General features: G+C 70.5%; 53 protein-coding genes (2 of these 53 cut by a window edge). 29 read left to right on the top strand and 24 right to left on the bottom strand.

The annotated features are described in order from the left end of the window. The 5 genes from KIH27_RS02570 to KIH27_RS02550 form a co-directional block, all read left to right on the top strand. Positions 1–541, top strand: the 3' portion of a protein-coding gene (locus tag KIH27_RS02570) for a PE-PPE domain-containing protein (RefSeq protein WP_214091346.1). It extends 293 nt beyond the left edge of the window; the window shows 541 of its 834 coding nt (coding positions 294–834); its start codon lies off the left edge, out of view; the stop codon is at positions 539–541. Positions 542–611: 70 nt separating this feature from the next. Beyond that, positions 612–851, top strand: a complete 240-nt coding sequence (gene purS, locus KIH27_RS02565; protein ID WP_214091345.1) for a phosphoribosylformylglycinamidine synthase subunit PurS — start codon at positions 612–614, stop codon at positions 849–851. Then, positions 848–1,522, top strand: a complete 675-nt coding sequence (purQ, locus tag KIH27_RS02560) for a phosphoribosylformylglycinamidine synthase subunit PurQ (RefSeq protein ID WP_214091344.1) — start codon at positions 848–850, stop codon at positions 1,520–1,522. Before purS ends, purQ begins: the two co-directional genes overlap by 4 nt. A gap of 248 nt (positions 1,523–1,770) precedes the next feature. Further along, positions 1,771–5,802 carry a PGRS repeat-containing protein gene (locus KIH27_RS02555; protein ID WP_214091343.1) on the top strand — a complete coding sequence of 1,344 codons (4,032 nt, stop codon included), beginning with the start codon at positions 1,771–1,773 and terminating at the stop codon, positions 5,800–5,802. A gap of 63 nt (positions 5,803–5,865) precedes the next feature. Continuing rightward, positions 5,866–7,119, top strand: coding sequence for a M18 family aminopeptidase (locus tag KIH27_RS02550; RefSeq protein ID WP_214091342.1), 1,254 nt, complete (start codon positions 5,866–5,868; stop codon positions 7,117–7,119). 50 nt (positions 7,120–7,169) lie between these two features. Here KIH27_RS02550 and KIH27_RS02545 read toward each other — a convergent pair whose 3' ends face one another. Further along, the gene (locus tag KIH27_RS02545) at positions 7,170–7,835 is read right to left on the bottom strand and encodes an HAD family hydrolase (RefSeq protein ID WP_307856764.1); all 666 of its coding nucleotides are present in this window, start codon (positions 7,833–7,835) and stop codon (positions 7,170–7,172) included. Between the two features lie 126 nt (positions 7,836–7,961). On the opposite strand from KIH27_RS02545, the gene purL reads away from it, so the two are divergent. The 6 genes from purL to purM are packed head-to-tail and all read left to right on the top strand — an operon-like array spanning position 7,962 to position 15,914. After that, positions 7,962–10,241, top strand: coding sequence for a phosphoribosylformylglycinamidine synthase subunit PurL (gene purL / locus KIH27_RS02540; RefSeq protein ID WP_250149447.1), 2,280 nt, complete (start codon positions 7,962–7,964; stop codon positions 10,239–10,241). A 10-nt stretch (positions 10,242–10,251) separates the two neighbouring features. After that, positions 10,252–11,937, top strand: a complete 1,686-nt coding sequence (locus tag KIH27_RS02535) for an alpha/beta hydrolase (protein ID WP_214091340.1) — start codon at positions 10,252–10,254, stop codon at positions 11,935–11,937. Positions 11,938–11,957: 20 nt separating this feature from the next. Then, complete coding sequence (locus tag KIH27_RS02530; protein ID WP_214091339.1) at positions 11,958–12,800, top strand: alpha/beta fold hydrolase; 843 nt, start codon at positions 11,958–11,960, stop codon at positions 12,798–12,800. 4 nt (positions 12,801–12,804) lie between these two features. Then, positions 12,805–13,200 (top strand): sterol carrier family protein, encoded by a 396-nt coding sequence (locus tag KIH27_RS02525; protein ID WP_214091338.1) that lies wholly within the window; start codon positions 12,805–12,807, stop codon positions 13,198–13,200. Between the two features lie 51 nt (positions 13,201–13,251). Next, a complete protein-coding gene (gene purF / locus KIH27_RS02520; RefSeq protein ID WP_372451288.1) occupies positions 13,252–14,781 on the top strand; it encodes an amidophosphoribosyltransferase in 1,530 nt (509 codons plus the stop codon). Between the two features lie 53 nt (positions 14,782–14,834). Further along, a complete protein-coding gene (gene purM, locus KIH27_RS02515; protein WP_214091336.1) occupies positions 14,835–15,914 on the top strand; it encodes a phosphoribosylformylglycinamidine cyclo-ligase in 1,080 nt (359 codons plus the stop codon). 51 nt (positions 15,915–15,965) lie between these two features. Here the strand turns inward: purM and KIH27_RS02510 are convergent, their stop codons facing one another. Together KIH27_RS02510 and ygfZ are read right to left on the bottom strand one after the other, a co-directional pair. Next, positions 15,966–16,133, bottom strand: coding sequence for a DUF3073 domain-containing protein (locus KIH27_RS02510; protein WP_214091335.1), 168 nt, complete (start codon positions 16,131–16,133; stop codon positions 15,966–15,968). A 207-nt stretch (positions 16,134–16,340) separates the two neighbouring features. Then, a complete protein-coding gene (ygfZ, locus tag KIH27_RS02505; protein WP_214091334.1) occupies positions 16,341–17,429 on the bottom strand; it encodes a CAF17-like 4Fe-4S cluster assembly/insertion protein YgfZ in 1,089 nt (362 codons plus the stop codon). A gap of 35 nt (positions 17,430–17,464) precedes the next feature. On the opposite strand from ygfZ, the gene KIH27_RS02500 reads away from it, so the two are divergent. The 3 genes from KIH27_RS02500 to wrbA all read left to right on the top strand — a co-directional run bounded on the left by KIH27_RS02500 (position 17,465) and on the right by wrbA (position 19,527). After that, positions 17,465–18,334: an aminodeoxychorismate lyase gene (locus KIH27_RS02500; RefSeq protein ID WP_214091333.1), complete on the top strand. Its 870-nt coding sequence runs from the start codon at positions 17,465–17,467 to the stop codon at positions 18,332–18,334. A 93-nt stretch (positions 18,335–18,427) separates the two neighbouring features. Next, positions 18,428–18,931 (top strand): MarR family winged helix-turn-helix transcriptional regulator, encoded by a 504-nt coding sequence (locus KIH27_RS02495; protein WP_214091332.1) that lies wholly within the window; start codon positions 18,428–18,430, stop codon positions 18,929–18,931. Beyond that, a complete protein-coding gene (gene wrbA / locus KIH27_RS02490) occupies positions 18,928–19,527 on the top strand; it encodes an NAD(P)H:quinone oxidoreductase (RefSeq protein ID WP_214091331.1) in 600 nt (199 codons plus the stop codon). Before KIH27_RS02495 ends, wrbA begins: the two co-directional genes overlap by 4 nt. A 78-nt stretch (positions 19,528–19,605) precedes the next feature. On the opposite strand, the gene KIH27_RS02485 is transcribed toward wrbA, so the two are convergent. The 7 genes from KIH27_RS02485 to lmeA form a co-directional block, all read right to left on the bottom strand. After that, positions 19,606–20,268 (bottom strand): heme-binding beta-barrel domain-containing protein, encoded by a 663-nt coding sequence (locus KIH27_RS02485; RefSeq protein ID WP_214091330.1) that lies wholly within the window; start codon positions 20,266–20,268, stop codon positions 19,606–19,608. 118 nt (positions 20,269–20,386) lie between these two features. Beyond that, on the bottom strand, positions 20,387–20,689 hold the full coding sequence (locus KIH27_RS02480) for a DUF1416 domain-containing protein (protein ID WP_214091329.1): 303 nt from the start codon (positions 20,687–20,689) through the stop codon (positions 20,387–20,389). A gap of 3 nt (positions 20,690–20,692) precedes the next feature. Continuing rightward, complete coding sequence (locus KIH27_RS02475; RefSeq protein ID WP_214091328.1) at positions 20,693–21,526, bottom strand: sulfurtransferase; 834 nt, start codon at positions 21,524–21,526, stop codon at positions 20,693–20,695. A gap of 40 nt (positions 21,527–21,566) precedes the next feature. Beyond that, positions 21,567–22,049, bottom strand: a complete 483-nt coding sequence (locus KIH27_RS02470) for a DUF4395 domain-containing protein (protein WP_214091327.1) — start codon at positions 22,047–22,049, stop codon at positions 21,567–21,569. 97 nt (positions 22,050–22,146) lie between these two features. Further along, positions 22,147–22,245 carry an Ms5788A family Cys-rich leader peptide gene (locus tag KIH27_RS23260; RefSeq protein ID WP_372451287.1) on the bottom strand — a complete coding sequence of 33 codons (99 nt, stop codon included), beginning with the start codon at positions 22,243–22,245 and terminating at the stop codon, positions 22,147–22,149. 30 nt (positions 22,246–22,275) lie between these two features. Continuing rightward, the gene (locus KIH27_RS02465; RefSeq protein ID WP_214091326.1) at positions 22,276–22,680 is read right to left on the bottom strand and encodes a thioredoxin family protein; all 405 of its coding nucleotides are present in this window, start codon (positions 22,678–22,680) and stop codon (positions 22,276–22,278) included. Next, the gene (gene lmeA, locus KIH27_RS02460; protein ID WP_214091465.1) at positions 22,677–23,447 is read right to left on the bottom strand and encodes a mannan chain length control protein LmeA; all 771 of its coding nucleotides are present in this window, start codon (positions 23,445–23,447) and stop codon (positions 22,677–22,679) included. Before lmeA ends, KIH27_RS02465 begins: the two co-directional genes overlap by 4 nt. Positions 23,448–23,529: 82 nt before the next feature. Here lmeA and KIH27_RS02455 point away from each other — a divergent pair, with 82 nt between their 5' ends. From KIH27_RS02455 to KIH27_RS02435, 5 genes are all read left to right on the top strand, one after another. Next, a complete protein-coding gene (locus tag KIH27_RS02455) occupies positions 23,530–24,333 on the top strand; it encodes a winged helix-turn-helix transcriptional regulator (RefSeq protein ID WP_250149446.1) in 804 nt (267 codons plus the stop codon). Then, the gene (gene mshD, locus KIH27_RS02450; RefSeq protein WP_214091324.1) at positions 24,330–25,244 is read left to right on the top strand and encodes a mycothiol synthase; all 915 of its coding nucleotides are present in this window, start codon (positions 24,330–24,332) and stop codon (positions 25,242–25,244) included. The genes KIH27_RS02455 and mshD overlap by 4 nt, the downstream gene beginning before the upstream one ends. A gap of 245 nt (positions 25,245–25,489) precedes the next feature. Then, positions 25,490–25,786, top strand: a complete 297-nt coding sequence (locus tag KIH27_RS02445; RefSeq protein ID WP_214091323.1) for a WXG100 family type VII secretion target — start codon at positions 25,490–25,492, stop codon at positions 25,784–25,786. Positions 25,787–25,801: 15 nt separating this feature from the next. Then, on the top strand, positions 25,802–26,086 hold the full coding sequence (locus KIH27_RS02440) for a WXG100 family type VII secretion target (RefSeq protein ID WP_214091322.1): 285 nt from the start codon (positions 25,802–25,804) through the stop codon (positions 26,084–26,086). A gap of 79 nt (positions 26,087–26,165) precedes the next feature. Then, the gene (locus KIH27_RS02435) at positions 26,166–27,743 is read left to right on the top strand and encodes a serine/threonine-protein kinase (RefSeq protein ID WP_214091321.1); all 1,578 of its coding nucleotides are present in this window, start codon (positions 26,166–26,168) and stop codon (positions 27,741–27,743) included. A gap of 352 nt (positions 27,744–28,095) precedes the next feature. Here KIH27_RS02435 and KIH27_RS22910 read toward each other — a convergent pair whose 3' ends face one another. The 3 genes from KIH27_RS22910 to KIH27_RS02420 are packed head-to-tail and all read right to left on the bottom strand — an operon-like array spanning position 28,096 to position 30,890. After that, the gene (locus KIH27_RS22910; protein WP_214091320.1) at positions 28,096–29,337 is read right to left on the bottom strand and encodes a PPE family protein; all 1,242 of its coding nucleotides are present in this window, start codon (positions 29,335–29,337) and stop codon (positions 28,096–28,098) included. 27 nt (positions 29,338–29,364) lie between these two features. Then, positions 29,365–30,582: a PPE family protein gene (locus KIH27_RS02425; protein ID WP_214091319.1), complete on the bottom strand. Its 1,218-nt coding sequence runs from the start codon at positions 30,580–30,582 to the stop codon at positions 29,365–29,367. 8 nt (positions 30,583–30,590) lie between these two features. Then, a complete protein-coding gene (locus KIH27_RS02420; RefSeq protein WP_214091318.1) occupies positions 30,591–30,890 on the bottom strand; it encodes a PE family protein in 300 nt (99 codons plus the stop codon). A 329-nt stretch (positions 30,891–31,219) separates the two neighbouring features. Here KIH27_RS02420 and KIH27_RS02415 point away from each other — a divergent pair, with 329 nt between their 5' ends. Together KIH27_RS02415 and KIH27_RS02410 are read left to right on the top strand one after the other, a co-directional pair. Then, positions 31,220–32,428: an MFS transporter gene (locus KIH27_RS02415; protein ID WP_214091317.1), complete on the top strand. Its 1,209-nt coding sequence runs from the start codon at positions 31,220–31,222 to the stop codon at positions 32,426–32,428. Between the two features lie 167 nt (positions 32,429–32,595). Then, a complete protein-coding gene (locus KIH27_RS02410) occupies positions 32,596–32,964 on the top strand; it encodes a DUF732 domain-containing protein (RefSeq protein ID WP_214091316.1) in 369 nt (122 codons plus the stop codon). 13 nt (positions 32,965–32,977) lie between these two features. Here the strand turns inward: KIH27_RS02410 and KIH27_RS02405 are convergent, their stop codons facing one another. The 5 genes from KIH27_RS02405 to KIH27_RS02385 form a co-directional block, all read right to left on the bottom strand. Next, entirely contained in the window at positions 32,978–33,280 is a 303-nt protein-coding gene (locus KIH27_RS02405; RefSeq protein WP_214091315.1) for a DUF732 domain-containing protein, read from the bottom strand. Between the two features lie 58 nt (positions 33,281–33,338). Then, entirely contained in the window at positions 33,339–34,577 is a 1,239-nt protein-coding gene (locus KIH27_RS02400) for a PPE family protein (protein WP_214091314.1), read from the bottom strand. Between the two features lie 28 nt (positions 34,578–34,605). Continuing rightward, positions 34,606–35,844, bottom strand: coding sequence for a PPE family protein (locus KIH27_RS22905; RefSeq protein ID WP_214091313.1), 1,239 nt, complete (start codon positions 35,842–35,844; stop codon positions 34,606–34,608). Between the two features lie 50 nt (positions 35,845–35,894). Beyond that, positions 35,895–37,130, bottom strand: coding sequence for a PPE family protein (locus KIH27_RS02390; protein ID WP_214091312.1), 1,236 nt, complete (start codon positions 37,128–37,130; stop codon positions 35,895–35,897). A 183-nt stretch (positions 37,131–37,313) separates the two neighbouring features. Beyond that, positions 37,314–38,360 (bottom strand): LLM class flavin-dependent oxidoreductase, encoded by a 1,047-nt coding sequence (locus KIH27_RS02385; RefSeq protein WP_214091464.1) that lies wholly within the window; start codon positions 38,358–38,360, stop codon positions 37,314–37,316. 42 nt (positions 38,361–38,402) lie between these two features. Here KIH27_RS02385 and KIH27_RS02380 point away from each other — a divergent pair, with 42 nt between their 5' ends. The 7 genes from KIH27_RS02380 (at position 38,403) to KIH27_RS02350 (ending at position 46,402) form a co-directional block, all read left to right on the top strand. Beyond that, positions 38,403–39,107 carry a class I SAM-dependent methyltransferase gene (locus KIH27_RS02380; protein WP_214091311.1) on the top strand — a complete coding sequence of 235 codons (705 nt, stop codon included), beginning with the start codon at positions 38,403–38,405 and terminating at the stop codon, positions 39,105–39,107. A gap of 147 nt (positions 39,108–39,254) precedes the next feature. Next, positions 39,255–40,346, top strand: coding sequence for a phosphate ABC transporter substrate-binding protein PstS (pstS, locus tag KIH27_RS02375; RefSeq protein WP_372451286.1), 1,092 nt, complete (start codon positions 39,255–39,257; stop codon positions 40,344–40,346). A gap of 42 nt (positions 40,347–40,388) precedes the next feature. Then, on the top strand, positions 40,389–41,360 hold the full coding sequence (pstC, locus tag KIH27_RS02370; RefSeq protein WP_307856763.1) for a phosphate ABC transporter permease subunit PstC: 972 nt from the start codon (positions 40,389–40,391) through the stop codon (positions 41,358–41,360). Continuing rightward, entirely contained in the window at positions 41,357–42,271 is a 915-nt protein-coding gene (gene pstA, locus KIH27_RS02365; RefSeq protein WP_214091310.1) for a phosphate ABC transporter permease PstA, read from the top strand. Before pstC (KIH27_RS02370) ends, pstA (KIH27_RS02365) begins: the two co-directional genes overlap by 4 nt. Before the next feature lie 60 nt (positions 42,272–42,331). Continuing rightward, positions 42,332–43,108, top strand: a complete 777-nt coding sequence (gene pstB, locus KIH27_RS02360; protein WP_214091309.1) for a phosphate ABC transporter ATP-binding protein PstB — start codon at positions 42,332–42,334, stop codon at positions 43,106–43,108. An 82-nt stretch (positions 43,109–43,190) separates the two neighbouring features. After that, a complete protein-coding gene (gene pstS, locus KIH27_RS02355) occupies positions 43,191–44,294 on the top strand; it encodes a phosphate ABC transporter substrate-binding protein PstS (protein ID WP_214091308.1) in 1,104 nt (367 codons plus the stop codon). Between the two features lie 176 nt (positions 44,295–44,470). After that, entirely contained in the window at positions 44,471–46,402 is a 1,932-nt protein-coding gene (locus KIH27_RS02350; protein WP_214091307.1) for a serine/threonine-protein kinase PknD, read from the top strand. Positions 46,403–46,418: 16 nt separating this feature from the next. On the opposite strand, the gene pstA (KIH27_RS02345) is transcribed toward KIH27_RS02350, so the two are convergent. From pstA (KIH27_RS02345) to pstS (KIH27_RS02335), 3 genes are read right to left on the bottom strand one after another with little or no spacing between them, the layout of a single operon-like run. Beyond that, the gene (gene pstA, locus KIH27_RS02345) at positions 46,419–47,324 is read right to left on the bottom strand and encodes a phosphate ABC transporter permease PstA (protein WP_214091306.1); all 906 of its coding nucleotides are present in this window, start codon (positions 47,322–47,324) and stop codon (positions 46,419–46,421) included. Beyond that, positions 47,321–48,295, bottom strand: a complete 975-nt coding sequence (gene pstC, locus KIH27_RS02340) for a phosphate ABC transporter permease subunit PstC (RefSeq protein ID WP_214091305.1) — start codon at positions 48,293–48,295, stop codon at positions 47,321–47,323. The genes pstA (KIH27_RS02345) and pstC (KIH27_RS02340) overlap by 4 nt, the downstream gene beginning before the upstream one ends. 42 nt (positions 48,296–48,337) lie before the next feature. After that, positions 48,338–49,447 (bottom strand): phosphate ABC transporter substrate-binding protein PstS, encoded by a 1,110-nt coding sequence (pstS, locus tag KIH27_RS02335; protein WP_214091304.1) that lies wholly within the window; start codon positions 49,445–49,447, stop codon positions 48,338–48,340. Positions 49,448–49,694: 247 nt separating this feature from the next. Between pstS (KIH27_RS02335) and hrpA the strand changes: the two genes are divergently transcribed. After that, positions 49,695–53,594: an ATP-dependent RNA helicase HrpA gene (gene hrpA / locus KIH27_RS02330; protein ID WP_214091303.1), complete on the top strand. Its 3,900-nt coding sequence runs from the start codon at positions 49,695–49,697 to the stop codon at positions 53,592–53,594. A 4-nt stretch (positions 53,595–53,598) separates the two neighbouring features. Here hrpA and phoU read toward each other — a convergent pair whose 3' ends face one another. The 3 genes from phoU to KIH27_RS02315 all read right to left on the bottom strand — a co-directional run. Continuing rightward, complete coding sequence (gene phoU / locus KIH27_RS02325) at positions 53,599–54,267, bottom strand: phosphate signaling complex protein PhoU (RefSeq protein WP_214091302.1); 669 nt, start codon at positions 54,265–54,267, stop codon at positions 53,599–53,601. A gap of 62 nt (positions 54,268–54,329) precedes the next feature. Then, positions 54,330–56,624, bottom strand: coding sequence for an LCP family protein (locus tag KIH27_RS02320; RefSeq protein WP_214091301.1), 2,295 nt, complete (start codon positions 56,622–56,624; stop codon positions 54,330–54,332). A gap of 311 nt (positions 56,625–56,935) precedes the next feature. Then, positions 56,936–57,509: the end of an acyl-CoA dehydrogenase family protein gene (locus tag KIH27_RS02315; protein ID WP_214091300.1), read on the bottom strand. It continues 587 nt past the right edge of the window; 574 of the gene's 1,161 nt are visible here — the last part of the coding sequence; its start codon lies beyond the right edge, outside the window — the gene reads right to left on this strand; the stop codon is at positions 56,936–56,938.

Below are 57,509 nucleotides of genomic sequence, written 5' to 3'. Positions count from 1 at the left end.
CACCGACGTGGTCTGGTCGCTGGACCTACTGGCCGCGGATGGCGTCATCCACGACCGCCTGCCCGACGTGGCGGCGATCTTCAACTTCGGCGATCCGCTGCGCTGCCCGGGCATCGCCAACGGCAACCTGCTGGCCGGGGCGCCGCTGCCGACCGACCTCGACGGTGTGGTCACCGGGGGCATCGCCGGGCCGGCGGACCTCACGCCCGCGCAGACCCCGGACTTCCTCTACAGCTTCGCGCTCGACGGTGACCTGTACGCCAGCGCGCCGGTCGGGGCGGACCCGTGGCATGACGAGGCGGCGCCCGGCCGGGTGGAGACCAACATCTACAACATCGTTCAGACGGCGACGGTGATCGACGTCGCCGAGATCGCCGAGGACCTGTTCACCCCGGTCGCCACGGTCGAGGCGATCATCAACGGGTTGACGTTCGCCGCGGCGGGAGCCAACGCGCCGCACTTCCACTACGGGCCGTTCGTGCCGACCGTCGTCAACAGAATCCGCCAGATCGCGGCGCAGACCGCCGATATCAGTGTGTGATCTGCTCGGCGAACACCCCGCCGGTATCGTTGACGCCGACCAATCCGCAGTCGACAGTAGGGAGCCGCGCGTGGCCCGGGTGGTTGTGCACGTCATGCCCAAAGCCGAGATCCTCGACCCGCAGGGGCAGGCGATCGTCGGCGCGCTGGCCCGACTCGGGCACGCCGGCGTCGCCGACGTGCGGCAGGGCAAGCGATTCGAACTCGAAGTCGACGACTCGATCAGCGACGACGCGCTGGCCGAGATCGCCGAATCGCTGCTGGCCAACACGGTCATCGAGGACTGGACCGTGACCCGGGAGAACCGGTGACCGCCCGCGTCGGCGTCATCACCTTCCCCGGCACCCTCGACGACGTCGACGCCGCCCGTGCGGTCCGCGCCGTCGGCGCCGAGGCCGTCAGCCTCTGGCACGGCGACGCCGACCTGAAGGGCGTCGACGCCGTCGTCGTGCCCGGCGGATTCTCCTACGGCGACTACCTGCGCTGCGGCGCCATCGCCCGGTTCGCCCCGGTGATGGGCGAGGTCGTCTCGGCCGCGGCCAAGGGCATGCCGGTGCTGGGCATCTGCAACGGATTCCAGGTGCTCTGCGAGGCCGGGCTGCTGCCGGGCGCGCTGACCCGCAACATCGGCCTGCACTTCGTCTGCCGGGACGTCTGGCTGCGGGTCGCCTCGACGTCGACGGCGTGGACGTCGCGGTTCGACGCCGACGCCGACCTGCTGATCCCGCTGAAATCCGGTGAGGGCCGCTACGTCGCCTCCGAAGCCGTGCTCGACGAGCTGGAGGGCGAGGGCCGGGTGGTGTTCCGCTACCTGGACAACATCAACGGTTCGATGCGCGACATCGCCGGTGTGAGTTCGGCCAACGGACGCATCGTGGGGCTGATGCCGCACCCCGAGCACGCCACCGAAGCGCTGACCGGCCCGTCCGACGACGGGCTCGGCCTGTTCTACTCCGCGCTGGACGCGGTGCTCACCGCCTGATTCCGGCGGCCGTGTCCGCCCGACAGTTCCTCTTTGTGGAATAGTGGGCATCTTTCGTTGAAAATCTGTGCGTCATTGCGACGACTCCAATTGACGACTGAGCGATTTCCCAGCTAATCGCAAGCTTTGCTACCGTGTTGGCCGTCACACCGGAACCAACATGCGGGGAGTCGCACATGGGCCACTGCAAGCGAGGCGCAGCACAGGGCGCTCGATCCACTCGGCGTCGCACGGCAGGTGCGGGCACCGTGATCGGCGCGTTCCTGGCGTTCGGACTGTCGCCGCTGGCCGCTGCGCCGGTGGCACAGGCCGACGGTGAGCTGGACTGGCTGCAGGACCTGCTCGGTTCGATCTCCGTGCCCGCCGACACCGGCGGGCTCGCCGAGACCGGGTGGGACTGGTCATGGCTGGACGGTTCCGGCGCCGAGGCGGCGCTGTCCGGGTCGTTCGCGGCCGACCCGATCACGGTCTCCGGCCTGGTCGACGACTGGTTCTACCAGCCGATGCACACCATGATGCAGGACTGGATCACCAGCCCGACCGGCATCTTCATCGACACGATCATCAACTCGATGGGCATGGGCTACGTGATCGGCAACGGCGCCGACAGCCTGCTGCCCGGGATCGCCGGCGGCAACGCCGGATGGCTGTTCGGTGACGGCGGCGACGGCTACGACAGCCTGCTGCCCGGGGTTGCGGCCACGGCCGGCGGTAACGCCGGCATGTTCGGTAACGGCGGTGCCGGCGGTGACGGTTACGACAGCATCCTGACCGGAGTCAACGGCGGTGACGGTGCCGACGGCGGCACCGGCGGTACCTGGATGGGGATCGGCGGCGCCGGCGGCGAAGGTGGCGCCGGCTACCACAACATCGTTGTCGGGCAGGCCGGCACCGACGCCGGCGACGGCGGCAACGGCGGCGACGGGGTCGGCTGGCTGTTCGCCAACGGTGGCGCCGGCGGTGCGGGCGGTGGCGGTGGGCACGGCTATGACGGCCTGGCAGCGCTGGGACAGGCCGGCACCAACGCCGGTGACGGCGGCAACGGCGGCAACGGCGGTGCGAGCAAGAACTGGATCGGTGACGCCGGCGCCGGTGGCGCGGGTGGCGCGGGCGGCGAGGGCGGCTCCGGTGGTTCGGGTGTGCTCGGCGGCAATAGCGGCCTGGTGACCGGTGCCGGCGGCCACGGGGGTAACGGCGGTGTCGGCGGTAACGGTGGCAAGGGCGGCGTTGCGATCCTCGGTGTGACCGGTGCCGGTGGTACCGGCGGTGCTGCGGGCTCCGGTGGCGATGGTGGTGACGGGTCCGACGGGTCGTCGTCGCTGATCCCCAACGGCGGCGCGGGCGGTGCGGGTGGCAACGCGGGTAGTGCCGGAGTGGGCGGCTTCAACGGTGCCGGCGTCAGCCAGGCCGCCGGCGGTGCGGTCGGCGACGGCGGTGACGGCGGTAAGGGCGGTGACGGGTTCGACACACTGACCGCTGTGGGCACCGCCGGCAATGGTGGCGCGGGTGGCGCCGGCGGCACCGGCGGCCTCACCGGCAACGGCGGTACCGGTGGTGCCGGTGGTGCCGGCGGTAACGGTGCCGGCGGGGCGGCGGCGCTGGGGGTTTCCGGCCCGAACGGTGGCAACGGCGGTGCCGGTGGTGCCGGCGGTGCGGCGGGCACGACTTCCGGCAATGGCGGTGCCGGTGGTGCCGGTGGTGCGGCCGGCAACGGCGGCGACGGTGGCTCGGGTGTGCTCGGTGGTGGAGCACTCGGCGGTGGCGGCAACGGCGGTAACGGTGGCACCGGTGGTGCCGGCGGCACGGGTGGCGCCTCGGCGCATGGCACGGTCGGTGCCGGCGGCGTCGGTGGTGCGGCCGGATCCGGCGGTAATGGCGGTGATGGTTCGAATGGGTCGTCGTCGCTGATCGCCGATGGTGGCAAGGGTGGTGCCGGTGGCAACGCGGGCACCGCGGGTGTTGGTGGTCTCGACGGTGCCAGTGCCCACCAGGCCGCCGGCGGTGCTGCGACGGCTTCTGGTGGTAACGGCGGTAAGGGTGGTGACGGTTTCGACACCCTGACCGCGCTGGGTACGGCCGGTAACGGTGGTGACGGCGGTGCCGGCGGCACGGGTGGCACGGCCGGGAACGGCGGCACCGGTGGTGCCGGCGGCCACGGCGGTGACGGCGCCAACGGGACGCCGGTGCTCGGTGAGAACGGTCCCGGCGGAGGCAATGGTGGCGCCGGTGGTGTCGGCGGTGCCGGTGGCACGCTTGCCGGTAACGGCGGTACCGGTGGTGCCGGTGGTGCGGCTGGCAACGGCGGCGACGGTAGCTCGGGTGTGCTCGGTGGTGGCGCTGCCGGTGGTGGAGGTGCCGGTGGTTCCGGCGGCACCGGTGGTGCCGGTGGCAACGGTGGTGTGGCCGCGCACGGCACGGTCGGTGCCGGTGGTGTCGGTGGCGCGGCCGGATCCGGTGGTGACGGTGGCGATGGTTCGAACGGGTCGTCGTCGCTGATCGCCGATGGCGGCAAGGGCGGCGCCGGTGGCAATGCGGGCACGGCCGGCGCTGGTGGTCTGGCCGGTGGCACCGGCACCCAGGCAGCGTCTGGGGATGCGACCGCCTCGGGCGGTAACGGTGGCAAGGGCGGCGACGGCTTCGACACGCTGACCGCGGTCGGAACCGCGGGCAATGGTGGTGATGGCGGCGCCGGTGGCAGTGGTGGCACCGATGGCGATGGCGGCACTGGCGGTGCCGGTGGCCACGGCGGTAACGGTGCGAATGGTGCTGCGGCACTGGGTGCGTCAGGTCCGAACGGTGGCAACGGTGGCCACGGTGGTGCCGGCGGTGCCGGCGGCACCAACGCGGGCAACGGCGGCACCGGTGGTGCCGGTGGCGCAGCCGGCAACGGCGGTGACGGTGGTTCGGGTGTGCTCGGCGGTGGCGCTGCCGGCGGCGGTGGTGCGGGTGGCAGCGGCGGCACGGGTGGTGCCGGTGGCAACGGTGGTGCGGCGGCCCATGGCACGGTCGGCGCCGGCGGTCAGGGTGGTGCGGCCGGTTCTGGTGGCAATGGTGGTGATGGGTCGAACGGCAGTTCGTCGCTGATCGCCGACGGTGGCAAGGGTGGTGCCGGCGGTAACGCCGGTTCGGCGGGGGCGGGTGGTTTGGCCGGTGGTACCGGGGCGCAGGCTGCTGGTGGTGCGGCGACGGCCAACGGTGGCAACGGCGGTAAGGGTGGTGACGGGTTCGACACCATCACCGCTGTGGGTAAGGCCGGGGATGGCGGCGCCGGTGGCGCCGGTGGTTCAGGTGGTACGGCCGGTAACGGCGGCACCGGTGGCAATGGTGGTACCGGAGGCAGGGGTTCGGATGCTCTGACCGTCGGCGTCAACGGCGCCAACGGTGGTTCCGGTGGCGCGGGCGGTGCCGGCGGGGCCGGCGGCAGCATCTCCGGCAATGGCGGCATCGGTGGTAACGGTGGTAACGCCGGTGGTGGCGGAGCAGGTCACGCAGGTGCCGGCGGTGCCGTCAACGCCGGTGTCGGCGGCGACGGCGGTCACGGCGGCAGCGGTGGCACCGGTGGCGTCGGTGGCCAGGGCGGGGCCGCGCAGGCCGGCCATGCCGGCAGTGGCGGCAGTGGTGGCAACGGTGGTAGCGGCGGCAGCGGTGGCGCCGGCGGCGTCGGCTCCACGGTGATTGCGGCCGGCGACGGCGGTGCCGGTGGTCACGGCGGTGATGCTGGGGCCGGCGGTGCTGGCGGTGTCTCAGGGATCGACGACAACGGCAACGGTGGTCAGGGTGGCACCGGCGGCAACGGTGGGACCGGTGGCAGCGGCGCCGTTGGTGCTCAGGGAGCAGTGGTCAACCAGGCCGGCACCACCGGTGGCACCGGCGGCACCGGTGGCGCCGCCGGCAAGGGCGGCGACGGCGGCGCGGCGACCGGCGCAGTCGGTGGCAACGCCGGTAGCGGCGGCCAGGGCGGCACCGGTGGCACGGGAGGTACGGGTGGCGCCGGGTACGGCGGGTCGCTCTACCCCGGGGTCGGCGGTGATGGCGGGACCGGCGGTGCGGGCGGTGCGAGCGGCAACGGTGGTGACGGTGGCACCGGCGCAACCACCGGTAGCGGCGGCAACGGTCCACAGGGCGGCACCGGCGGAAACGGAGGTGCCGCCGGCAGCGGTGCACACGGCAAGCCCGACGGCACCCCCGGCGCCCCGGGCGGCGGCGGAGCGGGCGGCACCGGGGGAGCGCCCGGCGGGAGTTCGGGAGGCCCGGGTAACGCGGGCCAGCCCGGCAGTTAGGCGTCGACAGGCCGCTGCACCCCTTCGGCGCCGATCGTGCGCCGATGAGAAACACTGGACGTCATGGCCGCCACCGCATACGGACTCTGCCAGTTCATCGACGCCTCGCCGTCGCCGTATCACGTGTGTGCGACGGTTGCGCAGCGGCTGACGGCGGCGGGTTACAGCGAACTGGCGGAGGCCGACCGCTGGCCCGGACGGGGACGGTATTTCACCGTCCGGGCCGGCTCGATCGTGGCCTGGAACACCGGCGACAACGCGGACCGGCCGTTCCGGATCGTCGGTGCCCACACCGACAGCCCCAACCTGCGGGTCAAACAGCGGTCCGATCGGATCGTCGCCGGCTGGCAGCTGGTCGCGCTGCAGCCCTACGGCGGGGCGTGGCTGAACTCCTGGCTCGATCGTGACCTGGGGATCAGCGGACGGTTGTCGGTCCGGGCCGGCGCCCGCATCACCCACCACCTGGTCCGCATCGACGAGCCGCTGCTGCGGGTGCCGCAGTTGGCCATCCACCTGGCCGAGGACCGCAAGTCGGTGACCCTGGACCCGCAGCGGCACGTCAACGCGCTGTGGGGCGACGGCGACTCCCCGCAGTTCCTCGGCTATATCGCCGAGCGCACCGGCGTCGAGCCGCTGGAGGTCCTCGGCTTCGACCTGATGGTCCACGACCTCAACCCGGCTCGGCTGAGCGGCATCGGCGACGCGTTCGTCAGCGCACCGCGGCTGGACAATCAGGCCAGCTGCTACGCCGGGCTGGAGGCGCTGCTGGCCGCCAAGCCGCACTCCCAGCTGCCGGTGCTCGCCCTGTTCGACCATGAGGAGGTCGGATCCACCTCCGACCACGGCGCGGCCTCCGACCTGCTGCCGACGGTGCTGGAGCGGATCACGCTGGCCGCCGGCGGCAACCGGGAGGACCACTTGCGCCGGCTGTCCCAGTCGATGCTGGCCTCGGCCGACATGGCGCACGCCACCCACCCGAACTACCCCGACCGGCATGAGCCGGGCCATCTGATCGAGGTCAACGCCGGCCCGGTGCTCAAGGTCCAGCCGAACCTGCGCTACGCCACCGACGGGCGCACCGCCGCCGCGTTCGCACTCGCGTGCCGTCAGGCGAACGTGGCGTTGCAGCGCTATGAGCACCGCGCCGACCTGCCGTGCGGGTCGACGATCGGCCCGATGGTCGCCGCCGGCACCGGCATCCCCACCGTCGACGTCGGCGCACCACAACTGGCCATGCATTCCGCCCGCGAGATGATGGGCGCCCACGACGTGCCCGCCTACGCCGCGGCGCTGCAGGCGTTCCTGGCGCCGGCCTGACGTGATTTCGGCGCGAAAAGGTGCGCTCAGCGACCCGAACCGCGCCGAAATCATCCCCGCGGTTGCACGTTCACTGCCCAGTCGAGCAGTGCCGGGTCGTCCAGGGCATCAGTCAGATAGTCGCCGTCGAGTCGCCGCCCGGGTTGGGAGGGCACCGTGACGAGGAAGGCGCCGGCGGCGCGGGCGGCGGCCACCCCGGTCGCCGAGTCCTCCAGCGCCACCCCGGTTTGTGGTGCCGCGCCGAGCAGTTCGAATGCCCGCAGATAGAGCTGCGGGTCCGGTTTGGGCCGGTCGACCTCGTCGGCGGCCACCGTCACCCCGAAGAATCGGTCGAGGCCCGACGTGCGTAGCGCGGTCGTGAGCAGGGCGCGTGGACTGTTGGTGGCGACGGCGATCGGGATCCGGCCCGCCAGCAGGTTGAGCAGCCGCACCGCGCCCGGCATCGGATCGACCCGCACCGCCAGTTCTGCCTCGACCCGGCTGAACAGCTCGGCCTCAAGGCGTCGGCCTTGGCCCGGATGCCCGAAGTGCGCCGCCATGTTCGCGCAGGCCGCTTCCACCGTGCGGCCGATGAGCAGGTCTTTCTCGGCCGGTCCGAAGTCGAACCCGCGGTCGGCGAACAGTGACGCCTCCGCCCGTGACCAGCAACTCTCGGTGTCCAGCAGCAGGCCGTCGCAGTCGAAGACAACCGCGCTCACCGATCCCGGCAGCGTCACGCCATCACGCTAGCGCCGCAGCGGCCGATTTCGGCGCGCTAACGTGCGCCCAGCGACGCTAACCGCGCCGAAATCGCGGGGTGCCGCCCGAGGCCACCTGCCCCGCCGCCACCGGCAATTAGACTCATGGCCGTGATTGACACCGTCGCCAACGCCGCAGCGACCCCCGACCACCCGCAGCCGTTCAAAGAGCTGGGTCTCAAGGACGACGAGTACCAGCGGATCCGTGAGATCCTCGGCCGCCGGCCCACCGACGCCGAGCTGGCGATGTACTCGGTGATGTGGAGCGAGCACTGCTCCTACAAGTCCTCCAAGGTGCACCTGCGCTACTTCGGCGAGACCACCACCGACGAGATGCGCAAGACCATGCTGGCCGGGATCGGGGAGAACGCCGGCGTCGTCGACATCGGCGACGGCTGGGCGGTCACCTTCAAGGTCGAGTCGCACAACCACCCGTCCTACGTGGAGCCCTACCAGGGCGCGGCCACCGGTGTCGGCGGCATCGTCCGCGACATCATGGCGATGGGCGCGCGCCCGGTCGCGGTGATGGACCAGCTGCGGTTCGGCGCGGCCGACGCCCCCGACACCCGCCGGGTGGTCGACGGGGTGGTGCGCGGCATCGGCGGCTACGGCAACTCGCTCGGCCTGCCCAACATCGGCGGCGAGACGATCTTCGACGAGTGCTACGCCGGCAACCCGCTGGTCAACGCGCTCTGCGTCGGGGTGCTGAAGAAGGAAGACCTGCACCTGGCGTTCGCGTCGGGCACCGGCAACAAGATCATCCTGTTCGGGGCGCGCACCGGGCTCGACGGCATCGGCGGCGTGTCGGTGCTGGCCAGCGACACGTTCGCCGGGGACGAATCAGGGGCGGGGAGAAAGAAGCTGCCCGCGGTGCAGGTCGGCGACCCGTTCACCGAGAAGGTGCTCATCGAGTGCTGCCTGGAGCTGTACGCCGCACACCTGGTGGTCGGCATCCAGGATCTCGGCGGTGCCGGATTATCCTGCGCCACTTCGGAGCTGGCGTCCGCCGGTGACGGCGGCATGCACATCGACCTGGAGCGGGTGCCGCTGCGGGCGACCGGCATGACCCCCGCCGAGGTGCTCTCCAGCGAATCGCAGGAACGGATGTGCGCGGTCGTCGCCCCGGAGAACGTCGACGCGTTCATGGCGGTCTGCAAGAAGTGGGACGTGCTGGCCACCGTGATCGGCGAGGTCACCGACGGCGACCGGCTGCAGATCACCTGGCACGGCGAGACCGTCGTCGACGTGCCGCCGCGCACCGTCGCCCACGAGGGTCCGATCTACCAGCGTCCGGTGCAGCGTCCCGACACCCAGGACGCCCTCAACGCCGACACCACCGCCGGAATCCAGCGGCCGAGCACCGGTGATGAGCTCAAAGCGACTCTGCTGCAGATGATCTCCAGCCCGCACCTGTGCAGCCGAGCGTTCATCACCGAGCAGTACGACCGCTACGTCCGCGGCAACACGGTGCTCGCCGAGCACGCCGACGGCGGGGTGCTGCGCATCGACGAGGAGACCGGCCGCGGCGTCGCGATCTCCACCGACGCGTCCGGCCGCTACACCAAGCTGGACCCCTACACCGGTGCACAGCTAGCGCTCGCCGAGGCGTACCGCAACGTCGCCGTCACCGGCGCCACCCCCGCCGCGGTCACCAACTGCCTGAACTTCGGCTCCCCGGAGGACCCCGGCGTGATGTGGCAGTTCGCCGAAGCAGTCAAAGGTCTCGCCGACGGCTGTGCGGCACTGGGCATTCCGGTCACCGGCGGCAACGTCAGCTTCTACAACCAGACGGGGTCGACGGCGATCCACCCCACCCCGGTGGTCGGGGTGCTCGGCGTGATCGATGACGTGAAGCGCCGCATCCCAACGGCTTTCGGCACCGAACCCGGCGAGACGCTGATGCTGCTCGGCGAGACCCGCGATGAGTTCGACGGGTCGATCTGGGCGCAGGTCACCGCCGGTCACCTCGGCGGCCTGCCGCCGCAGGTCGACCTGGCCCGCGAGCAGCTGCTGGCGGAGGTGCTGGTCGCCGCATCGCGTGACGGGCTGATCTCGGCGGCGCACGACATCAGCGAAGGTGGGCTGATCCAGGCCGTCGTGGAGTCCGCGCTGGCCGGCGAAACCGGTTGCCGCGTACTGCTTCCGGAAGGCGCCGACCCGTTCGTGACGCTGTTCTCCGAGTCGTCGGGCCGGGCGCTGGTCGCGGTGCCGCGCACCGAGGAGAGCCGGTTCCGGTCCATGTGCGAAGCCCGCGGGCTGCCGGTCACCCGGATCGGTGTGGCCGATCAGGCATCGGACTCGGTGGAGGTTCAGGGGCAGTTCGACATCACGCTGGCCGAACTGCAGCAGACCTCGGAATCGGTGCTGCCCGGGCTGTTCGGATAGCCGGATCGCCATGCCCGCGCGACGTTCGCCGCTGGTGTGGGCCTGGCACCTGCTGCGGCTGAAGTTCGTCGGGGTGGCGTTCGGTGCGCTGTTCTTCTGCCTGTCGCTGACACCGTCGCTGCTGCCGCGCGACTGGCTGTTCCAGGGTCTGATCGGCGGCATCAACGCCGCATTCGGCTACGGCCTGGGCGTGCTGATCGGTGCGGCGCTGGACCGGCTGCTGCGCGGGGCGCACTGGTGGCCGCCGCGGCGGTCGGTGCTGCTGGTGCTGAAGACGACGGTGACGGTGGCCGCGCCGACGGCCTGCGTGCTGATGCTGATCCCCGCCGCCGGCTGGCAGCGGGAGGTCTCGGCACTGCTCGGCATCGAAGGTCCGGCGACCCTGTGGTATCTGCGCACCCTCGGTGTCGCGATCCTGGTGGGCACCGCGATCATCTCGGCGGTGCGGGTCCTCATCGACCTCGTCAAACTGCTTGCGCGCGCGCTGATGCGGCGCTGGGGGCTGCACACCGAGGTCGCGCTGTTCATCGGCACCGCGATCGTCGTCGTGCTGCTCGTCACGCTGGTCAACGGTGTGCTGATCCGCGGATTCTTCGCCGGCGCCAGTGCGGTGTTCCAACCCGAGGACAGCGCCACCCGAGCCGGGGTGACCCAACCGCAGCAGCCCGAAAGATCCGGCAGCCCAGCCTCGTTGGCGCCGTGGGACACCCTGGGCAGCCAGGGTCGCAGCTTCGTCGCCGGCGGCCGGCACGCCGCCGAACTGACCCGGATCAACGGACGGCCCGCCAAGGAGCCGATCCGGGTGTACGCCGGCCTGCACAGCGCCTCCGACGACTCGGGCCGGATGGAGTTGCTGCTCGACGAACTGCACCGCACCGGCGCCTTCGAGCGGCAGCTACTGGTGATCGCCCCGACCACCGGAACCGGGTGGATCAACCCGGCGGCGGCGGACTCGCTGGAGGCCGTCTACAACGGCGACACCGCGATCGTCGGTGTGCAGTACTCCTACCTGCCGAGTTGGATCTCGTTCCTGGCCGATCAGCGCAAGTCGATGAACTCCGGCCGGCTGCTGGTGGACACCGTCCACGACCGCTGGAAACGTCTGCCGGTCGACCATCGGCCGAAACTGGTGCTCTACGGCGAGAGCCTGGGGTCGATGGCCGGCCAGGCCGCGTTCGGCTACCTGCCGGACGTCACCGAGATGGGCTTCGACGCGGTGCTGTGGGTGGGGCCGCCAAACGCCAGCACGCTGTGGGACGCGCTGGTGGCGCGCCGCGACCCCGGCAGCACCGCGGTGGCGCCCCGCTACGACAACGGCCGCACGGTGCGGTTCTCCCAGGGCAGCACACCGGAGGAGGTGGCGGCGGCCGCCGCACCGCCGTGGCACGGCACCCGGGTGCTGTTCCTGCAGCACGCCTCCGACCCGGTGGTCTGGTGGTCGCCGGATCTGCTGTTCGCCCGGCCGGACTGGCTGACCGAACCACCCGGCCCGGACCGCACGGCGTCCATGCGCTGGTATCCGGTCGTGACGTTCTGGCAGGTCAGCGCGGACGTCAGCAACGGCGAGGGGATGCCGGCCGGGCACGGCCACAACTACGCCGACACGATCCTGGACGGCTGGGTGGCCGTGGCGCCGCCGGCCGGCTGGGCACCCGCGGACACCGAGCGGGTGCGGGTCGCGCTGCGGCGCGGATAGGCATGCGGGATGCTTCACCCATGCAGCGTTACGAACGCGACCGCCTGACATTCGACGTCCGCGATGCCGGGCCGCCCGACGGCCCCGTCGTGGTGCTGCTGCACGGCTTCCCGCAGCGCAACGACAGCTGGAGCGCCGTCATCGACCGGCTCACCGCCGCCGGCTACCGCTGCCTGGCGCCGAATCAGCGCGGCTACTCCCCGGGTGCCCGGCCGCCGCATCGGAGGGACTACCGGATGGCCGAACTCGTCGCCGACGTCGGCGCGCTGATCGACGCCAGCGGGGCAGCGCGGGTGCACCTGGTCGGGCACGACTGGGGCGCCGCGGTGGCGTGGAACGTCGCGGCCGAACTGCCCGACCGGCTGGCCAGTGTCGCCCCGGTGTCGGTACCGCACCCGGCCGCGTTCGTGAACGCACTGTTCACCAGCCGGCAGGGGCTGGCGTCCTGGTACATGGCGTTCTTCCAACTGCCGTGGCTGCCGGAGTGGTTGATGACGCGCGGCGGCGTCGCCGCGACCGCCGCCGCCCTGCGCCGCACCGGGCTGACCGCGGCGGGCGCCGACCGGGATGCGCAGGCGATGGCCGAACCGGGGGCGCTGACCGGCGGACTCAACTGGTACCGCGGGTTGCCGCTGTCGAACCTGCGGGACGCTGCCCGGTCCGTCGCGGTCCCTGCGATGTACGTGTGGAGCGACGACGACTTCGCCCTGCTCGGCAAGGCGGCCCGCAACACCGTCCGCCACGTCGACGCCGACTACCGGTTCGAGGTGCTGCCCGGCGCCTCGCACTGGATCCCCGACACTCGCCCGGACGCGCTCGCCGACCTGCTGCTCGACTGGTTCGCCGCGCACCCGGCCGGCTGAGGAGATGGCCCCCCGCAACCCGGCCGACCCGCAGCAGACCCGCGACGCGGTCACGGCCGTCCAGGACTGGCTGCGCGACGACACCCAACCGCAGCCGGCGCGGGCCGAGCTGGCGAACGCGGTGCGCCTGACCGCCCGCACCCTGGCCGCGATCGCCCCCGGCGCCAGCGTCGAGGTGCGGGTCCCGCCGTTCGTCGCGGTGCAGTGCATCGCCGGCCCGAAGCACACCCGCGGCACCCCGCCCAACGTCGTCGAGACCGATCCGCGGACCTGGCTGCTGCTGGTCACCGGGCTGCTCACAGCCGACGAAGCCGAACAGGCCAGCGCGCTGCGGCTGTCCGGCGGCCGGGCCGGTGAGGTCGCCGGCTGGCTGCCGTTGGTGAGCCTTGACGGCTGTTGAGACGTACACTGGACGCCGTCACAGATGCCGGCCCCCGGGAGCAGCGAAAACGTGCCTGACCAGCCTGTTGATGATCTTGAAAATGCACCTCGCGAAGAGTGCGGCGTCTTCGGCGTCTGGGCACCGGGCGAAGATGTAGCCAAGCTCACGTACTACGGCCTGTATGCGCTGCAGCACCGTGGCCAGGAAGCGGCCGGCATCGCCGTCGGCGACGGCCAGCAGGTGCTGGTGTTCAAGGATCTGGGCCTGGTCAGCCAGGTGTTCGACGAGCAGACGCTGGCCGCCATGTCCGGCCACGTCGCGATCGGCCACTGCCGCTACTCCACCACCGGCGACACCACCTGGGAGAACGCCCAGCCGGTGTTCCGCAACACCGCGGCCGGCACCGGCGTCGCGCTGGGCCACAACGGGAACCTGGTGAACACCGCGGAGCTGGCCGGTCGCGCCCGGGAACTGGGCCTGATCAACCCGCGGCTGCCCGGCGCGGCCACCACCGACTCCGACATCCTCGGCGCCCTGCTGGCGCACGGCGCGGCCGACGCCAGCCTGGAGCAGGCGGCGCTGGAACTGCTGCCGACCGCCCGCGGTGCGTTCTGCCTGACGTTCATGGACGAGAACACCCTCTACGCCGCCCGCGACCCGTGGGGCGTGCGGCCACTGTCGCTGGGCCGGCTGGACCGCGGCTGGGTGGTGGCCTCGGAGACCGCGGCACTCGACATCGTCGGCGCCTCGTTCGTCCGCGACATCGAGCCGGGCGAGCTGCTGGCGATCGACGCCGACGGCGTGCGCTCCACCCGGTTCGCCAACCCCACCCCCAAGGGCTGCATCTTCGAGTACGTCTACCTGGCCCGGCCGGACTCCACCATCGCCGGTCGGTCGGTGCACGCCACCCGGGTGGAGATCGGCCGCCGGCTGGCCGTCGAGCACCCCGTGGACGCCGACCTGGTGATCGGGGTGCCGGAGTCGGGCATCCCGGCCGCGGTCGGCTACGCGCAGGAGTCCGGCATCCCCTACGGGCAGGGTCTGACCAAGAACGCCTACGTCGGGCGCACGTTCATTCAGCCGTCGCAGACCATCCGTCAGCTCGGCATCCGGCTGAAACTGAACCCGCTCAAGGAGATCATCCGCGGCAAGCGCCTCGTCGTCGTCGACGACTCGATCGTGCGCGGCAACACCCAGCGCGCCCTGGTGCGGATGCTGCGGGAGGCCGGGGCGGTCGAGGTGCACGTGCGGATCGCCTCCCCGCCGGTGAAATGGCCGTGCTTCTACGGCATCGACTTCGCCTCCCCGGCCGAGCTGATCGCCAACGTCGTCGAGGACGAGACCGAGATGGTGGAGGCGGTGCGGTCGGCGGTCGGCGCCGACAGCCTCGGCTACGTCACGCTGCAGGATCTGATCGCCGCCACCGAGCAGCCGAAATCCCGGTTGTGCACCGCGTGTTTCGACGGGAACTACCCGATCGCGCTGCCCAGTGAGAACGCGCTGGGCAAGAACGTCGTCGAGCAGATGCTGTCCAAAACCGCCCTGCGCGCCGACCAGTCCGACGCCGACGCGGACGCCCCCGGCGCACGCCGGACGTAGTTGGCCTTAGTTGCCGCATCGGGCCGCGGTGCGGCCCGGTAGCCTTTAGCGCGATGACGGATTCGACGGATTCCCCAGCAGACGGCGTTACCTACGCAGCGGCAGGCGTGGACATCGAGGCCGGTGACCGGGCCGTTGAGTTGTTCAAACCACTGGCTGCCCGGGCCACCCGACCGGAGGTGCGCGGCGGGCTCGGCGGGTTCGCCGGGCTGTTCGCCCTGCGCAACGACTACCGCGAGCCGCTGCTGGCGTCGTCCACCGACGGCGTGGGCACCAAGCTGGCGATCGCGCAGGCCCTGGACAAGCACGACACGGTCGGCATCGACCTGGTGGCCATGGTCGTCGACGACCTGGTGGTCTGCGGCGCCGAACCGCTGTTCCTGCAGGACTACATCGCCGTCGGCCGGGTCGTGCCCGAGCGGGTCGCCGCGATCGTCGCCGGCATCGCCGAGGGCTGCGTGCAGGCCGGGTGCGCGCTGCTCGGCGGGGAGACCGCCGAACACCCCGGCCTGATGGACCCCGACCACTACGACATCTCGGCGACCGGCGTCGGGGTGGTGGAAGCCGACGAGGTGCTCGGCCCGGACCGGGTCAAACCCGGTGACGTGCTGATCGCGATGGGTTCGTCGGGCCTGCACTCCAACGGCTACTCGCTGGCCCGCGCAGTGCTGCTGGACATCGACCGGATGAACCTGGCCGGCCACGTCGAGGAGTTCGGCCGCACCCTGGGCGAGGAACTGCTGGAGCCGACCCGCATCTACGCCAAGGACTGCCTGGCGCTGGCCGCGGAGACCCAGGTGCGGACGTTCTGCCATGTCACCGGCGGGGGACTGGCCGCGAACCTGGCCCGGGTCATCCCGGCCGGACTGATCGCGGAGATGGACCGCGGCACGTGGACGCCGGCGCCGGTGTTCGCGATGATCGCGCAGCGCGGCCGGGTGAGCCGGGCCGAGATGGAGAAGACGTTCAACCTGGGCGTCGGCATGATCGCGATCGTCGCGCCGGAGGACACCGACCGCGCACTGGCGATCCTGACGGCCCGCCACGTCGACTGCTGGCCGCTCGGCACGGTGGCCGAAGCGGGTAAGAAGGGCGCCGGCGCGAAGCTGGTCGGACAGCACCCCAGGTTCTAGACCGTTGGTCCAGGGCCTGGGTCTGCGGGACTCCCGACGACCGGCGTCAGCTCAGCGGCGCCAGTCGTCGTCGGGGCTCCACGAGTCGTCGTGGTCGGCATCATCGGCATTGGACCCGGACAGTTCACGCTGCAGCTGACCGAAATCGGTCTGCGGTGAGCTGTACTTCAGATCCCGAGCAACTTTGGTCTGCTTTGCCTTAGCCCGGCCGCGGCCCATGGGGGACCCCCTCGCGCAATAACGGAGCGGCCCAACGAGCAGGCGGCTCCGATCTGAGTGTCTGATTATTGTCCTGCCGACAGCTTACCGTGCGGTACGGCTGCCCGCTGATCTGCCCCGCATCCGGCTTGCCGGACGGGCAGGTCCATGCGGCGGTCCCAGTTTCGGCTCTCCTTCGTCGAGCCTCACTGAACCGCCGGCTACAGGTCACACGCGTCCCCGCAGCCGGTCGACCGCCATCCGCCCGGCGCCGCGCACGTCCGGTGGCGGCATCGAGTCGACGTCGATGACCGCGCTGACGTCGCCGTCCGCCCCGGTCACCAGCGGGGTGTCGGCCGGCAGCCCACGTTTGAGCAGCGCCAACGCGATCGGCCCCAGCTCATAGTGGTCCACCACGGTGCCGAGCCGGCCCACCGGCCGGCCACCGGACGTCACCGGATCCCCGGTCGACGGCCGGTCCACCGACCCGTCCAGCTGCAGCAGCACCAGCATCCGGGGCGGCTTGCCCAGATTGTGCACCCGCGCCACCGTCTCCTGGCCGCTGTAGCACCCCTTGTTCAGGTGTACGGCGCCGACGCCCGGCCCGCCGATCCAGTTCATCTCATGCGGGATGGCCCGCTCGTCGGTGTCCACGCCCAGCCGCGGGCGCCGCGCCGCCACCCGGTTGGCCTCGTAGGCCCAGACACCGGCGGGGCGCACGCCGGCCCGGGTCAGCCGCTGCTGCCAGTCCGCGCGAGCGTCGCGGGGAACCAGCAGATCCAGTTCGAGGCGGTCGTCGGGAGCGCCGGGCGCCCGGCGCAGGAACCCGCCGCCGGGCAGCGGCACCGCGGTGGCCTCGGGCAGCTGCGCGATACCCAGCGCGTCGAGCACCGCCGGGTCGGCCAGGCGCGGCCCCAGCAGCGACAGCACGGCCAGGTCGGCGGTCTCGATCTGCACGTCCGCCCAGAACACCATCTTGCGCAGGTGGGTGGCGAGCGATTCGCCCAGCCACGGCTCGGTGTCGAGGCGGGTGACGTCGCCCAGTTCCGTCTGAACCCAGTGGTTGTGGATGTGGCCCTTGCCGTCCAGGGTCAGGTTCTCGGTGCTGGCACCCTCGGGGAGCGCGCTGACGTGCTGGGTGCAGACGGTGTGCAGCCAGGATTTGCGTTCGGCCCCGGTCAGGGTCAGCACCGCGCGGTGTGAGCGATCCACCAGTACGGCTTCGGTTTCCGCGCTGCGCTGCTCGCCGAGCGGATCCCCGTAGTGCCAGACTGCGCCGGCGTCGGGGCTGGTTTCGGGGGCGGGAACGGCGGACACGTGTCAACTCTACGGAGCCGTTACCCTCGGGGTCCATGACTGCCCGGACCAGTGCCGACGTGACGATCCTCACGCTTGACGGCGTGGCCGTCGGATCGGACACGCCACTGCTGTACGCCGACGACCTGGCGGCGCTGCGCGGCGACGGCGTCTTCGAAACGCTGCTGGTCCGCGGTGGTGCGGTGTGCCTGCTGGAGTCGCATCTGCAGCGACTGGCCCGCTCGGCCGAACTGATGGACCTGCCCGCGCCGGACCTGTCGGCGTGGCGGCGCACGGTCGACGCGGCGGTGGCGCGCTGGTCGACGGCGAACGACGGTGAGGGCGCGCTGCGGCTGATCTACAGCCGCGGCCGGGAGAGCGGTCCCGGCCCGACGGCCTACGTGATGATCAGCCCGCTGCCGGCGCGGATCACTGCGGCCCGGCGCAACGGGGTGGCGGCGCTGACCCTGGACCGCGGCCTGGCGGCCGGTGACGGCCTGCCGTGGCTGCTGGCCGGGGCCAAGACCTTGTCCTACGCGGTGAACATGGCGGCGCTGCGGCATGCGGCCAGACACGGCGCCGACGACGTTGTGTTCGTCAGTTCCGACGGCTACGTCCTGGAGGGGCCGCGCTCGAGTGTGGTGATCTGCGCGGACGGGCGCCTGCTCACGCCGCCGGCCGGGCAGGGCATCCTGCGCGGCACCACCCAGGAGGCGCTGTTCGAGGCGGCGCGGGCGCGCGGTTACGACTGCGGGTACCGCCCGCTCACGGTGGCCGACCTGCACGCCGCCGAGGACATCTGGCTGGTCTCCAGCATCACCCTGGCCGCCCGGGTGCACACCCTCGACGGGCGGGCGCTGCACCCGCGGCTGTCGCCCGCGGAGTTCGCAGGGCTGGTCGACGCGGCCGTCGACGGGATGACTTAATAGTTTTAGTTGAAACTAGTTGTCAGCTTTAACAACGAACCGACTTGCATTTCTGATCGAAACTAGTATCGTTGTCAACCATGCGGGGTCGGTATGGCTGAGGTGCGCTGGCTCGACGACGGGGAGGCGCGGATGTGGCGCGGGTACCTGGACAGCACCCGGCTGCTGATGCGGGCGCTGGACCGGCAACTGGAGAACGACGCGCAGATGTCGCTGTCGGACTTCGAAGCGCTGGTGCAGCTGTCCGAGGCACCGGGCCGCCGGCTGCGGATGAGCCAACTGGCCGACGCCATGACCGCCACCCGCAGCGGGGTGACCCGCACGGTGAACCGGCTGGCCGCCGAGGGCTGGCTGGTCCGCGCCGACTGCGACGAGGACGGCCGCGGCTCCTACGCCGAACTCACCGAGGCGGGTATGGACCGGCTGCGGGCCGTCGCGCCTGGCCATGTGGCCGCGGTGCGCCGCCACCTGTTCGACCTGATCAGCGTTCGTGACGTGGGGTTGTTCGCCCACGCCTACGAGCAGATCCGGGACAACCTGCTGGACGGCCGGCAGGTGGAGACAACCGAGAAAACAACTGGAAGGGAAGCACGTTGACCAAGCTCGCGATCATCTACTACTCCGCCACCGGCCACGGCACCAAGATGGCGCAGCGGCTGGGCCAGGCCGGCGAGGCGGCCGGCGCCGAGGTGCGGGTGCGGCACATCGCCGAGACCCGGGACCCGGCGACGTTTGCGGAGAACCCCGCCTGGACGGGGAACTACGAGGCGACGAAGGACCTGCCGGCGGCCACCGGTGAGGACATCGTCTGGGCGGACGCGGTGATCCTCGGGTCGCCGACCCGGTTCGGCAACACCGCCGGGCCGTTCCAGACCTTCATCGACACCCTCGGCGGCCTGTGGGCGCAGGGCAAGCTCTCCAACAAGGTCTACGCCGCCTACACCTCCAGTCAGACCGCGCACGGCGGGCAGGAGACGACGCTGCTGCGGCTGTACGTCTCGCTGATGCACTGGGGCGGCATCCTGGTCCCGCCCGGTTACACCGACCCGATCAAGTTCGCCGACGGCAACCCCTACGGCGTCGGGCACATCACCGGCGGCCACAACCGCGACGAACTCTCCGAGACCACGCTGGCTGCCCTGGATCACATGGCGACCCGGGTGGTCACGGTGGCGAAGAAGCTGGCGGACTGACGCCGCTCGGTTGACTCTGCGTTCAAAAGGCAGAAATGCGAGTGCTGGCCCTGGTGAGCGCAGAGTCAACGGGTCAGGTCAGCCGACGAAGCGGGTGAGCCGCGCCGACAGGTGCGGCACCAGCTCGCCGTCGGCGTCCACCCGCTCCTCGACGTAGGCCAGGTCGCCGTCCTCGACGATCCCGTACAGCCGCTTGGCGCCGCCGACCAGCGCGCCGGATCTGCTGCGGGCCAGGGCATCGGTGACCAGCTCCCAGGACGCCGGCCCGTGCGGGCGGCCGTAGAACAGTTCGACGTAGCCGGTGGAGTGCGCCAGCAGCAGTTCGATTGCCTGCGTCTCGTCGGGGGCCTGTCCGGGTTCGCCGGGCTCGGAGACGAACCGCCAGTAGCCCGTCTCACGCAGGCTGCGTTCGTGGAACTCGTCGTCGTCGGTCAGCCGCCAGGACCGCGCTTCCCAGTTCAGGTAGTCGCCGCCGTCGTGCGAGACGATGATCTGCTGCCCGAACCGGTAGTCGCCGTGGGCGTCGTGACCCTGACCGGTGCCGCGCCACACCCCGACCAGCGGCAGCAGCGCCAACAGTGCGTCATGCAGGTTCTCGCCCTGACGCAGGTTGGCGCTGTCGGCGACCGGAAGGTCGTCAAAGATGGGGATGTTGCGACCGGCGGTGGCATCGCCCGGTTTCCAGGCCCGCTCTGCAGCGGCCGCCACCGCCCGGTCGCCCGAGCCCGGCTCTACGGTCACATCTCGTCGGTGACGAGCCGATACAGCGTGTACAGCGCAAACCAGGTGATCAGACCAGTGGCCGCCACCAGCAGAATTTCGAAGAACCACACCACGTTCATGAGTGTAATCGAATCCGCTACGCGACTTTGATGTCGACCTCGTGGATGCCCGCCCCCGACGGCGTCACCACGGCGTCACCGTTGCCGGCCGACGACAGTGCGCGCACCGTCCACGAGCCGGGCGCGGCGAAGAACCGGAAGTCACCGGTGGCCGACGCGACGACCTCGGCGGTGAACTCGTTGGAGGCGTCCAGCAGGCGCACGAAGGCGCCGCCGACGGTCGCACCGGAGCCGTCGACCACCCGGCCGGTGATCACCGTCTCCTTCTCCAGGTCGACGTTGGCCGGCAGGGCCAGTCCTTGTTTGGGTGCAGTGCACATGTTTCAGCTTCCCAATTCGATCGGGGCGCCCACCAGGGAGCCGTATTCCATCCAACTGCCGTCGTAGTTCTTGACGTTCTTGTGGCCGAGCAGCTCGCGCAGCGCGAACCAGGTGTGCGACGAACGCTCCCCGATCCGGCAGTACGCGATGGTCTCCTTCTCGCCGTCCAGGCCGGCGTCGGCGTACAGCTTCGCCAGCTCCTCGTCGGACTTGAAGGTGCCGTCCTCGTTGGCCGCCCGGCTCCACGGCACGTTGATCGCGCTCGGGATGTGGCCGCGCTGCTGGCTCTGCTCCTGGGGCAGGTGCGCCGGGGCGAGGATCTTGCCGGCGAACTCCTCCGGGGAGCGCACGTCGACCAGGTTCTTGGTGTTGATCGCGGCGATCACCTCGTCGCGGCGGGCCCGCAGCGACTCGTCCAGCGGCTTGGCCGTGTAGGAGGTGGCCGAGCGGGTGACCGGCTCGGTGGACAGCGGACGCCCGTCGAGCTCCCACTTCTTGCGGCCGCCGTCGAGCAGCTTCACGTTCTGGTGCCCGTACAGCTTGAAGTACCAGTAGGCGAAGGCGGCGAACCAGTTGTTGTTGCCGCCGTAGAGGATCACGGTGTCGTCGTTGGCGATGCCGCGCTCGGAGAGCAGCTTGGAGAACTGGGCGGCGTCGACGACGTCGCGGCGGACCGGGTCCTGCAGGTCCTTGCGCCAGTCGATGCGGATGGCACCCGGGATGTGGTTGGTGTCGTAGACGCTGGTGTCCTCGTCGACCTCGACGAACACCGTGTTCGGTGCGTCGAGGTTCTTCTCGGCCCAGTCGGTGGAGACCAGGACGTCGGCGCGAGCCATGGTGGGGATCCTTTCCGTTGCTTCGATACGGGTGACGCGGTTATGCCGGTGTCGGGTCGGACAGGCGACGCAGCCGCGTGACGAGCGGGTAGAGCTGGCAGCCCAGGCAGATGCCGAAGGCGGCGTTGAGGAAGGCCGCGCCCAGGGCGAAGGCCGTCGCGATCACCCCGACCACCGGGGCGACGGCGAAGCCGGCCACGCCGACGACGGCGAAGGCCAGGCCGACCAGCTGGGCGAAGCGCAGCGGCGCTGCCGGCTCGCGCTCGGTCGTCGGGGCCAGTCGCGGCGCGATGAGCCGGGCGAACAGCTGTCCGTAGGGGTGCCGGCGGGGCCCGGCCAGCGCGCCGATCGCGAACACCACCGCCTGCGCGGCCAGCACGGCCAGCGCGCCGACGGTGCTGCGGTCGGCGATCAGCAGCACGGCCACCAGCACCGCGGTGGTGACCCACGCCGCGAACCGCGGACCCCGGACGTCCACCTGGACGCCGACCTGTGCGGGGGCGGTGTTCGACGTGATCGACATGCTGCTGCTCCTGGGGAATTGTTGCTTTAAGGGTCTGGTGGAGGCGTGCCACGGAATGGTTCCGGGCGACTCCGAGAGTGACGCGGTCAGGCGTTACTCAGCGACAGCAACAACAGCAGCAACCCGCGACGCGGCACAGATCAACTGCACGGCGCTTGGTGAGCATCGGCTCAAGGCGGGCGGACACGTCGCACATGCTACCCAATGTCGAGGTGATCAGGCCAACTCAGGCCAGCAGGGGCTTCAGTGCGGAGCGCAGATCGGTCGCCGTGGGAACCCCGGCGGCCCGGAAGCGCTGCTGACCGGCGGCGTCGAAGATGAACGTGGTCGGCAGCGACAGCACGGAAAGACTGCGTGCCGCAGCGGGATTCGCGTCGAGGTCGATCTCCACGTGCGCCACGTCCAGATCGCCGCAGACCTGATCGACCACCCGGCGCACCCCGACGCACGGCCCGCACCACGGCGCCGAGAAATGCACCACGGTCGGTCCGTCGGTCGCCAATCCCAGCGCGGAAAGGTCCGGGCCGGCGGCACCCGGGGTGGTCGCCCGCAACTCCCCGGACCGCCGCGTCAGCAACCAGCCGGTGACACCGGCGAACGTCAGTCCGGCGATGATCGCGATGATGCTCATGACTGCCGGAACTCCGGCAGCGTCACCGTCATATCGTCGGCGATGCCCTCGATGATCACATCGGAGCCGCGCGCCCCGTGACTGGTCGGGGCGATCCCGAACGGCAGGTGCTGCTGCGGCAACCGGCCGGCGAACGCCGCCAGCACCGCGGCCCGCTGATCGTCGGGAACGTTCTGGTTGGCGGTGTCAGGACCGGTCAGGATGCCGGTCGGGGTGAACACCAGCGTGGTGGGGTCGGCCATCGACAGATCGACGGTGACGCTGACCCGCTTGTCGAAACCCGCCGCGGTCGGGGTGCCGGTGAAGACCAGCCCGTGCGGGTCGGAGATCCCCGACTCGGTGGTGCCGCCGGTGGCGTCATTGGTCTCGTTCGGCGGCGCCTCCACCATCAGGTCGCGCACCCCCAGGTACCGGCCGAGGTGCACGGTGTCGATGATGATCCGGCTCTCCAGTCGGGCGACCGGGATTTTCGCGCCCGGCCGGAACCGCCAGGACGCGTCGGTGAGGTCCACCGAGTGCATGGTGGCCTCCAGCAGCGCCTTGCCGATCATCGGCTGGTCGGCGGCGTGTGCCTTGATCTCCACCTCGTTGTACCGATCACGCCGGACCTGCGGGATGAACGGGAAATCTAGGATCGCCACGAACGGGTCCGATCCGAGGTCGGCGGCGCGCCGCACCGCGCGGGACAACTGGTATTCCGCGTAGATACTGGTCCCGAAATCGACTGCGACCGCTGTGACGATGAGGGCCGCGACCGCGGCGGACATGCCGATGAGGATCCTGCGCACCCGGCCATTCTGGCAGGTCGCACGCTATCGTGTAGATCACCTGGGACGCTGGAGGGCCTCGTTGGAGCTACTGCTGTTGACCGCTGACCCGCAGCCCGAAGCGGTGCTGCCGTCGCTGTCGCTGCTGGCGCACACCGTGCGGACCGCACCGCCGGAGGTGTCTGCGCTGCTGGAGGCCGGTTCGGCGGAGGTGGCGATCGTCGACGCGCGGAGCGACCTGGCGGCGGCGCGTTCGCTGTGCCGGCTGCTGAGCGCGACTGCGGGGTCGGTCCCGGTGGTGGCGGTCGTGACGGAGGGCGGCCTGGTGGCGGTGAACGCCGAGTGGGGCGTCGACGACATCCTGCTGCCGGGAACCGGGCCTGCTGAGACCGACGCCCGGCTGCGGCTGCTGACCGGGCGCCGCGGCGGCCAGGTCGCCGAGCAGGCCGCCGGCAAGATCACCCTCGGTGAGCTGGTCATCGACGAGGGCACCTACACCGCCAGGCTGCGCGGCAAGCCGCTGGACCTGACCTACAAGGAATTCGAGCTGCTCAAGTACCTCACCCAGCACGTCGGCCGGGTCTTCACCCGGGCGCAGCTGCTGCAGGAGGTCTGGGGATACGACTTCTTCGGCGGCACCCGCACGGTCGACGTGCACGTCCGGCGGCTGCGGGCCAAGCTCGGGCCGGAACACGAAGCGCTGATCGGCACCGTGCGCAACGTCGGCTACAAGGCGGTCCGGCCGATGCGCGGGAAGCCGCCGGCGGTGGATCACGACGAGGATCTGGGTGACGGCTCCGACGACTCCGAGGACTTCGACGACGGCGCCGGCGATGACGGTGCCACCGCCGGTGGCGGTGCGACCCAGCAGCTGGCCAGTCAGTGACGGCGCTGAACTGGCACACCGTCCTCTCCGACGGTGAGCAGCGGCAGGTCCGCGACCTGATCGCCGCCGCCACGACCGATGACGGTGTCGCCCCGGTCGGTGAGCAGGTGCTGCGCGAACTCCCCGAAAGCCGCACCGCGCATCTGCTCGCGACCGATGCGGACGCCGTCGTGGGCTATCTCAATCTGACTGTGCCGCAGGATGATTCGCAGCCCATGACGGAGTTCGCGGTGCACCCGCAGGCCCGTAGGCGCGGTGTCGGTGCTGCCCTGGCGCAGGCCGCCCTGACCAGAACCGATGGGCGGGCGCGGTTCTGGGCGCACGGCACGCTGGCCGCCGCCCGGGCGACCGCCGCGCGCCTGGGGCTGGTCACGGTGCGCGAACTGCTGCAGATGCGCCGGTCGCTGCACGGGGTGTCGGAGCCGACGGTGCCGACGGGGGTGCGGATCCGGACCTACGCCGGCCCGGCCGACGACGCGGAACTGCTGCGGGTCAACAACGCGGCGTTCTCCTGGCACCCGGAGCAGGGCGGCTGGACCGCCGACGACCTCGCCGAGCGGCGCCGCGAACCGTGGTTCGACCCGCAGGGGCTGTTCCTGGCATTCGGCGCCGACGACGACACCGATGCCCACCTGCTCGGCTTCCACTGGACCAAGATCCATCTCGACAAGCCGGGCATCGGCGAGGTGTACATCGTCGGCGTCGACCCGGCCGCGCACGGACGCGGGCTGGGCCGGCTGCTGACCGAGGTCGGCATCGCGTCGCTGGCGCACCGATTGGGCGACGCCGAGCAGCCGACGGTGCTGCTCTACGTCGAATCCGACAACGCCGCCGCGCTGCGGACCTATCAGCGGCTGGGGTTCACCGTCTACAGCGTCGACACCGCCTACTCGGCGACCGTCGCGGGCTGACCGATCACAAACGATCACGCTGAGCCCAATTCGGCGGCGCAGCCCGGGCTCGGCGGGGTGAGCCGGCTGACACTCGATAGCTCCTGGTGAGGTGCGGTTACCGGCCGGCTGTCCCAGGCGTGAACAGTTGCCCCAGCAGGGTGAACAGTCGGCGACGTCGACGGCCGGACGGCGCCCGCGGCGCTATCGTCGATTGCGAAGGGCGAGTCAACCGGCCGCCGGGTATCAGGAAGGAGACCAGAGCAGTGGCAACACGTTTTATGACTGATCCGGACGCCATGCGTTCGATGGCGGGCCGTTTCGACGTGCACGCGCAGACCGTTGAGGATGAGGCGCGTCGGATGTGGGCGTCGTCGACGAACATCTCCGGCTCGGGCTGGGGTGGTCTGGCCGAGAAGACGTCCTACGACACCATGGGCCAGATGCAGACCGCGTTCCGCAACATCGTCAACATGCTGCACGGCGTGCGGGACGGCCTGATCCGCGCCGCGAACCACTACGAGCAGCAGGACGCTGCCTCGCAGCAGATCCTGTCGAGCTAAGGGAGGACAACAGAGATGTCGATCAACTACCAGTTCGGTGATGTTGACGCCCACGGCGCGCTGATCCGCGCCCAGGCGGCCTCCCTGGAGGCGGAGCACCAGGCGATCGTGCACGACGTGCTCGCCGCCGGCGACTTCTGGGGCGGCGCCGGTTCGGTGGCCTGCCAGGAGTTCGTGACCCAGCTCGGCCGCAACTTCGCGGTGATCTACGAGCAGGCGAACTCGCACGGTCAGAAGGTGCAGTCGGCCGGCAACAACATGGCCACCACCGACTCGGCCGTCGGCTCCAGCTGGGCCTGATTCAGGCGATGCGCAGCCGCGGGGACGCCAACCGGCCCGGCCGGAGCCCCCGCGGCTGCGCTACCTGTACGTCAACGCGATGACGCTAGCCGCCGACTCGGTTTTCGCCGAGTACCGGATCATCAAGCTGCTCGGCGCCGGCGCCATGGGCAAGGTGTACCTGGCCCAGCATCCCCGGCTGCCCCGCCGCGACGCGGTGAAAGTGCTGCGCGGATCGCTGAGCGCCGACGAGCAGTATCGGGAGCGCTTCCAGCGGGAGGCGCGCGCGGCCGCGACCCTGTTCCACCCCAACATCGTCGGCGTGCACGACTGCGGCGAATACCGCCGCAGACTGTGGCTGGCGATGGACTACGTCGACGGCCAGGACCTCGGCCGACTGCTGCGCAAACGCTTCCCGGCGGGCATGCCGGTCGAGGCGGTGCTGCCGATCGTCAGCGCGGTCGCCGACGCACTGGATTACGCGCACCGGCAGGGCATCATCCATCGCGACGTCAAACCCGGCAACATCCTGGTGACGAAATCACCGGACAGCGAACAGCGGGCGCTGCTGGCCGATTTCGGTATCGCGCGGCAGATCAGCGACCCCAGCGGGCTGACCGCCACCAATCTCACGATCGGCACCATCGCCTACGCGGCACCCGAGCAGCTCACCGGCTCCGACGGTTTGAGCCGCGCCGACCAGTACGCGTTGGCGGCCACCACGTTCGACTTGCTCACCGGCGCACCGCCGTTCGACGACGACAACGCCGTCACCGTGATCAGCCGGCACCTCAGCGAGCCCCCGCCGCGGCTCAGTGAGCGGCGTCCCGAGCTGGCGCATCTCGATGAGGTGCTCGCCACCGCACTCGCGAAGAACCCGTCCGACCGGTACAGCGGCTGCACCGAGTTCGCCGCGGCTCTCAACGCCTGCGCGGACGGTGCCGGCCGGTCGTCGTCCCGGCGCAGCACCGTCACCGCCCGGGTGGCCGCACCACCGGCGTCGGCGGCACGCCACCGGGTGCCAGCGCCGGCGCATCGCCGTGCCACGCTGCGGCTGGTCACCGGAGCGGTGGCGACGACGTCGGCGCTGCTGGGCGGTGCGGTGCTGGCGCAGGACCGCACGGACACCCCGGCGGTGGCGAAAGACGCGGGGCCGCAGGAAGTGTCGCAATCCGTCGCGCCCACGCCGCCGACCTCGGAACCGCCCGCGTTCACCGGCGTCTACCGGGTGGATGCGAACCGGGTGGGGCAGCTGTACAACGGTGTCCCCAACCCGCAGCCGCCGAACGTCAGCACCTGGTGGGCGGTGCGGTCATCGTGCGCGGGTGCCGCGTGCACCGCCGCCGGTGTGATGGTGGACGACACGACGCACCTGACGGCGATGACGGACGCGGCCGGCGCCGGTCGGCTCAGCCTGGACTGGGTGGACCGGTCCTGGCGGTCCCGGCCCCAGACCTCGCCGATGCCCTGCGTGGGATCCGATGGGACGCACGGTGTTCAGACAGCCACGCAGGTGCTGACGCTGGAGCCGACGATCTCCGGTGTGTTGCACGGTGCGATGGTCGTCACCGTCGAGACCAACGAGTGCGGCCAGCGGGGCGCGCGAATCCAGGTCCCGGTGGTGGCCACCCGGGCCGGTGACGTCGCCGCCAGCGTGGACATCCCCCGGGTGAGTTGACCGGTCAAGTAGACCGAGCGGTCAGCGAGTCTCGACGGAGGAGAGGCGAAGCTGGACCGCTCCATAATCCCAGCGGTCAGCGAGTCTCGACGGAGGAGAGGCGAAGCTGGACCGCTCCATAATCCCAGCGGTCAGCGAGTCTCGACGGAGGAGAGGCGAAGCTGGACCGCTCCATAATCCCAGCGGTCAGCGAGTCTCGACGGAGGAGAGGCGAAGCTGGACCGCTCCATAATCCCAGCGGTCAGCGAGTCTCGACGGAGGAGAGGCGAAGCTGGACCGCTCCATAATCCCAGCGGTCAGCGAGTCTCGACGGAGGAGAGGCGAAGCAGGGCCGCTCCAGTAGACCGAGCGGTCAGCCGCCGCTCGGGGGACGCATCATCATCTTGTGCCGGTAGCCGTAGCGCGGCACGAAGCGCATCTTCGTGGCACCGCCGGCGGCCGCGGCCCCGGGCAGCCCGGGCGCGCCGAACCCGGCACGCGTCGCCGCCCCTTCGGATTCGGCCACCGCCACGGCGGTGCGGCTGGCAGCCAACGTCGCCTGCGCCTGACCGGTCGTGGGCGACGTCGCCGGCCAACTCGACGGCACTGACAGCCCGCCGAGCTGGGTGGCCTGGCCGACGGTCACGGCGGGAACCCCAGCGCCGCCGGACGGCACGAACGCGGCCGCCGGTGACACCGTTGCCTTGGCCACGCCCTCAGCGGCTTTCGCCGCGTTCGCCAGCACGTCCCGCGGGTTCATGTAGGCGTTGGGCGTGTCCTCCATCGCGTTCATCGCCTGTCCGACCATGCTGGCCCACTGGAACGCGCTGAACCCCGACGTGGTGAGGCTGTTGAACGGGGTGATGTAGTCCATGAACGCCTGAGCGCCGGCCAGCACCGTGGCGCCGGTGCCCGGCACGACCGGCGTCACCGCGGAGGAACCGGCCTGGGTCAGGGTGACTGCGGCGGCTGCCTGCGCCTGCGCGGACAGCGCCGGCAGGCTCGTCGCCGCCTGGGAGGCGGCGTTCGCGCCGTTGGCGATGGCGCTGTGGGCGACCGCGGCGGCTTGCCCCGCCAGACCGGCCGGGTTGGTCGCCGACGGCGGCGGGGTGAACGGCGAGACCCGCATCGCGACATGGGCGCCCGCGGCGTAGCCGAACATCGCCACCGCATCCTGTGCCCACATCGCCGCGTAGTGCGCCTCGGCGGCCGCGATAGCCGGGGTGTTCTGGCCGAAGAAGTTGGTAGCGATCAGCAGGCGCAGCAGCGCACGGTTGGCCTCGATCACCGGCGGCGGGACCGTCATCGCGAACGCCGCCTCGTAGGCGGCCGCGACCGCCTTGGCCTGGCTTCCGGTCTCGAATGCCTGGGCGGCGGTGGCCTTCAGCCACGCCACCAGCGGCAGTGTTGCCGCCGACATCGCCATCGAAGCCGGGCCCCGCCAGGGCCCGATCGTCAGATCGACGATGGTCATCTCGAAAAACGCTGCCGCCGAACTCAATTCCTCCGACAGCACATCCCAGGCCGCCGCGGCGGCCAGCGTGGGACCCGACCCCGGGCCGGCGTACATCCGAGCGGAGTTGACCTCCGGCGGGAGCAACGCGAAGTCGATCACCGGAGAACTCCTGCAGCGTCGGGCACGTCAGCCGCCGACGGTGATCTTGGGCATCACGGTCGGCTGCACGCCGTACCGCGGTGCGCTGAAACCACGGAAGCCGGCGCCGTGCGCCGCCGCCGCACCCGGCACGCCAGGCATGCCCGGTGGGGGTGCCATCGGCGTCGACCCCAGGATCCCGGGACCGACCGGCTGCCAGGTGCCGCCGGACACCGGGCCGAGCGTGGTGGGCGGCAGGGTGGGAGCGACCCAACTCGGCGGCACCGACAGCGCACCGAGTGCGCCGGCCCGGCCCATGCCGCCGGCCACCGCCCCGAGCCCGCTGGCTGCGCTGCCCGCGCCCTGCGCGGCGCTCGCGGCGCCCTGCGCGGCGCCGGCGGCGGCGCTCGCCGCGCCCTGGCTGGCCCCGCTGGCCGCCTTGGCGGCGTCCTTGGTCATCTCGGTGAGGAGCTTCTGGGTGCCGGTGACACCGCTGAGGCCACGCCAGACCGCACACATGTTGTTGGACTGCAGGTTCGCCTGGCTGGTCAGCTGGCTCAGGGTCTGGTTGCCGAGCTGGTAGCCGGGATCCTTCAGGATGTCGTCGGCGGGGTTGGTGATGGTCCCGGCGCCGGCGGACTTGGCCGTGAGCAGGCTCTGCAGGGCGCTGGACGCGGTGTGCGAGGGCGCTGATGTCGCGGCGTTGCCGACCGCCGCACCCTGCGCGGCCTCGCCGCTGGGGTCGGTCGGGTTGGGCGGGTTGGAGAACGGCTGCAGCGTGGTGGCCGCCGCGGACTGGGCGTGATAGCCGTGCATGGCGATCGTGTCCTGCGCCCACATCTCGTTGTGCTCGATCTCGGTGTTCGCGATCGCCGCGGTGTTCTGGCCGATGATGTTCGTGGCGACCAGCTGTTGCAGCCGAACCCGGTTGCCGGTGACGGCGACCGGGGGAACGGTCAGCCCGTGCGCGGTCTCGTAGGCTGCGGCGGCCGCCCGGGCCTGCGCGGCAGCCTGCTCGGCCTGCTCGGCGGTGACCTTCATCCAGGTCACGTACGGCGTGACGGCGGCGGCCATCGATGCCGATGCCGTGCCCAGCCAGCCTTCACCGGTCAGCTGGTTGATCACCGATTCGCAGATCGCGGCGCTGGACTTCAAATCGGCGGACAGCGTGCTCCACGCCGACGCGGCGGCGGTCATCGGCGACGAACCCGGCCCGGAGTACATCAGCGTCGAGGTGACCTCGGGCGGCAGCGTCAAGTAGTTCACGGTCGGCCTCAGCAGGCCGCGGCCGCGTTGGCGGCTTCGGTGGCGGCGTAGGACTCGGCGCTGGTGCTCAGGGTGTTGACGAACATCTCGTGGATGGCCGCCGCCTGGGCACTCACCGCCTGGTACATCTGCGCGTGCGCCGCGAACTGCGCGGCGGTCAGCGCCGACACCTCGTCTGCGGCGGCGGGCACGATCCCGACGGTGGGTCCGGCGGCCGACGCGCTGTGGGCGGCCATCGCCGAGCCGACCGCCCGGAGATTGCGGACCGCGGCCAGCAACGCCTCCGGTTGGGTGGTCACAAAAGACATCGGGTCTCTCCTCAAAGAGTGCTGTCTGTCAGGTGGCCGTGAGCCCTCGTGATTAACTCGGCTCCGCGGACACCCTGACAGTAAGGCACGTTTCGAGGTCGAACACGATCGTGACCAGGTAATTCGCATAACGTCATCGAGAGTTCACTGTTCGTTCGACAACTCGAACCGTGCTGGTAGCCGGAAGTCTGAATCGATTCAACTACTCGTCATTAACTTAGTCGTGCGGGGTGCCGCAGCCGGGCTTTGACTGCCGATTGCCTGGCAGCTTCGTCCGGACGGCGTGTTCTCCGCTGCGCCGCAGCGTGGCCGCGTCTTTAATGGGCGCGATGTCAAGCCATGACGTGGAGTCGGAACCGATCATCAGTGCGGCACGTCGCTGGTTCATCCTCGCGATCACGCTGGCGGTGACGGCGTGCTCATTTCTGTTCATCAACTGCGGCGTCTTCCTGATCCCCGCACTGCAGGCGGACCGGAACACCTCACTGACCCAGGCCGGACTGCTGTCGGCGATGCCGAGTTTCGGCATGGTGGTCACCCTGGTCGGCTGGGGCTACCTGGTGGACCGCCTCGGCGAACGGGTCGTTCTCACCGCCGGCTCGGCGCTGACCGCGGTGGCCGCTTTCGCCGCCGCGCCCATGCACTCGCTCACCGCGATGGGCGCGCTGTTGTTCCTGGGCGGGATGGCCGCGGCGAGTTGCAACACGGCGGGCGGACGGGTGGTGTCCGGCTGGTTCCCGGCGCACCAGCGGGGCCTGGCGATGGGCATCCGGCAGACCGCGCAGCCCCTGGGCGTGGCGATCGGCGCGGTGGCCATGCCGGAGTTGACCGAGGTGGAGAACGGTTTCTTCTCCGCGCTGCTGATCCCGGCGATCGCCTGTGCCGTCGCGGCGGTCGCCAGCGCGGTGTTCCTGACCGACCCGCCGCGGGTCACCCGCGCCACCGCTACCGAGCAGCAGTTGGCGAACCCGTACCGGAAGTCCCATCTGCTGCAGCGCATCCACCTGGCCTCGGCGCTGCTGATGGTTCCGCAGTCGATGACGGTGACGTTCATGCTGGTGTGGCTGATCCGGGGCAGCGAATGGTCGGTGCCCGCCGCCAGCGCGCTGATGACGGTGGCGCAACTGCTCGGCGCGCTGGCCCGCATCGGAGTCGGTCGCTGGTCGGACCGGGTCGGTTCCCGGCTGCGACCGAAACGGATGATCGCCGTGGCGTGTTCGGCGGCGCTGCTGCTGCTGGCGCTCACCGACTACCTGGACTCCGCGCTGGCCGAGACAGCCATGGTCCTCGCGGCGGTGGTGGCGGTGGGGTACAACGGGTTGTCGGCCACCGCGATCACCGAGTACGCCGGACCGTTCTGGAGCGGTCGGGCACTCGGCGCCCAGAACACCTTCCAGCGGTTGACCGCGGCGGTCGTCCCACCGGCATTCGGCGCGCTGATCACCGCGGTCGGTTATCCGGTCGCCTTCGCCGTGTGCGCACTGTTCCCGTTGGCGGCGGCGCCGCTGGTTCCGGTGAAGTCCGAACCCGGCGAGTGAACAGCCGGTGAACAACCGGCGTCCTGTCTGAACACGACCGAAAACCCCCGCGAAATATGCTGATTCGGCCTAGTGGTCGTTGGCCGGGGCATCTAGATTTCGTACCGACGCACGGGTGATCGGATCGGATCGGCCCCGGTATCGCAGATGGGCGAGGGATGAAAAACGTGTCGGCTCGTATCGCGAAATGGATGGTTGCCGGTGTGTGCGCCGCATTGGCAGCGGTCCCGACGGTCCATGCCGAACCTGGCGATCCGTATCTGGCCGCCGCGGAGGCGACCGACGGCGTCTTCATCGACGCGATCAACCGACTCGGGCTCGGGAACCTCAACAACCCGCCCGCCGTGGCCGTGGCCCACGACGCCTGCGGGTACATCCGGGACGGGCACACCATCCGCGACACCGTCGACGGGGTGCGCAACACCTACGGCGGCATGGCGGTTCTCCCGGCGGCCCATTTCGTCGCGGTCGCGCGCGCCGTGTACTGCCCGGACACCCGGCACATCGACGAGCGCGGCGGCGACACGGCGGCGTAACCGCCGATCCCGGTCAGTACAGCGAGAACTCGGTCATCGCCCGCAGGAACGGAAGATCCTGCGGGCAGTCGACTTTCACGGCGTCTCCCACCGCGGTCCCGGCGTCCTGGACCGACAGTCCGGTGTCGGCCACAACCTGCCTCAGCAGCGCCACCACCCCCGGGCCGGTCGGATGCTCGGCCAGGAATCGGCAGATCTCGACGCCGTGGGCGGCGGCGTAGTCCGCGGCCGGATCGTCCGATGCAGGATCGCCCCAGGCCGGCGCGGCCGGTGCGACGACCGTGAACACCGCAACCAGCCATGCGCAGCTCCGCACACCACACCTCCTCGGCACGTTCTGCGAATCGTAGTGGTCCACGGTGTCTCGGCGGGTGCTATCCGCCGGCGGTGTGCCGCGGCACGCTGTAGCGCGGGGGCGGGGTCTGCAGAATCGCGCTGACCGTCGGCCGGGAGGGCTTGCGCGCCTTGGCCGCCCCGGCAGCACCGGCCGCTCCGGCCATCGGCGCCAGGCCCGCTGCCCCGCGGCCCACCGAGCGCGGTGCCGCTTCCTCCCAGGCGCCCTTGGGGCCGATCGGCAGCCACTGATCGTTGACGGCGGCCACCGGTGTCAACTGCGCCCAGGTCTGGGGTGCGGACAGTTGGCCGACCGCCGTGGCCTCACCGACGCTCGCCAGCACCGCCCGGCCACCGACCGCGGTGCCGGCGGCTGCGCTCGAACCGGCCAGCATTGTCGGCGCCACCGCCCCGGCACCGGCCGGTGCCGTCGTGCCGGTCAGCCCGGCCGACGCCGAGTACAGGGTGCCGTCGGACAGAATCCTGATCGGGGCGACGATCACGTCGCCGATCGCGCCGACGTTGCGGATGTTCGTGAATAGCCAGGTGTCCACCGGTCCCTGCACGGTGCCGAGGTCTTTCAGCCCCGTCAGCCATGACTGGGGGATCGGAATGCCGCCCTGTGCCGTGGCGCCGGTGCTCGCCGCCGAAAGATGCTGCGGCACTGCGGCCAACAGGTGAGCCAGCGTCTGTGGGTGCGCCGTACCGGAGTTCGCCGCCACCGTGGCCGCGGCTGCCGCCGCGCCGGCCGGATTGACCTCCTGCGGTGGCTGCTCGAACGCCGGCAACTGTGTCGCCGACGCCGCCGCCGCGGCGTAACGGTGCATGGTCCGGGCGTTGTGCGCCCACATCGCGTCGTAGGCCGCTTCGGTGGCGGCGATCCGGACGGTGTTGTGCCCCAACATATTCGTTGCGATCAGCTGAGCCAGCAGGGCGCGGTTGGCGGACACCGCCGCCGGCGGGGTGATCGTCGCGTGCGCCGCCTCGAAAGCCGCGGCCGCGGCGCGCGCCTGACCGGCGGCGCGGTCGGCGTAGCCGGACGTCGTCACCGCCCAGTCCGTGTACGGTGCGGCCGCGGCCGCCATCGCCGCCGACGCGGGGCCGGCCCACCCGTCGCTCAGCAGTTGCGCGATCGTCGTCGCATAACCCTGCGCAAACGAATTCAGTTCACCGGCAAGGGCACTCCAGGCGGCCCCGGCCGCCATCAGCGGGCCAGGTCCCGGCCCGGTGTACATCCGGGCCGAACTGACCTCCGGCGGCAGCATCCCGAACTCGAACATCCGAATCCCTCTCTCGCGCCCGTGGTCGCTATCCGCCGACCACCGGGCGGGGAACCCGGAACCTGCGATCGCGCATCCGGAACACCAGGTTGCTGCCCTGCCGTCGTGCGGAGCCCTGCATCGGCCCGACCGCCGGTGTCAGCGGGGCGTCCGGCAGGGGCTTCGCCGAACTGACCAGACGGATCTGGCCGGTGCGCTCGGCGGTTGCCGATGCCTGCGGCTGAGCCGGTGCAGCGGACGGCTGAGCCGCGTAATTCACCTGTGTGACAGGCCAGTTCGGCGGCACGGACAGCGATCCCACCGGCACGGACTTGCCGAGGCCGCCGAACAGCGAACCGCCGTCGGCACCGGCCACCGAACCGGTCAGCCCGCCCTTGCCGAGCAGTGGCAGGCCGGGCTCGGGAAGACCCAGATGCCGTCCGAACGTCGCCAGTGTGTCGCTGAAGACGGTGCCGTCCCCGATCGTCACCCCCTTGTTGACGAACGGGTCGAACAGGGACTTGCTCAGAATGTCGTAGACGTGCTTGTACGAGTTCCAATCGTTGACGTAGTAGTACCCGGTAGGCCCGGAGGTGCTGCCCGACGATGTGGGAGACGGGCCGGTGTGCACCCCGGATGCGAGGCTGTGCGCCTGGTGCGGAACCGTCGACACGGCGTGCAGGATCGACTGCGTATTCGCTGCGGCCGCACTGCCGGCCGCGTGAGCCGCAGCGGCGTGCTGTGCGGAGAGTCCGCCGTCGTTGGTGGCACGCGGTGGCTTGGTGAAGGACGGTAGGGCAGCGGCCTGGGTGCTCGCCGCGGCGTAGCCGTACATGGCGGCGGCGTCCTGCGCCCACATCGCCGCGTAGTGCGCCTCGGTGGCTGCGATCGCCGCCAGGTTCTGACCGAAGAAGTTGGTCGCCAGCAGTGTCATCAGCAGCGTCCGGTTCGCGGCGACCGCGGTCGGCGGCACGGTCGCCGCATGCGCCGTCTCGAATGCCGCCGCGGCCGCCCGAGCCTGACCGGCCGCTTGCGCGGCCTGTGCCGCGGTCGCCGACGCCCAGGAGACATACGGTTGCGCGGCAGCCGTCATCGCCTCCGATGTCGGCCCCGACCAATGATGGCCCTTGAGGTCCGCCAACTCCATCGAATAACCGGCGGCGAATGATTCCAGCTGCGCGGCGAGCTGATCCCAGGCGGCCGCAGCCGCCATCATCGGACCGGAACCCGGGCCGACATACATTCGGCCGGAATTGATCTCGGGTGGTAACACTGCGAAGTCCAGCATCGCTACTCCTCAAATCGGTTGCCGCTGCCAGGTCGGGGATCGAGAGCGGGCTAACCGCCGGCGGAATGGCGGGGCATCGTGAAGCGCTTCGGTGCGACCCGAAGCATGGAGCTGACGATCGGGCGGGCCGTCATCCCGGCCGTCGCCGCACCCGCCATGCCCGCCATCGGGCCGACACCCGCCGACGGAACGCCGCCCATCTCCGCTGCGTCGTCGTCGGCGTCCCACGCCGCGTCGGCATCCGCCAGCCACACCGGGTCCTCGGTGGCGGCCCCGGCCGGCGCGAGATCCGCCCAGGCCGGCGGCACCGTCATCGGCCCGATCGACCCGGCGGTGCCCACATGGGCGAGCACACCCCGGTTGACGGCGGCCGTCGGCTCCACCGCGCCCGCCAGCCCGGCCGACGTCATTCCCGTCGACGTCAGCCCGAAGGTGACTCCGCCCGCGCTGCCGGTGAGGCCGGACAGGGGTGCGTAGAGGGCACCGTCTGCGGCGAGGCGGTAGCCGGCGATGCCGAACGTGCCGAGGTTGCCGACCGTTCGCGCGACCGCCATCCAGAAGCCCACCGGGCCGTCGGCGGTGTTGATGTTCCCGATCGTCGACAGGGCCGACTGCTGGGTTGCCGCCAGCGCCGAGGACAGGCTCGAATTCGAGGCGGACCCGGACAGCAGTTGCGGGACCGTCGCGAGCAGTTGCGACAGGGTCTGGGTGTGCGCACCGCTCGCGGCGGCCAGCGCTTCACCCGCTGCCCCGCCGGGGTTGGTGGTCTGCGGCGGCTCGTGGAACGCGGAGAGCTGGGTGGCCGCCGACGCCGATGAGGCGTAGCCGGTCATCGTCTGGGAGTTGTGCACCCACATCGTGTCGTAGGCGGCCTCGGTGGCGGCGATGTGCGCGGTGTTCTGGCCCAGTGCATTGGTGGCGATCAACTGCGTCAGCCGGGTGCGGTTGGCTGACACGACGGCGGGCGGGGTGATCGCGGCGTGCGCCGCCTCGAACGCGCCCGCCGCCGCCTGAGCCTGCCCCGAGACCCGTCCGGCGCGGGCCGCGGTCTCCGTCGCCCACTGCACGAACGGTGTGGCGGCCGCGGCCATCGCCTCCGACGAGGTGCCCGCCCAGGCCTCGCCGAGTAGGCCGGCCACGGTCGCGGAGTAACCGTGTGCGAACGATTCCAGTTCGGCCGCGACCGCGGCCCAGGCTGCTGCGGCCGATGTCAGTGACCCTGAGCCCGGACCCGCATACAGTCGGGTCGACGTGACCTCCGGGGGCAGCAATCCGAAATCCAACATCTGCGCTCGCTTCCCTCGCCAGCTCCTGCACAGAGCCGGTGCATCGTGGTCCGATGCATGAATGCTGAACCGAAGATGTGAGCGCGATGGAACGCTGACCCGAATCGGGAGTGAACTCGACCTGCCAATGTTCTGGCAGGGTTCGTATGGAACGCCGTGCGAACATCGGCACGTCACCGGGGGTTAAGGCTGCGGTAACCCGCCGGCGAGCAGTTCCAGCGTCGTCTCCCGGCCCGGTGCGGTTTTCGGATCGACGCCGCGGTGCGCGGACGCGACCGGATTGACCATCAACTCGTCGACGCCGAACCGGTCCGCCAGGTCCCGCAACTGCGCGGCGGCCTCGGTCGCGGTGCCCAGCACCGCGCGCTGCAGCGCGGCGTCCACCAGTTCCCGCTGCTGCGCGGTCAGCGCGGCGGTCTGGGCGGCTCGAGCATCGTGGACCAGATCCAGCGGCCGCAGCGGTTGCCCGGTCGCCTGCCGGGCCCAGAACTGCGCATCGGGGAGCGCTAAATCGGTTGCCTCGGCGCGGGTTTCGGCCACCACGACATTGACGGTCAGCAGCGCCACCGGTTCCGCCGCGACCCGGCTCGGGGTGAATTCGGCGCGGTACAGCGCCAGCGCTTCCTCGGCGCCCCGGCCGAACAGGTGGTAGCCGAACACATACGGCAGACCCTTGGCCGCGGCCAACTGCGCGGAGTGCAGCGACGACCCGAGCATGAAGACCCGGGGCGCGCCGGTCGCCGCCGGCGTCGCCCGCAGCAGGTAGCCGCCGTCGGCGAGTTGCACCGTCAGGCCGGCGGGGTCGAGGAACCCGATCAGGTCGTCGACGTGGTCGCCGAAGTGGTCGAGGCCGGAATCGCCGGTGCTGCCGCGCAACACCGTGGAGGTCACCAGATCCGAACCGGCCGCCCGGCCCACCCCGAGATCGATGCGACCCGGGTAGGCGGCCTCCAGCAGCGCGAACTGCTCAGCCACCGCCAGCGGTGCATGGTTGGGCAGCATCACCCCGCCCGACCCGAGCCGGATCCGCGCCGTCTGCGCGGCGAGCAGACCGATGAGCACGGCCGGACTGGTCGCCGCGATCGACGGGATGTTGTGGTGCTCGGCGACCCAATAGCGGTGGAAGCCAAGCTGATCGGCGATCTTCGCCAGACGCGCGGTTGCCGCCAGTGCATCCGACGTAGTTTGATCGGTGCGCACCGGCACCAGGTCGAGTACCGAGAGTCGCAGCGATTGCCGGGGTGCGGACGGACTCACGTGGAGGATCTTGCCATGACCGAGCACGGCGACGAGATGGCCGAACCATGGGACATCGGTCGGCCGCAACCGGCGGTGCAGCAACTGGTGGCCTGCGGTGCGCTGCGCGGCGAAGTCCTCGACCCGGGCACCGGATCGGGTCATCACGCGATCTACTACGCGCTGCAGGGGCACCCGGTGACCGGTGTCGACCTGTCCCCGGTCGCCATCGAGCGGGCTCGGGCCAACGCGCAGGCGGCCGGGGTGCGGGTGAACTTCCAGGTCGCCGACGCCCTGGACCTCGCCGGATTCGACGACCGGTTCGACACCGTCGTCGACAGCGCCTTCTATCACGTCTTTCAGGACGACGAGGCGCTGCAACTGCAGTACGCGCGCACCCTGCACCGGGTGACCCGGCCCGGCGCGCGGCTGTTCATGTTCGAAGCCGGGCGGCACAACGTCAACGGCTGGCAACTCGACGGCGCCCCGGCTGAGACCTTCCGCCGGGTGCTCACCGCGGCCGGCTGGCGCGTCGATCACATCGGGCCGACCGCCTATCAGGGTGTCTTCGCACCGGAGTCGTTCACGTCGATGCTGCAGCTGATGGAGGAGATGGGACGGCCGGACATCGCCGAGGGCGTCCGGGTGCTGCAGCACCGATTCGCGGTCCTGCAGCCGCTGCTGGAGGACAATGTGGTGCACATGCCGTTCTGGATGATCGCCGCCACCCGGCAGGACTGACGCCCGGAGCACCGGACGAAGGTTGTTCACCGTGGATTCATTCGTCATCCGGTTACCGGCCATCACGGCCACGTAGCTTCCTTGCGGACGCAGGACAGGAATCACACAGGAAAGCGAGAACCGGTGAAGATCGCCATGATGCGCGGGATGGTTGCGACAGCCGCCGCCGCGAGCCTGACCTTGAGCGGCTGCGGCAGCGACGACAACAGCGCCGCAATGAGTTCCACCGCGTCAGCCGGGGAATCCGGGTCCGGCGAATGCGCCGGCAAGAACGCGCTGACCGCTGAGGGCTCCACCGCGCAGCAGAACGCCATCGGGCTGTTCAACCAGGCGTGGAAGAAACACTGCCCCGGAAAAGAGTTGTCCTACAACCCGACCGGATCCGGCGCCGGCCGGGAGCAGTTCGTCGCCGGTCACGTCGACTTCGCCGGCTCCGACTCGCCGCTGTCGGCCGCGCAGGTCGAGGCCGCCGCCACCCGCTGCGGCGGCAACCCGGCCTGGCACCTGCCGCTGGTGTTCGGCCCGGTCGTGCTCGCCTACCACCTGGAGGGCATCGACACCCTGGCGCTGAACGGCGCGACGATCGCCGGCATCTTCTCCGGGACGATCACCGCCTGGAACGACCCGGCGATCGCCGCCCTGAACCCGGGCGTGACGCTGCCGGACACCGCGGTCACCCCGATCTACCGGTCGGATTCCTCGGGCACCACCGACAACTTCCAGCAGTACCTGACGGCCGCGGCGCCGGCTGCCTGGACCAAGGGCGCGGGCAGTGAGTTCCAGGGCGGCGTCGGCGAGGGCGCGCAGAAGTCCGCCGGCGTCATCCAGGCGGTGCAGACCACGCCCGGCGCCATCGGCTACGTCGAGAAGGGCTTCGCCGACCAGGCCAACGTGCCCGCCGCGCTGATCGACTCGGGCAGCGGCGCGGTGGCCGCCGGTGACGACGCGGCCCGGGTCGTCATCGAATCCGCCGGGTTCAGCACGCCCGACAGCAATGACCTGCGGGTCGACCTCGATTCGATCTACGGCACCAACACCCCCGGCGGCTACCCGCTGGTGCTGGTGACCTACGAGATCGTCTGCTCCGGCGGCTACGACGCCGGCACCGCCGCGGGCGTCAAGTCGTTCCTGACCGCGGCGGCCGGTGACGGCCAGGCCGGACTGTCGGCCGCCGGGTACGTTCCGCTGCCCGAGAAGTTCTCCCAGCGGCTGGTCACGGCGATCGGAGCGATTCATTAGGTCCACCGGAACAGGGCTGCGACCTGCGATATCGTGGGCCGGGTGCCCCCACGCCCGCCGGTGACGCCGCCCGCGTCGAAAGCGCCGAATCCGGCCGCTGACCGGGTGTTCCGGGCGGCCGCGGAAGGGTCGGGTCTGCTGATCAGCATCCTGATCGCGGCCATCGGCGGATTCCTGCTGTGGCGGGCGATACCGGCGCTGCTGCACAACCGGGAGAACTTCTTCACCTACGACGGCAGCTGGGTGACCACCGACACCGCCGCCATGCATTTCGGTATCGCCGAGATGCTGCGGGTGACGGTGTGCGTGTCGGTGTTCGCGCTGCTGCTGGCGATGCCGGTGGCACTGGGCATCGCGATCTACCTCACCGAATACGCGCCGCGCCGGCTGGTGGGGCTGCTGTCCTACCTGGTCGACCTGCTGGCCGGCATCCCGTCGATCATCTACGGCGCCTGGGGCCTGTACGTGCTGGCGCCGCGGCTGCGGCCGATCGCCACCTGGCTGAACACGAACCTCGGCTGGCTGTTCCCGTTCAAGACCGGCAACGTGTCGGTGGCCGGTGGCGGCACCATCTTCACCGGCGGGATCGTGCTGGCGGTGATGATCCTGCCGATCATCACCGCCGTCACCCGCGAGGTGCTGGCCCAGACCCCGCGCGGTCAGGTGGAGGCGGCGCTCGCCCTGGGCGCCACCCGCTGGGAGGTGGTGAAGGTGGCGGTGCTGCCGTTCGGACGGTCCGGCTACATCAGTGCCGCGATGCTCGGGCTGGGCCGCGCGCTCGGCGAGACGGTCGCGCTGCTGATCATCCTGCGCGCCACCCAGAAGGCGTTCGGCTGGTCGCTGTTCGACGGCGGATCCACCTTCGCCACCAAGATCGCGGCCACCGCATCGGAGTTCAACGACCAGTACAAGGCCGGCGCCTATATCGCCGCCGGGCTGGTGCTGTTCGTGCTGACGCTGGTGGTCAACGCGCTGGCGCGGGTGGCGATCAACCGGGGGGCGGCGCGGCGATGAGCGTGCTGCTGGACCGGCCGGTGAAGGCCCGCACCTTCGGGGGCGTCAATCTGCGCCGCCGGATCGCCGACAACGTCGCGACGGTGCTGGTCACCGGGTCGATGCTGCTCGCGCTGATACCGCTGGCCTGGGTGCTGTACTCGGTGATCGACGACGGCATCTCCGCGGTGCTGTCGGCCTCCTGGTGGACGCATTCACAGGCCGGGATGACGGCGTTCGTCTCCGGCGGCGGGGCGTACCACGCGATCGTCGGCACCGTGCTGCAGGGCCTGGTCTGCGCGGCGATCTCGGTCCCGATCGGCATCCTCGTCGCGATCTACCTCGTCGAGTACGGCGCCGGCACCCGACTGGGCAAGCTGACCACGTTCATGGTGGACATCCTCACCGGGGTTCCCTCCATCGTTGCGGCACTGTTCATCTACGCGTTGTGGGTGGCGACGTTCGGTTTCCACCGGTCCGGGTTCGCGGTGTCGCTGGCGCTGGTGCTGATGATGACGCCGGTGATCGTGCGGGCCACCGAGGAGATGTTCCGGATCGTCCCGATGGATCTGCGGGAGGCCAGCTACGCGCTCGGGGCGCCGAAGTGGAAGACGATCACCCGCATCGTGATCCCGACCGCGCTGTCCGGGATCATCACCGGCATCATGCTGGCGCTGGCCCGGGTGATGGGGGAGACGGCGCCGCTGCTGGTCCTGGTCGGGTACTCGCAGGCGATGAACTTCAACATGTTCGACGGCTTCATGGGGTCGTTGACCGGGATGATGTACGACCAGACGTCGGCGGGTGCCGGTGTCAGTGCCGTTCCCACCGAACGACTCTGGGGTGCCGCATTCACGCTGATCCTGCTGATCGCGGTGCTTAACGTGCTGGCTAGGCTGGGAGCGCGGATGTTTGCTCCGAAGAAGGTTTAGCCCGCCGAACATCCCCGGTCACCCGGTGGTCGGTTACCGATTGAATCAGGAAGGCTGTTCGTGGCGAAACGGTTGGACCTCGTCGACGTCAACATCTACTACGGGAAGTTCCACGCGGTGGCCGGGGTGTCACTGTCGGTGGCGCCGCGCAGTGTCACCGCGCTGATCGGCCCGTCCGGCTGCGGTAAGTCCACGGTGCTGCGCACGCTGAACCGGATGCACGAGGTGATCCCCGGCGCCTGGGTGGAGGGGTCGGTGCTGCTGGACGGCGAGAACATCTACCACCCCGGGATCGACCCGGTGGGGGTGCGCAAGGCCGTCGGGATGGTGTTCCAGCGGCCGAATCCGTTCCCCACCATGTCGATTCGCGACAACGTGGTGGCCGGGCTGAAGCTGCAGGGGGTGCGCAACCGCAAGCTGCTCGACGAGGCCGCGGAGGCGTCGCTGCGCGGTGCGAACCTGTGGAACGAGGTCAAGGACCGGCTCGACAAGCCCGGCGGCGGGCTCTCCGGCGGTCAGCAGCAGCGGTTGTGCATCGCCCGGGCGATCGCCGTGCAACCCGACGTGCTGCTGATGGACGAGCCCTGCTCGGCGCTGGACCCGATCTCGACGATGGCGATCGAGGAGCTGATCTCCCAGCTCAAGCAGGATTACACGATCGTGATCGTCACCCACAACATGCAGCAGGCCGCGCGGGTGAGCAACCAGACCGCGTTCTTCAACCTGGAGGCCGTCGGCAAGCCGGGTCGGCTGGTGGAGATCGACGACACCGAGAAGATCTTCTCCAACCCGAGCCGCAAGGAGACCGAGGACTACATCTCCGGCAGGTTCGGCTGAGCCACCCCGCGCCGTCGATAGCCGGACCGCTGTCGGCGGTGTCGGCTACGGTGTGGGCATCATCGCCGCCGGGAGGAGTGTCGTGAAGACCAGCAGAGTCGGTGTGGTCGGGAGCCTGCTGGCGGCCGTCGCGCTGCTGATCGCCGGCTGCGGCGGCAGTTCCGGGTCCGCGGAGAACGCTGCGGCGGGGTCGGTGCAGTGCGGCGGCAAGAAGAAGCTGACCGCCAGCGGGTCGACCGCCCAGGCGCACGCGATCGAGCAGTTCGTCTACGCCTACATCCGGGCGTGCCCGGACTACACGCTGGACTACCGGGCCAACGGGTCCGGCAACGGGGTGTCGCAGTTCGCCAGCGGACACACCGAGCTCGCCGGCTCCGACTCGCCGCTGGACCCGTCAACCGGCGAACCGCAGCGGGTGGCGGCCCGCTGCGGCTCACCGGCGTGGCATCTGCCCACGGTTTTCGGACCGATCGCGGTCACCTACAACATCGGCGGCGTCCACGAACTCAACCTCGACGGTCCGACGCTGGCGAAGATTTTCAACGGCGGCATCACCACCTGGGACGATCCGGCGGTGAAGGCGCTGAACAAAAACGTTCAACTGCCGGCCGAGCCCATCCACGTACTGTTCCGCGCGGATGAGTCCGGGACCACCGACAATTTCCAGAAGTATCTCGACGCCGCCTCCAACGGTGCCTGGGGCCGGGGTATCGGCAAGGCGTTCACCGGTGGCGTGGGCAGCGGTGCCACCGGTAACGACGGCACCTCCACCCTGCTGCGCGGCACCGAGGGGGCGATCACCTACAACGAGTGGTCGTATGCGGTGGGGCGGCAGTTGAAGATGGCGCAGATCATCACGCCGGCGGGCCCGCGGGGCGTGAGCATCTCCACAGATTCGGTGGAGAAGACCATCGGCGGGGCCAAGTTCGTCGGGACGGGCAACGACCTGGTGGTGGACACGTCGTCGTTCTACAAACCGACCGAACCCGGTGCCTACCCGATCGTGCTGGTGACCTACGAGATCGTCTGCTCGAAGTACCCCAACCCGACCAACGGGCAGGCCGTGAAGGCGTTCATGCAGGCCGCGGTCGGCGCCGGCCAGCAGGATCTGGACCAGTACGGCTACATCCCGCTGCCGGATTCGTTCCGGTCCAAATTGCGGACGGCGATCGACGCGATCGGGTAAGTCGGCGAGCCGACTTACGGTGCTGAGACGTATTCGCTGCCGATTTGGGTAGCGCTCTGACCAGGAATGCAGCCATTCCTTAATGTTGGTCGGTAACCTCCAGTTAACTTACTGTTCAAGTGGACAGTTGGTGCGGTCTGCGGTACCGCAGGCTGGACTTGCCCGAAAGGAGCGGTGTGGACCGTAGTGAGCTGGACTTGCGGACAGGTAGCCAGTTCGGCCCGTACCGGCTGCTCCGGTTGCTGGGCAGCGGCGGGATGGGTGAGGTCTACGAGGCCGAGGACACCCGGAAACACCGTTCGATCGCGCTGAAGCTGATCAGCCCGGCGCTCACCGGCAATCCGACATTCCGGACCCGGATGCAGCGCGAGGCCGATGCGGCTGGTCAGCTCCGGGAACCGCATGTGGTGCCGATCCACGACTACGGCGAGATCGATGGGCGGATGTTCGTCGCCATGCAGTTGATCGACGGTGACGACCTGGCCAGTGTGCTGCGGCGGTCTGGCCCGCTGGAGCCGGCCCGGGCGGTGGCCATCATCGATCAGGTGGCTGCCGCGCTCGACGCCGCGCACAGCGTCGGGGTGATCCACCGCGACGTCAAGCCGGAGAACATCCTGATCACCCACCGCGATTTCGCCTACCTGGTGGACTTCGGGATCGCCCGCGCCGCCACCGATCCGGGGATCACCCAGACCGGCACCACGGTCGGCACCTACAACTACATGGCGCCGGAACGGTTCGGCTCCGACGAGGTCACCTACCGCTCCGACATCTACTCGCTGGCCTGCGTGCTCAACGAATGCCTCACCGGCACACCCCCCTATCCGGCCGACAGCGTCGAGCGGCTGATCGCCGGGCATCTGATGGGACCGCCGCCGCGGCCCAGTCAGGTGCGCCCGGGCGTCGTGCCGATCGCGCTGGATCAGGTGATCGCCCGGGGCATGGCGAAGAACCCGCGGGACCGCTACAGCAGCGCCGGCGACCTGGCGCACGCCGCGCAGGACGCGCTGGTGGTGGCCGAGCAGCACCTGGCCGCCGCCCGGTCGATCAGCGCCACCGGGATCGCGGTCGGCCCGGGGACCTATCAGCCGACCGACGGCCACACCGGGCCGGCGAGCGGACTCGGCGCGACCATGGTGCGGCCGACCGTCGCCGACACCCCACCCCGGCCGCAGCCGGTGCCCGCCGGTTCCGTGCCCCCGTCGTTCGCCCCGCCGGCAGCGCGGGAACGCCGCAGTTGGCTGCTGCCGGTGGCCGCAGCGCTGGTGGCGGTCGCCGTCGCGGGTTCGGTCGCCGGCTACGCGCTCACCCGCACCTCGAGTTCGTCGGCGGCGGCCGCGGCGAGTGGGCAGAGCGTCCTGCCGCTGGACGGTCTGAGCTTCAGGCTCTCCCCGGGCGGCCTGGCGTTGGACGGGACCGACAATCTCTACATCACCAACCAGAGCATGTACGGCCGGGTGCTGAAGCTGGCGCCGGGTTCCGGTGCCCCGGAGGTGCTGCCGTTCACCGGCCTGTACGAACCGCAGGGGGTGGCCGTCGGCAACGACGGTTCGGTGTACGTCACCGACTTCAACAACCGGGTGGTGAAGTTGGCCGCGGACTCGCAGGAGCAGACCGAGTTGCCGTTCACCGGGCTCAGCTACCCGGAGGGGCTGACGGTCGACGCGCAGGGTGCGGTCTACGTCGCCGACCGGGGCAACAACCGGGTGCTCAAGCTGCCGGCCGGGGCCGACGCGGCCGTGGTGCTGCCGTTCACCGGGCTGCACAACCCGGACGACGTGGCTGTCGACAGCGCCGGCAACGTCTACGTCACCGACACCGACAACGATCGGGTGGTGCGCCTGAGCGCCGGGTCGAACGCCCAGACCGACCTGCCGTTCACCGGGCTGTCCTCACCGTGGGGCGTCAGCGTCGACCGCGCCGACAACGTCTACGTCACCAACCACGAGAACCACAAGGTGCTCAAGCTGGCGGCCGGGACCAACAGCCAGACCCTGCTGCCGTTCACCGGCCTGAACACCCCGCTGCAGGTGGTGGCCGGTGCCGATGGGGCGCTGTTCGTGGCCGACCGCGGCAACAACCGGGTGGTGAAACTGGCCGCCGGCTGACCCGGCGGCCGGCCGGTCAGCGCTGCTGGGGCGACAAGATCCGGGTGGCGACCGCGGCCAGCACCGCGCTGAGCGCGACCAGGATGATCAGGGTCAGCGCCGCACCCCACACCCGGGTGTGGCCCGCAGCTTCCGGGTTGGACAGCTCGGAGTAGATCAGCAGCGGCAGCGAGGCCATGTTGTGGTGCAGGATGTCGTAGTTGATCGAACGGCTGTAGCCGACCAGCACCAGCACCGGGGCGGTCTCCCCGATGATCCGGGCCAGCGCCAGGAACGTTCCCGAGAGGATCCCCGACAGGGCGGTGGGAATGACGATCCGCAGAATCGTCTTCCACTTCGGCACCCCGAGGGCGTAACCGGCCTCCCGCAGCTCGTCCGGGACCAGCCGCAACATCTCCTCGGTGGAGCGCACCACGATCGGCAGCATCAGCAGCACCAGTGCCAGCGAGACCGCGAACGCGCTCTGCTGGAACCCCAGCGTGACGATCCACAGGCTGAAGACGAACAGCGAGGCGACGATCGACGGCACCCCGGCCAGCACGTCGACCATGAACGTGGTGAGGCGAGCCCACCGCCCGGAACCGTATTCGACCAGATACACCGCGGTCATCAGGCCCAGCGGCACCGCCAGCACGGCGGCCGTCCCGGCCTGCGCCAGCGAGCCGTACAGCGCGTGGTACACCCCGCCGGCCAGTTCCTCGGGCAGCACGCCGCGCAGCGAGTGCGTCCACCAGTCCAGGTGGACGATCGCCCGCCAGCCCCGCACCGCCACCACGCACAGCACCCAGACCAGCGGCACCGTGGCGATGCCGAAGGAGGTCAGGAACACCCCGGTGGCGACGGTGTCCTTGATCCGGCGCCGGCGGCTGATGTGGCTTTTGGCCTTGGTCTTGGCCGGAGCTTCAAGCGTGGTGATGTTCACCCGTTGACCTTCCCGCCGGCCACCGCGCGGGCGGCTGCGTTGACGACGAACGTCAAGACGAACAGTGCGAAACCGGCGGCGATGTAGGCGCCGGTCGGCAGCGGCGCACTGAATTCGTTGGCCGCCGACGCGATCTTGGACGCGAACGTGTACCCGCCGTCGAACAGCGACCAGTGCCCCGGGTGTGGCGCCGCCCGCAGGATGATCAGCATCGCGATCGTCTCACCGAGTGCGCGGCCCAACCCCAGCATCGATGCGGCGATCACGCCGCTGCGACCGTAGGGCAGGACCGCCATCCGCACCACCTCCCACCGGGTCGCCCCCAGTGCCTGGGCGGCCTCGATGTGCGCGGCCGGGGTCTGACGGAACACCTCCCGGGACACCGAGGTGATGATCGGCAGGATCATCACCGCCAGCACGATCCCGCCCGTGAAGATCGTGCCCCCGCCGACCAGGGAGACGTTGCCCTTGGCGAACAGGAACACCGAACCCAGGTGGGTGCGCAGGAACCGGGCAACCGGAACCAGCATCGGCGCCAGGACGAAAATCCCCCACAGCCCGAAGACGATCGACGGGACCGCTGCCAGCAGGTCCACCATGACGCCGAACGCCCGGGCCAGTCGCCGCGGCGCGTACCGGGTGAGGAACACCGCGATGCTGACCGAGATCGGGACGGCCAGCGACAGGGCGAACAGCGAACTGAGGACGGTGACCATCAGCAGGTCCCGGATGCCGAACGCCAGACCGCCGGCGCCACCGGTGCTGAACGTGGCACTGGTGAAGAAGTTCGCGGTGTTGGCCTGCAGCGACGGGACGGCGCGGACCAACAGGAAGACCGCGATCAGGGCGATGGTGACGACGACCGTCGAACCGGCCGCCACCGCCATCGCCCGGAACACCCGTTCGCCCGCCGAGGTGTTGCCCTCGGCGAGGCGTGTCGCGGCTGGCCGCGCGTCGGGGCCGTCAGGCATGCCGAACGCCGCACCGCGTCAACGGTGACCGGTGGTGCGGTGTCACGCGATGGCGTCGACTGCGGTCGACAGGCGGGTCATGAAAGCCTCCGGGATCGGCACGTACCCGTTGTCGGCCAGACCGGCCTGGCCGGGGCCGATGGTCGACTTCAGGAACATCCGCACCGCCTTGCCGACCTCGGCGTCCGGGTACTTCGAGCAGACCACCTCGTAGGTGGCGAGCACGATCGGGTACGCGCCGGCCTCGCTGGGCTTGTAGAAGGACGCGGTGTTGAGCACCAGGTCGTTGCCCTGGCCGTCGATCGTGGCGCCGGCGATCGTCTTGCCCACCGACTCGGTGCTGATCGCGACCGGGTCCGGACCGGCCGACGTGACGATCTGGGCGGTGTGCAGGTTCTTGGCCTGCGCGAATGCCCACTCGTTGTAGGTGATCGCGCCGTCGGTGCTGGCGATCGCCCCGGCGGTTCCGTCGTTGCCCTTGGCGCCCTCGCCGACGCCGCCGTTGAACGTCTTGCCGGCGCCCTTGCCCCACGCGCCGTCGGAGGCGCCGTCGAGGTACTGCTGGAAGTTGTCGGTGGTGCCGGATTCGTCGCTGCGGAACACCACGTGGATCGGCTGGGCGGGCAGCGTGGCAGCCGCGTTGAGCGCCTTGATCGCCGGGTCATCCCAGCTGGTGATGGCGCCGTTGAAGATCTTGGCGGCCGTCGGCCCGTCCAGGACCAGCGTGTCGACCCCGGCCAGGTTGTAGGTGATCGCGATCGGACCGAACACCACCGGCAGGTTCCATGCCGGGGAACCGCAGCGCTGCTGCGCCTGGGTGTACTCGTCGGCCTTGAGCGGCACGTCGGAGCCGGCGAAATCCGTCTGGCCGCCGATGAACTCCCGAATCCCGGCGCCGGAGCCGTTGGCGGTGTAGTTCACGGTCTGGTCGGCGCACTCGCCGATGAACGCCTTGACGAACCGGGCCATCGCGTTCTGCTGGGCCGTCGATCCGCTGGCCTTCAGCGTCTCGGCGCCGCCGCAGTTGACGCTCGCCGACGATCCGGCCGACGACCCCTCGGACGTGGTGTTCTTGTCGCTGCCGCAGCCGGACAGCACCAGCGCGCCGGTAGCCAGAATGCCAAGTGCCGCACCATAACCGTTCAGTTTCACGTGAGTCCCTTCAGGAGACAATTCGACGAGGGCGGCGTCAGCCACCGGATCCGGTCCGTCCGGGCCGTGATCGTCCAACCGTGGTAGCCCGGATCGTTTCACAGTAACAGTCCGCAGGTCTCAAATATGGGCCGGAATCGTGGACCGCCGGTGGATCCCGGGTTGCGACGCCGCACGGCTTCGCCGCCGAACCTCGTCGCGGGAGTTCAGCTTCGGGGGCAGTCGCCGGCTCCGTATTCTTGCCCGAGTGGCAGAACCATCGGTGGCGCAGCTGCGCGGGCTGCTCGACGGGCTGACCCTGCGTGACGCCGCCCGGCTCGGGCGACGGTTGAAGAACCTGCGCGGCGCACCCCCGGAGAAGCTGCGTCAGCTGTCCGAGCAGTTCACCGCGGCCGAAGCGCTGGTGGCGGTACGTCGGGCCGCGGTGCCCGCCATCAGCTACCCGGACCTGCCGGTCAGCGAACGGCGCGACGACCTGGCCGCGGCGATCACCGCCAACCAGGTGGTGGTGGTCGCCGGTGAGACCGGCTCGGGCAAGACCACCCAGCTGCCGAAGATCTGCCTGGACCTCGGCCGGGGCGTCCGCGGCATGATCGGGCACACCCAGCCGCGCCGGCTGGCGGCGCGCACCGTCGCGCAGCGCATCGCCGACGAACTCGCCTCGCCGCTCGGTGACGTGGTCGGCTACTCGGTCCGGTTCACCGATCACGTCAGTGACCGCAGCCTGATCAAACTGATGACCGACGGCATCCTGCTCGCCGAGATCCAGCGGGACCGCCGGCTGCTGGCCTACGACACGCTCATCCTCGACGAGGCGCACGAACGCAGCCTCAACATCGACTTCCTGCTCGGCTATCTGCGGGAACTGCTGCCGCGCCGGCCGGACCTGAAGGTGATCGTCACCTCGGCGACCATCGAACCGCAGCGCTTCGCCGCGCACTTCGATGGAGCCCCGATCGTCGAAGTCTCGGGCCGCACCTACCCGGTCGAGATTCGTTACCGCCCACTGGAAGTGCCGATCGTCACCGGTGGCGACGACGATCCCGACGACCCGGACCAGGAGATCATCCGCACCCAGGCCCGCGACGAGATCGAGGCGATCGTCGACGCGGTCGGCGAACTGGCGTCCGAGCCGCCCGGGGATGTGCTGGTGTTCCTGTCCGGGGAACGCGAGATCCGCGACACCGCGGAGGCATTGGCCGGGACGCCGAACACGGAGGTGCTGCCGCTGTACGCCCGGCTGCCCACCGCCGAGCAGCAGAAGGTGTTCGCGCCGCGCCCCGCCAGCCGGCTGACGCGGCGAATCGTGCTGGCCACCAACGTCGCCGAGACGTCGCTGACGGTGCCGGGAATCCGCTACGTCATCGACCCCGGCAACGCCCGCATCTCGCGCTACAGTCGCCGGCTCAAAGTGCAGCGGCTGCCGATCGAACCGATCTCGCAGGCCTCGGCCGCCCAGCGGTCCGGCCGGTGCGGCCGAACCGCGCCCGGCATCTGCATCCGGCTCTACGCCGAGGATGATTTCGCCGCCCGTCCGCGCTACACCGACCCGGAGATCCTGCGCACCAATCTGGCGGCGGTGCTGCTGTCGATGGCGGCACTGGAAATCGGTGCGGTGGAAGACTTCCCGTTCCTGGATCCGCCCGACAGTCGCAGCATCCGCGACGGGGTGGCGCTGCTCACCGAACTCGGCGCCTTCGACACGCACGGGGTGATCACCGGCCTGGGTCGCCGGTTGGCCCGGCTGCCGGTCGATCCCCGGCTGGGTCGGATGATCCTGGCCGCGGACACGGAGGGCTGCGTGGCCGAGGTCCTGGTGCTGGCTGCCGCGCTGAGCATCCCCGACCCGCGGGAGCGGCCCGCCGACCGCGAGGATGCGGCGCGTCAGCAGCATGCGCGTTTCACCGACGAGCATTCCGACTTCATCGCCTACCTCAACCTGTGGCGGTATCTGTCCGGGCAGCGGAAGGCCCTGACCGGCAACGCCTTCCGTCGGATGTGCCGCGACGAGTTCCTGCACTACCTGCGGATTCGGGAGTGGCAGGACCTGGTCGGCCAGTTGCGCAGCATCGCCAAGGATCTGGGCATCCGGGAGTCGAACGAGCCGGCCGTCCCCGACCGGGTGCACGCCGCGCTGCTGGCCGGGCTGCTCTCCCACGTCGGGATGCGCCACGTCGACGGCCGCGACTACCAGGGGGCGCGCAACTCCCGGTTCGTGCTGGCGCCGGGATCCGCACTGGCCAAGAAGCCGCCGCGCTGGGTGGTGGTGGCCGAACTGGTCGAGACCAGCCGGCTGTTCGGGCGGACCGCCGCGCGGATCACCCCCGAGGCGGTGGAACGGGCCGCCGGTGACCTGGTGCAGCGCACCCACAGCGAACCGCACTGGGACGCCGAACGCGGCGAGGTGCTGGCCTACGAGCGGGTGACGCTGTACGGGCTGCCGCTGATCGCCCGCCGCCGCGTCGGCTACGCCGCCGTGGATCCGCAGGCGGCCCGGGAGATGTTCATCCGGCACGCCCTAGTCGATGGCGAATGGCGGACCCGGCATCACTTCTTCGCCGACAACGCCGCGCTGCGCAGCGAACTCGAAGAACTCGAGGAGCGCGCCCGCCGCCGGGACCTGCTCGTCGACGACGACGCGGTGTACGCCTTCTACGACGCCCGCATCCCGGCCGAGGCGGTCTCCGCGCGGCACTTCGACAGCTGGTGGCGCAAGCAGCGGCAGAAAACCCCGGCACTGTTGACGCTGACCCGCGACGACCTGCTGCGCACCGATGACGACGCCGACGCCGGCCGGCCGGACAGCTGGACGTCCGGCGACGTCGCGCTGCCGCTGAGCTACCGGTTCGACCCGAGCGCCGCCGACGACGGCGTCACCGTGCACGTGCCGATCGACGTGCTGGCCCGCCTCGGCGGCGACGCATTCGCCTGGCAGGTGCCGGCGCTGCGGGAGGAACTGGTCACCGCGCTGATCCGCTCGCTGCCGAAAGACCTGCGGCGCAACTTCGTTCCGGCGCCGGACACCGCCCGCGCGGTGCTGGCCGTCATCGACCCCGACGCCGGATCCCTGCTGGCGGCGCTGCGGAGCGAACTGCACCGGCGCACCGGTGTCGCCGTACCGGCCGACGCGTTCGACCTGACCAAGCTGCCGGCGCACCTGCGGGTGACGTTCGCCGTGGAGGGCGCCGACGGCGCCGAGGTGGCCCGTGGCAAAGACCTTGCGGCACTGCAGGAGGAGCTGGCGGGGCCGGCCCGCGACGCCGTCGCCGGGGCGGTTGCCGGGGAACTGGAGCGCACCGGCCTGCGGGACTGGCCGGTGGACCTCGCGGCGCTGCCGCCCACCGTCGAGACCGCGGTCGCCGGCCGGGCGGTGCGCGGCTTCCCGGCGTTCGTCGACACCGGTGCCGCCGCTGATCTGCGGGTATTCGCGACCGCCGCCGAGCAGCAGGCCGTCATGGGCCGCGGGCTGCGACGGTTGCTGCGCTGCAGCGTCGCGTCACCGGTCAAACAGATTGAGCGACAGCTGGATCAGCGGATGCGGCTTACGCTCAAGGCGAACCCGGACGGCACCCTGGCGGCGCTGCTCGGCGACTGCGCCGACGCGGCCATCGAGGCGCTGGCCCCGGCCCCGGTGTGGACACGCGACGAGTTCGGCGCGCTGCGGGATCGGGTGGCGAAAGCCCTGATCCCCACCACGCTGGACATCGTGACCGGCGTGGACCGGGTGCTGGCGGCCGCCCGTGAGGTGCAACTGCTGCTACCGGCCCAGCCGGCGGCCGTGCACGCCGACGCGATCGCCGACGTCCGGGCCCAGCTGAACCGGCTGCTGGCGCCCGGATTCGTCACCGTCACCGGCCGCGCGCACCTGGGCGACCTCACCCGCTACCTGACCGCGATCCGCCGCCGGCTCGATCAGCTGCCGCGCGCCGCCGCGGCCGACCGGGAGCGGATGGCCCGAGTGCACGCCGTGCAGGCCGCCTACGACGAAACGGTGGAAACGCTGCCGGTCACCCGCCGGTCGGGTGCCGACGTCCGCGACGTCGGCCGGCAGATCGAGGAACTGCGGGTGAGCCTGTGGGCGCAGCAACTCGGCACGCCGCGCCCGGTCAGCGAGCAGCGGATCTACCGGGCGCTCGACGAGTTGTAGCGAGCTACTCCGGTGGGGGCAGGGTGTTCTCGTCGGGGAACTTGCCGGTGGCCTGGAAGATCACCCGGCGGGCCACCTCGACGGCGTGGTCGGCGAACCGCTCGTAGAACCGGCCGAGCAGGGTCACGTCGACGGCCGCCGCCACCCCGTGCCGCCACTCCTTGTCCATCATCACCGAGAACAGGTGCCGGTGCAGGTCGTCCATCGCATCGTCTTCTTCGCGGATGCGGGCGGCCTTCTCCGGGTCCCGGGAGAGCAGCACCTCCTGCGCGCTGCTGCCCAATTCGACTGCCACCCGGCCCATTTCGGCGAAGTAGCCGTTGACCTCCTCGGGCAGCGCGTGCTGCGGGTGCCGACGACGGGCGATCTTGGCGACGTGCAGGGCCAGCGCGCCCATCCGGTCGATGTCGGCGACCATCTGAATGGAGCTGACGATGGCCCGCAGATCCCCGGCGACCGGCGCCTGCAGTGCCAGCAGCACGAAGGCGCTCTCCTCGGCGCGGCCGCTCATCGCGGCGATCTTCTCGTGGTCGGTGATCACCTGTTCGGCCAGCACCAGGTCGGCCTGCAGCAGCGCCTGGGTGGCGCGTTCCATGGCGATGCCGGCCAGGCCGCACATCTGCCCGAGCTGCTCGGCCAGCCCCGAGAGCTGTTCCTGGTAAGCGGTCCGCATGCCCTCAAGACTAGCTTGACTGACAATTAGCGGACTTCCGGCACGAAAACGTCAGCCGCTGTTTACTCGCAGGTGGTGTCGGCGGCGTTGGTGACGGTCAGGTCCTCGGGCAGCTCGGTCGGCTGGACGCTGACGCCGCGGTTGAGCTGCACGCTGACCTCGGAGCCGCTCAGCTTCGCCTTGCCGACGGTCCGGAAGTCCGGTCCGAGCACCACCCGGACGGTGCTGCCCATCCCGCCGACGCGCTCGATCGGCGGGTGGTTGGGCAGCGCCGCGGCCACGGTGGCGGCCGCCTGCTCGTTACCGGGCGAGAACAGCACCGTGGTGGCCTTCGCCGTGCCGCTGTAGTCGTCGGCGCCGGTGACGTTGAAACCCGCCTGCTCGAACGCGTCGGCGGCACTGGCGGCCAGGCCGGACTGGTCGGTGCCGTTGGAGACCCGCACGGTGACGTCCGCCGGTGCGGTCGTCACCGCCTTGATCTGCTCGCTGTGCACCGGTGCCTCGGTGGTGCGCGTGCCCGAAGCCGTAGTCGCGGTGGCCGACGTCGACGGCGACGTGGTCGCGGTCGACGACTTCGGGGTGGCCGCGCTGGTCGGGGCCGTGCTGGTCGGCGCCGACGTGGTGTTGTGGTCGTTCTCGCCGGGCAGCGGGTCGTCGTTGATGATGGCGTCGAACAGGGCCCGCACGTCGTCCATGCGCGGCACCTCGTCGCCGTTCTCGTCGGTCTCGCTGGTCGGCACCGTCACGAACGTGATGTGGCCGGCGGCGAGGTTCTGCAGCGACTGCCCGAGGCCGACCAGGTCCTTGGTGGTGACGCCGTCCACGTAGGTGTCGCCGATGAACATGTTGACCACGCTGTTGAGCTTGGTCGGCGACATGAACGTGTCCTTGGAGATCAGTGACCGCAGCAGGGAGGACAGGAACAACTGCTGCCGTTTGATGCGCCCGTAGTCGCCGTTGGTCTCGGTGTAGACGTTGCGGGCCCGGACGTAGTTCAACGCGGTCGTGCCGTTGACGGTCTGGCGGCCGGCGTTCTCCAGCACGGTGCCCAACTCGTCGTCGTACAGCGGGTTGCGGGAGCAGACCTCGACCCCGCCGAGGGCGTCGACCATCTTGCCGAAACCGACGAAGTCGACGGCCATGAACTTGTTGATCGCCAGCCCGGAGAGCTTCTGAATCTCCTTGACCAGGCATTTCGGCCCGCCGAAGGCATACGTCGAGTTGAGCTTGGTGTTGGTGGTGGCCGTCTCGTCGCCGTAGCTGCCGGTGTTCGAGTCGTAGATCGCGCCGTAGGCGCCGGTCTCCGGATTCCAGACCGTGCATTCCAGCGGGGTGATCGCGAGGTCGCGGGGGAACGACACCACCACGACGCGTTTACGGTTCGCCGGGATGTTGACCAGCATGATCGTGTCCGACCGTGCGCCCTCGACGTCGGAGGCGTCGCCCGCGCCGATGTCGCTGTTGCCGCCGATGCGACTGTCGGCCCCGACGATCAGGAAGTTCACGTCACCGACCTGACCGCCCGGGTCGACGATGTCGTGCGAGTTGAGGTCCAGGGCGCTGACGTGGTTGAGGTTCTTGTTCTTCGTGCTGCTCCACTGCCAGGCGCCGCCGGTCAGCACCAGCGCACAGATGGCGATCAGCGCGGCCAGTGCCCGGCCCGCCAGCAGCATCCGGTGGTGGGTTCGGTGCGCGGCCCGAGCCGGGGCCGCGTGCTCGTCGTGCTCGTCGGCGTCGTCGAGGTCGGGGAAGTCGTCGAAGTCGTTTAGGTCGCCGTGCGGCAGTGGGTCGATCCGGACCGGCGGGATGTCGAGCGCCACACTGGGCAGCACCGTGGTGGTCTCGGATTCGTCCCAGTCGGACTCGGCCTCGGGATGCGCGTGGTGGATCCGGTCGAGGTCCGGCATCTCGGAGGGGTAGGCCAGATCCGCGACGTCGAATGCGTCGGCCGAGTCCGGGAGGCCGTCGAAGTCGAGGTCCGGCCAGTGGTCGGGCTGCTCGATGGCCGGCGCTTCTTCGATGTCCGGGACGGCGATGTCCGGGACGATGCTGTCCGGGGCGGCGACATCCGGATCGATGCTGTCCGGGGCGGCGCGACGACGGCCTGGCGTTTCGACGGTCGTGTCACCGCCGACCCGCGCGATCAGGTCGGCGACCGAGATGGCGCCGTCGCCGCCGTTGCGGCGCCGGGACGAGCCGGCCCGCCGCCGCCCGCCGGAGGCCGCGGCCGCGGCCGGGGTCTGCCAGCGCTCCCAGGGCGCCGCGCCGGGTGGTGACATCGTCATCAGCTGATGGTTGCCGTCGTCCTGGTCGGTTTCCGCCCAGCGACCAGGAGCGGCGCTATCGCCGTCACTCATGTCCTGAGGGCCTCCGATGTCTCCGTGGCTGGCGTCGTGCCGGTACTGCCTGGCGCACCCCCCGTGCGCCCCGTGCCAGTCCGGTCGGCCGTCAACTGCCGCCGGAGTATCTCCACGCGTCCCGCCGGGCCGCGCTACAAGTCACTCATCGTACTGAGATTTCGGCCGACACGCGATGTCGTAATCGTCTCAGTTCGGCTACCCGGGGGCATAATGTCGGTTTTCGGCTGCGCCGCGCCCCGGATCCCGGGCCGCCGCCCCGATCAGAGAAAGCGTCCCCACCTGCTGTTATGCCGCCCGTGCGGGTCGGCTCACCGGCGCTGCGCCGCTCGAACCAGGCCGCCGCCGATGATCAGCCGCTGAATCTCGCTGGTGCCCTCGTAGAGCCGCAGCAACCGGACGTCACGGTAGATCCGCTCCACCGGAACGCCGCGCATGTACCCGGTTCCGCCGTGGATCTGCACGGCGAGGTCGGCGACGCGGCCGGCCATCTCGGTGCAGAAGAGCTTCGTCGCGGACGGTGCGATCCGCCGGTCTTCGCCGCTGACCCACCGCCGGGCGGTGTCGCGCACCAGTGCCCGCCCGGCCAGCACCCCGGTCTGCTGATCGGCGATCATCGCCTGTACCAGCTGAAAGTCGCCGATCGGCGTCCCGCCCTGGGTCGCCGTGGCCGCATACGCCACGGACTCGTCGAGGGCGCGCTGTGCGGCGCCCACCGCCAGCGCCGCGATGTGCACCCGGCCGCGGGCCAGCGAGGTCAGCGCCGCGGAGTAGCCGAGGTCCTCGGCGCCGCCGACCAGTGCGGTGTCGGGCACCCGCACGTCGGTGAAGACGACGTCGGCGGTCCAGGCGCCCTCCTGGCCCATTTTGGCGTCTTTCGCCCCC

The organism is Mycolicibacter acidiphilus (genome assembly GCF_018455725.1).
In the GTDB taxonomy this organism is placed as follows: Bacteria; Actinomycetota; Actinomycetes; order Mycobacteriales; family Mycobacteriaceae; genus Mycobacterium; species Mycobacterium acidiphilum.
The sequence above is the reverse complement of the archived record's forward strand: the minus strand, read 5'-3'. Positions and strand labels throughout refer to the sequence as shown.

What these genes read in the sequence shown, in the direction of transcription:
- KIH27_RS02535 (WP_214091340.1), top strand. Translation starts at nt 10,252, where the DNA reads ATGCCCGCGCGACGTTCGCCGCTGGTGTGGGCCTGGCACCTGCTGCGG.
- KIH27_RS02415 (WP_214091317.1), top strand. Translation starts at nt 31,220, where the DNA reads ATGTCAAGCCATGACGTGGAGTCGGAACCGATCATCAGTGCGGCACGT.
- purM (WP_214091336.1), top strand. Translation starts at nt 14,835, where the DNA reads ATGACGGATTCGACGGATTCCCCAGCAGACGGCGTTACCTACGCAGCG.
- KIH27_RS02530 (WP_214091339.1), top strand. Translation starts at nt 11,958, where the DNA reads ATGCAGCGTTACGAACGCGACCGCCTGACATTCGACGTCCGCGATGCC.
- KIH27_RS02510 (WP_214091335.1), bottom strand. Translation starts at nt 16,133, where the DNA reads ATGGGCCGCGGCCGGGCTAAGGCAAAGCAGACCAAAGTTGCTCGGGAT.
- KIH27_RS02525 (WP_214091338.1), top strand. Translation starts at nt 12,805, where the DNA reads ATGGCCCCCCGCAACCCGGCCGACCCGCAGCAGACCCGCGACGCGGTC.
- KIH27_RS02550 (WP_214091342.1), top strand. Translation starts at nt 5,866, where the DNA reads ATGGCCGCCACCGCATACGGACTCTGCCAGTTCATCGACGCCTCGCCG.
- purL (WP_250149447.1), top strand. Translation starts at nt 7,962, where the DNA reads ATGGCCGTGATTGACACCGTCGCCAACGCCGCAGCGACCCCCGACCAC.
- KIH27_RS02495 (WP_214091332.1), top strand. Translation starts at nt 18,428, where the DNA reads ATGGCTGAGGTGCGCTGGCTCGACGACGGGGAGGCGCGGATGTGGCGC.
- KIH27_RS02440 (WP_214091322.1), top strand. Translation starts at nt 25,802, where the DNA reads ATGTCGATCAACTACCAGTTCGGTGATGTTGACGCCCACGGCGCGCTG.
- KIH27_RS02470 (WP_214091327.1), bottom strand. Translation starts at nt 22,049, where the DNA reads ATGTCGATCACGTCGAACACCGCCCCCGCACAGGTCGGCGTCCAGGTG.
- KIH27_RS02480 (WP_214091329.1), bottom strand. Translation starts at nt 20,689, where the DNA reads ATGTGCACTGCACCCAAACAAGGACTGGCCCTGCCGGCCAACGTCGAC.
- pstC (WP_214091305.1), bottom strand. Translation starts at nt 48,295, where the DNA reads ATGCCTGACGGCCCCGACGCGCGGCCAGCCGCGACACGCCTCGCCGAG.
- KIH27_RS02400 (WP_214091314.1), bottom strand. Translation starts at nt 34,577, where the DNA reads ATGTTCGAGTTCGGGATGCTGCCGCCGGAGGTCAGTTCGGCCCGGATG.
- KIH27_RS02475 (WP_214091328.1), bottom strand. Translation starts at nt 21,526, where the DNA reads ATGGCTCGCGCCGACGTCCTGGTCTCCACCGACTGGGCCGAGAAGAAC.
- KIH27_RS02380 (WP_214091311.1), top strand. Translation starts at nt 38,403, where the DNA reads ATGACCGAGCACGGCGACGAGATGGCCGAACCATGGGACATCGGTCGG.
- KIH27_RS02320 (WP_214091301.1), bottom strand. Translation starts at nt 56,624, where the DNA reads ATGAGTGACGGCGATAGCGCCGCTCCTGGTCGCTGGGCGGAAACCGAC.
- pstS (WP_372451286.1), top strand. Translation starts at nt 39,255, where the DNA reads ATGGTTGCGACAGCCGCCGCCGCGAGCCTGACCTTGAGCGGCTGCGGC.
- lmeA (WP_214091465.1), bottom strand. Translation starts at nt 23,447, where the DNA reads ATGTCCGCCGCGGTCGCGGCCCTCATCGTCACAGCGGTCGCAGTCGAT.
- KIH27_RS02435 (WP_214091321.1), top strand. Translation starts at nt 26,166, where the DNA reads ATGACGCTAGCCGCCGACTCGGTTTTCGCCGAGTACCGGATCATCAAG.
- pstA (WP_214091310.1), top strand. Translation starts at nt 41,357, where the DNA reads ATGAGCGTGCTGCTGGACCGGCCGGTGAAGGCCCGCACCTTCGGGGGC.
- KIH27_RS02390 (WP_214091312.1), bottom strand. Translation starts at nt 37,130, where the DNA reads ATGTTGGATTTCGGATTGCTGCCCCCGGAGGTCACGTCGACCCGACTG.
- KIH27_RS22905 (WP_214091313.1), bottom strand. Translation starts at nt 35,844, where the DNA reads ATGCTGGACTTCGCAGTGTTACCACCCGAGATCAATTCCGGCCGAATG.
- KIH27_RS02465 (WP_214091326.1), bottom strand. Translation starts at nt 22,680, where the DNA reads ATGAGCATCATCGCGATCATCGCCGGACTGACGTTCGCCGGTGTCACC.
- phoU (WP_214091302.1), bottom strand. Translation starts at nt 54,267, where the DNA reads ATGCGGACCGCTTACCAGGAACAGCTCTCGGGGCTGGCCGAGCAGCTC.
- KIH27_RS02500 (WP_214091333.1), top strand. Translation starts at nt 17,465, where the DNA reads ATGACTGCCCGGACCAGTGCCGACGTGACGATCCTCACGCTTGACGGC.
- KIH27_RS23260 (WP_372451287.1), bottom strand. Translation starts at nt 22,245, where the DNA reads ATGTGCGACGTGTCCGCCCGCCTTGAGCCGATGCTCACCAAGCGCCGT.
- KIH27_RS02420 (WP_214091318.1), bottom strand. Translation starts at nt 30,890, where the DNA reads ATGTCTTTTGTGACCACCCAACCGGAGGCGTTGCTGGCCGCGGTCCGC.